This is a genomic window from Streptomyces sp. NPDC088354 (assembly GCF_044753585.1).
Taxonomy (GTDB): Bacteria; Actinomycetota; Actinomycetes; order Streptomycetales; family Streptomycetaceae; genus Actinacidiphila.
The window spans coordinates 54,928-109,939 of record NZ_JBIVNJ010000024.1 but is presented as its reverse complement, the minus strand read 5'-3'; the positions used below and the strand labels follow the sequence as shown (position 1 = coordinate 109,939).

General features: G+C 73.9%; 55 protein-coding genes and 2 pseudogenes (2 of these 57 running past the window's edge). 24 read left to right on the top strand and 33 right to left on the bottom strand.

Translation table 11 applies throughout. The features are described from left to right. Positions 1-73, top strand: partial view of a CAP domain-containing protein gene (locus ACIP98_RS28755; RefSeq protein WP_319663193.1) — the 3' end only. Its footprint begins 587 nt before the window's first position; the window shows 73 of its 660 coding nt (coding positions 588-660); its start codon lies off the left edge, out of view; the stop codon is at positions 71-73. Between the two features lie 71 nt (positions 74-144). Here the strand turns inward: ACIP98_RS28755 and ACIP98_RS28750 are convergent, their stop codons facing one another. Together ACIP98_RS28750 and ACIP98_RS28745 are read right to left on the bottom strand one after the other, a co-directional pair. Beyond that, entirely contained in the window at positions 145-1,458 is a 1,314-nt protein-coding gene (locus ACIP98_RS28750) for a glycoside hydrolase family 18 protein (protein ID WP_401978665.1), read from the bottom strand. Positions 1,459-1,644: 186 nt separating this feature from the next. After that, positions 1,645-2,997, bottom strand: a complete 1,353-nt coding sequence (locus ACIP98_RS28745) for a 6-phospho-beta-glucosidase (RefSeq protein WP_401978663.1) — start codon at positions 2,995-2,997, stop codon at positions 1,645-1,647. A gap of 557 nt (positions 2,998-3,554) precedes the next feature. Here ACIP98_RS28745 and ACIP98_RS28740 point away from each other — a divergent pair. From ACIP98_RS28740 to ACIP98_RS28710, 7 genes are read left to right on the top strand one after another with little or no spacing between them, the layout of a single operon-like run. Beyond that, on the top strand, positions 3,555-4,019 hold the full coding sequence (locus ACIP98_RS28740) for a Na+/H+ antiporter subunit E (RefSeq protein ID WP_401978661.1): 465 nt from the start codon (positions 3,555-3,557) through the stop codon (positions 4,017-4,019). After that, positions 4,016-4,294: a monovalent cation/H+ antiporter complex subunit F gene (locus ACIP98_RS28735; RefSeq protein ID WP_319663188.1), complete on the top strand. Its 279-nt coding sequence runs from the start codon at positions 4,016-4,018 to the stop codon at positions 4,292-4,294. The genes ACIP98_RS28740 and ACIP98_RS28735 overlap by 4 nt, the downstream gene beginning before the upstream one ends. Then, on the top strand, positions 4,291-4,632 hold the full coding sequence (locus ACIP98_RS28730; RefSeq protein ID WP_401978659.1) for a cation:proton antiporter: 342 nt from the start codon (positions 4,291-4,293) through the stop codon (positions 4,630-4,632). The genes ACIP98_RS28735 and ACIP98_RS28730 overlap by 4 nt, the downstream gene beginning before the upstream one ends. Next, positions 4,629-4,922: a DUF4040 domain-containing protein gene (locus ACIP98_RS28725; protein ID WP_319663186.1), complete on the top strand. Its 294-nt coding sequence runs from the start codon at positions 4,629-4,631 to the stop codon at positions 4,920-4,922. The genes ACIP98_RS28730 and ACIP98_RS28725 overlap by 4 nt, the downstream gene beginning before the upstream one ends. Continuing rightward, on the top strand, positions 4,919-5,647 hold the full coding sequence (locus ACIP98_RS28720) for an MnhB domain-containing protein (RefSeq protein WP_401978658.1): 729 nt from the start codon (positions 4,919-4,921) through the stop codon (positions 5,645-5,647). The genes ACIP98_RS28725 and ACIP98_RS28720 overlap by 4 nt, the downstream gene beginning before the upstream one ends. Further along, positions 5,644-5,988 carry a sodium:proton antiporter gene (locus ACIP98_RS28715; protein ID WP_319663185.1) on the top strand — a complete coding sequence of 115 codons (345 nt, stop codon included), beginning with the start codon at positions 5,644-5,646 and terminating at the stop codon, positions 5,986-5,988. Before ACIP98_RS28720 ends, ACIP98_RS28715 begins: the two co-directional genes overlap by 4 nt. A 21-nt stretch (positions 5,989-6,009) precedes the next feature. Continuing rightward, entirely contained in the window at positions 6,010-7,890 is a 1,881-nt protein-coding gene (locus tag ACIP98_RS28710; protein WP_401978657.1) for a complex I subunit 5 family protein, read from the top strand. Between the two features lie 307 nt (positions 7,891-8,197). Here ACIP98_RS28710 and ACIP98_RS28705 read toward each other — a convergent pair whose 3' ends face one another. Both ACIP98_RS28705 and ACIP98_RS28700 read right to left on the bottom strand, forming a co-directional pair. Beyond that, complete coding sequence (locus tag ACIP98_RS28705; RefSeq protein WP_401978655.1) at positions 8,198-8,710, bottom strand: hypothetical protein; 513 nt, start codon at positions 8,708-8,710, stop codon at positions 8,198-8,200. A gap of 121 nt (positions 8,711-8,831) precedes the next feature. Continuing rightward, positions 8,832-8,981: a hypothetical protein gene (locus ACIP98_RS28700; RefSeq protein ID WP_319663182.1), complete on the bottom strand. Its 150-nt coding sequence runs from the start codon at positions 8,979-8,981 to the stop codon at positions 8,832-8,834. A gap of 304 nt (positions 8,982-9,285) precedes the next feature. Here ACIP98_RS28700 and ACIP98_RS28695 point away from each other — a divergent pair, with 304 nt between their 5' ends. Then, a complete protein-coding gene (locus tag ACIP98_RS28695) occupies positions 9,286-11,220 on the top strand; it encodes a PAS domain S-box protein (protein ID WP_319663181.1) in 1,935 nt (644 codons plus the stop codon). Positions 11,221-11,318: 98 nt separating this feature from the next. Here the strand turns inward: ACIP98_RS28695 and ACIP98_RS28690 are convergent, their stop codons facing one another. The 5 genes from ACIP98_RS28690 to ACIP98_RS28670 form a co-directional block, all read right to left on the bottom strand. Further along, the gene (locus tag ACIP98_RS28690; RefSeq protein WP_401978653.1) at positions 11,319-11,846 is read right to left on the bottom strand and encodes a hypothetical protein; all 528 of its coding nucleotides are present in this window, start codon (positions 11,844-11,846) and stop codon (positions 11,319-11,321) included. Positions 11,847-11,898: 52 nt separating this feature from the next. Next, positions 11,899-13,098, bottom strand: coding sequence for a lactate 2-monooxygenase (locus ACIP98_RS28685; RefSeq protein WP_401978652.1), 1,200 nt, complete (start codon positions 13,096-13,098; stop codon positions 11,899-11,901). 62 nt (positions 13,099-13,160) lie between these two features. Next, positions 13,161-13,706: a DoxX family membrane protein gene (locus ACIP98_RS28680; protein WP_319663178.1), complete on the bottom strand. Its 546-nt coding sequence runs from the start codon at positions 13,704-13,706 to the stop codon at positions 13,161-13,163. A gap of 120 nt (positions 13,707-13,826) precedes the next feature. Beyond that, positions 13,827-14,438 (bottom strand): NAD(P)H-binding protein, encoded by a 612-nt coding sequence (locus ACIP98_RS28675; RefSeq protein WP_319663177.1) that lies wholly within the window; start codon positions 14,436-14,438, stop codon positions 13,827-13,829. Between the two features lie 151 nt (positions 14,439-14,589). Further along, positions 14,590-15,465, bottom strand: coding sequence for an Fpg/Nei family DNA glycosylase (locus tag ACIP98_RS28670; RefSeq protein WP_401978650.1), 876 nt, complete (start codon positions 15,463-15,465; stop codon positions 14,590-14,592). A gap of 148 nt (positions 15,466-15,613) precedes the next feature. Between ACIP98_RS28670 and ACIP98_RS28665 the strand changes: the two genes are divergently transcribed. Continuing rightward, positions 15,614-16,363 (top strand): hypothetical protein, encoded by a 750-nt coding sequence (locus tag ACIP98_RS28665; protein WP_401978648.1) that lies wholly within the window; start codon positions 15,614-15,616, stop codon positions 16,361-16,363. A gap of 73 nt (positions 16,364-16,436) precedes the next feature. Here the strand turns inward: ACIP98_RS28665 and ACIP98_RS28660 are convergent, their stop codons facing one another. Further along, complete coding sequence (locus tag ACIP98_RS28660) at positions 16,437-18,845, bottom strand: SpoIIE family protein phosphatase (RefSeq protein WP_401978647.1); 2,409 nt, start codon at positions 18,843-18,845, stop codon at positions 16,437-16,439. A 191-nt stretch (positions 18,846-19,036) separates the two neighbouring features. Between ACIP98_RS28660 and lnt the strand changes: the two genes are divergently transcribed. After that, a complete protein-coding gene (lnt, locus tag ACIP98_RS28655; RefSeq protein WP_401978646.1) occupies positions 19,037-20,557 on the top strand; it encodes an apolipoprotein N-acyltransferase in 1,521 nt (506 codons plus the stop codon). Here the strand turns inward: lnt and ACIP98_RS28650 are convergent. The 3 genes and pseudogenes from ACIP98_RS28650 to ACIP98_RS28640 all read right to left on the bottom strand — a co-directional run bounded on the left by ACIP98_RS28650 (position 20,529) and on the right by ACIP98_RS28640 (position 22,099). Next, on the bottom strand, positions 20,529-21,428 hold the full coding sequence (locus ACIP98_RS28650) for a Gfo/Idh/MocA family oxidoreductase (protein WP_319663272.1): 900 nt from the start codon (positions 21,426-21,428) through the stop codon (positions 20,529-20,531). The two genes, lnt and ACIP98_RS28650, sit on opposite strands and share 29 nt — an antisense overlap. Further along, positions 21,400-21,745: pseudogene (locus ACIP98_RS28645) on the bottom strand (hypothetical protein); the annotation flags it as partial. The gene ACIP98_RS28650 and the pseudogene ACIP98_RS28645, both read right to left, overlap by 29 nt. Positions 21,746-21,793: 48 nt before the next feature. Continuing rightward, positions 21,794-22,099: an FAD-dependent monooxygenase gene (locus ACIP98_RS28640; protein WP_401978685.1), complete on the bottom strand. Its 306-nt coding sequence runs from the start codon at positions 22,097-22,099 to the stop codon at positions 21,794-21,796. Positions 22,100-22,434: 335 nt separating this feature from the next. Between ACIP98_RS28640 and ACIP98_RS28635 the strand changes: the two genes are divergently transcribed. Together ACIP98_RS28635 and ACIP98_RS28630 are read left to right on the top strand one after the other, a co-directional pair. Further along, positions 22,435-22,953, top strand: a complete 519-nt coding sequence (locus tag ACIP98_RS28635; protein WP_401978645.1) for a DinB family protein — start codon at positions 22,435-22,437, stop codon at positions 22,951-22,953. 322 nt (positions 22,954-23,275) lie between these two features. After that, a complete protein-coding gene (locus tag ACIP98_RS28630) occupies positions 23,276-23,434 on the top strand; it encodes a hypothetical protein (protein ID WP_319663168.1) in 159 nt (52 codons plus the stop codon). A 22-nt stretch (positions 23,435-23,456) separates the two neighbouring features. On the opposite strand, the gene ACIP98_RS28625 is transcribed toward ACIP98_RS28630, so the two are convergent. The 6 genes from ACIP98_RS28625 to ACIP98_RS28600 all read right to left on the bottom strand — a co-directional run bounded on the left by ACIP98_RS28625 (position 23,457) and on the right by ACIP98_RS28600 (position 27,824). After that, complete coding sequence (locus tag ACIP98_RS28625; RefSeq protein ID WP_319663166.1) at positions 23,457-24,140, bottom strand: uracil-DNA glycosylase; 684 nt, start codon at positions 24,138-24,140, stop codon at positions 23,457-23,459. A 471-nt stretch (positions 24,141-24,611) separates the two neighbouring features. Then, on the bottom strand, positions 24,612-25,373 hold the full coding sequence (locus tag ACIP98_RS28620; protein ID WP_319663165.1) for an SDR family oxidoreductase: 762 nt from the start codon (positions 25,371-25,373) through the stop codon (positions 24,612-24,614). Positions 25,374-25,396: 23 nt separating this feature from the next. Further along, positions 25,397-26,158, bottom strand: coding sequence for a 3-oxoacyl-ACP reductase FabG (gene fabG, locus ACIP98_RS28615; RefSeq protein ID WP_319663164.1), 762 nt, complete (start codon positions 26,156-26,158; stop codon positions 25,397-25,399). A gap of 117 nt (positions 26,159-26,275) precedes the next feature. Next, positions 26,276-26,617, bottom strand: a complete 342-nt coding sequence (locus ACIP98_RS28610) for a DUF3037 domain-containing protein (RefSeq protein WP_319663271.1) — start codon at positions 26,615-26,617, stop codon at positions 26,276-26,278. Positions 26,618-26,664: 47 nt separating this feature from the next. Next, the gene (locus ACIP98_RS28605; protein WP_319663163.1) at positions 26,665-27,483 is read right to left on the bottom strand and encodes a HipA family kinase; all 819 of its coding nucleotides are present in this window, start codon (positions 27,481-27,483) and stop codon (positions 26,665-26,667) included. Positions 27,484-27,521: 38 nt separating this feature from the next. Further along, entirely contained in the window at positions 27,522-27,824 is a 303-nt protein-coding gene (locus tag ACIP98_RS28600; protein WP_319663162.1) for a LysR family transcriptional regulator substrate-binding protein, read from the bottom strand. Positions 27,825-27,932: 108 nt separating this feature from the next. Between ACIP98_RS28600 and ACIP98_RS28595 the strand changes: the two genes are divergently transcribed. Continuing rightward, a complete protein-coding gene (locus ACIP98_RS28595; protein ID WP_319663161.1) occupies positions 27,933-28,409 on the top strand; it encodes a Rieske (2Fe-2S) protein in 477 nt (158 codons plus the stop codon). Between the two features lie 54 nt (positions 28,410-28,463). Here ACIP98_RS28595 and ACIP98_RS28590 read toward each other — a convergent pair whose 3' ends face one another. Then, on the bottom strand, positions 28,464-29,060 hold the full coding sequence (locus ACIP98_RS28590; protein WP_401978643.1) for an SMI1/KNR4 family protein: 597 nt from the start codon (positions 29,058-29,060) through the stop codon (positions 28,464-28,466). Between the two features lie 102 nt (positions 29,061-29,162). Beyond that, positions 29,163-30,077 carry a LysR family transcriptional regulator gene (locus ACIP98_RS28585; protein WP_319663160.1) on the bottom strand — a complete coding sequence of 305 codons (915 nt, stop codon included), beginning with the start codon at positions 30,075-30,077 and terminating at the stop codon, positions 29,163-29,165. Positions 30,078-30,150: 73 nt separating this feature from the next. Here ACIP98_RS28585 and ACIP98_RS28580 point away from each other — a divergent pair, with 73 nt between their 5' ends. Next, the gene (locus ACIP98_RS28580; RefSeq protein ID WP_319663158.1) at positions 30,151-31,110 is read left to right on the top strand and encodes a DMT family transporter; all 960 of its coding nucleotides are present in this window, start codon (positions 30,151-30,153) and stop codon (positions 31,108-31,110) included. A 19-nt stretch (positions 31,111-31,129) separates the two neighbouring features. Here the strand turns inward: ACIP98_RS28580 and ACIP98_RS28575 are convergent, their stop codons facing one another. Next, positions 31,130-32,470, bottom strand: coding sequence for an aminotransferase class I/II-fold pyridoxal phosphate-dependent enzyme (locus ACIP98_RS28575; protein ID WP_401978641.1), 1,341 nt, complete (start codon positions 32,468-32,470; stop codon positions 31,130-31,132). 26 nt (positions 32,471-32,496) lie between these two features. Between ACIP98_RS28575 and ACIP98_RS28570 the strand changes: the two genes are divergently transcribed. After that, complete coding sequence (locus tag ACIP98_RS28570; RefSeq protein WP_401978639.1) at positions 32,497-33,201, top strand: pyridoxamine 5'-phosphate oxidase family protein; 705 nt, start codon at positions 32,497-32,499, stop codon at positions 33,199-33,201. Positions 33,202-33,214: 13 nt separating this feature from the next. Further along, entirely contained in the window at positions 33,215-33,856 is a 642-nt protein-coding gene (locus ACIP98_RS28565; protein ID WP_401978638.1) for an FMN-binding negative transcriptional regulator, read from the top strand. Here ACIP98_RS28565 and ACIP98_RS28560 read toward each other — a convergent pair. Further along, positions 33,853-34,200 carry a DUF1330 domain-containing protein gene (locus tag ACIP98_RS28560; RefSeq protein ID WP_401978636.1) on the bottom strand — a complete coding sequence of 116 codons (348 nt, stop codon included), beginning with the start codon at positions 34,198-34,200 and terminating at the stop codon, positions 33,853-33,855. The two genes, ACIP98_RS28565 and ACIP98_RS28560, sit on opposite strands and share 4 nt — an antisense overlap. Positions 34,201-34,437: 237 nt before the next feature. Between ACIP98_RS28560 and ACIP98_RS28555 the strand changes: the two genes are divergently transcribed. The 4 genes from ACIP98_RS28555 to ACIP98_RS28540 all read left to right on the top strand — a co-directional run bounded on the left by ACIP98_RS28555 (position 34,438) and on the right by ACIP98_RS28540 (position 39,468). Next, the gene (locus tag ACIP98_RS28555) at positions 34,438-35,697 is read left to right on the top strand and encodes an MFS transporter (RefSeq protein WP_401978634.1); all 1,260 of its coding nucleotides are present in this window, start codon (positions 34,438-34,440) and stop codon (positions 35,695-35,697) included. Between the two features lie 277 nt (positions 35,698-35,974). Then, on the top strand, positions 35,975-37,417 hold the full coding sequence (locus tag ACIP98_RS28550) for a family 2B encapsulin nanocompartment shell protein (protein WP_401978632.1): 1,443 nt from the start codon (positions 35,975-35,977) through the stop codon (positions 37,415-37,417). A 34-nt stretch (positions 37,418-37,451) separates the two neighbouring features. Then, positions 37,452-38,510, top strand: coding sequence for a family 2 encapsulin nanocompartment cargo protein terpene cyclase (locus ACIP98_RS28545; RefSeq protein ID WP_401978631.1), 1,059 nt, complete (start codon positions 37,452-37,454; stop codon positions 38,508-38,510). 82 nt (positions 38,511-38,592) lie between these two features. Continuing rightward, entirely contained in the window at positions 38,593-39,468 is an 876-nt protein-coding gene (locus ACIP98_RS28540) for a geranyl diphosphate 2-C-methyltransferase (protein WP_401978629.1), read from the top strand. Between the two features lie 354 nt (positions 39,469-39,822). Here the strand turns inward: ACIP98_RS28540 and ACIP98_RS28535 are convergent. Further along, positions 39,823-41,283: pseudogene (locus tag ACIP98_RS28535) on the bottom strand (phytoene desaturase family protein); the annotation flags it as partial. A gap of 282 nt (positions 41,284-41,565) precedes the next feature. Between ACIP98_RS28535 and ACIP98_RS28530 the strand changes: the two are divergent. After that, positions 41,566-42,258, top strand: a complete 693-nt coding sequence (locus ACIP98_RS28530; RefSeq protein WP_401978627.1) for an alpha/beta fold hydrolase — start codon at positions 41,566-41,568, stop codon at positions 42,256-42,258. Here ACIP98_RS28530 and ACIP98_RS28525 read toward each other — a convergent pair. From ACIP98_RS28525 to ACIP98_RS28500, 6 genes are all read right to left on the bottom strand, one after another. Then, entirely contained in the window at positions 42,192-43,166 is a 975-nt protein-coding gene (locus tag ACIP98_RS28525) for a DMT family transporter (protein WP_401978625.1), read from the bottom strand. The genes ACIP98_RS28530 and ACIP98_RS28525 overlap by 67 nt on opposite strands. A 166-nt stretch (positions 43,167-43,332) precedes the next feature. After that, positions 43,333-44,328 (bottom strand): EamA family transporter, encoded by a 996-nt coding sequence (locus ACIP98_RS28520; protein WP_401978623.1) that lies wholly within the window; start codon positions 44,326-44,328, stop codon positions 43,333-43,335. 12 nt (positions 44,329-44,340) lie between these two features. Beyond that, positions 44,341-44,871 carry a Clp protease N-terminal domain-containing protein gene (locus tag ACIP98_RS28515; protein ID WP_401978622.1) on the bottom strand — a complete coding sequence of 177 codons (531 nt, stop codon included), beginning with the start codon at positions 44,869-44,871 and terminating at the stop codon, positions 44,341-44,343. 140 nt (positions 44,872-45,011) lie between these two features. Beyond that, the gene (locus ACIP98_RS28510) at positions 45,012-45,743 is read right to left on the bottom strand and encodes a pyridoxal 5'-phosphate synthase (RefSeq protein ID WP_401978620.1); all 732 of its coding nucleotides are present in this window, start codon (positions 45,741-45,743) and stop codon (positions 45,012-45,014) included. A 70-nt stretch (positions 45,744-45,813) separates the two neighbouring features. Next, positions 45,814-47,238 carry a ricin-type beta-trefoil lectin domain protein gene (locus ACIP98_RS28505; RefSeq protein ID WP_401978618.1) on the bottom strand — a complete coding sequence of 475 codons (1,425 nt, stop codon included), beginning with the start codon at positions 47,236-47,238 and terminating at the stop codon, positions 45,814-45,816. Between the two features lie 491 nt (positions 47,239-47,729). Beyond that, complete coding sequence (locus ACIP98_RS28500) at positions 47,730-49,955, bottom strand: RICIN domain-containing protein (RefSeq protein WP_401978617.1); 2,226 nt, start codon at positions 49,953-49,955, stop codon at positions 47,730-47,732. A gap of 575 nt (positions 49,956-50,530) precedes the next feature. Here ACIP98_RS28500 and ACIP98_RS28495 point away from each other — a divergent pair. Beyond that, a complete protein-coding gene (locus tag ACIP98_RS28495; RefSeq protein WP_401978615.1) occupies positions 50,531-51,838 on the top strand; it encodes a ThuA domain-containing protein in 1,308 nt (435 codons plus the stop codon). Between the two features lie 15 nt (positions 51,839-51,853). On the opposite strand, the gene ACIP98_RS28490 is transcribed toward ACIP98_RS28495, so the two are convergent. Both ACIP98_RS28490 and ACIP98_RS28485 read right to left on the bottom strand, forming a co-directional pair. Beyond that, positions 51,854-52,222, bottom strand: coding sequence for a signal peptidase I (locus ACIP98_RS28490; RefSeq protein ID WP_319663140.1), 369 nt, complete (start codon positions 52,220-52,222; stop codon positions 51,854-51,856). 49 nt (positions 52,223-52,271) lie between these two features. Continuing rightward, positions 52,272-53,120: an NAD(P)H-binding protein gene (locus tag ACIP98_RS28485; protein WP_401978614.1), complete on the bottom strand. Its 849-nt coding sequence runs from the start codon at positions 53,118-53,120 to the stop codon at positions 52,272-52,274. A 120-nt stretch (positions 53,121-53,240) separates the two neighbouring features. On the opposite strand from ACIP98_RS28485, the gene ACIP98_RS28480 reads away from it, so the two are divergent. Further along, a complete protein-coding gene (locus ACIP98_RS28480; protein ID WP_401978612.1) occupies positions 53,241-53,630 on the top strand; it encodes a winged helix-turn-helix transcriptional regulator in 390 nt (129 codons plus the stop codon). Positions 53,631-53,678: 48 nt separating this feature from the next. Here ACIP98_RS28480 and ACIP98_RS28475 read toward each other — a convergent pair whose 3' ends face one another. Further along, positions 53,679-55,012 carry the 3' portion of a glycoside hydrolase family 3 N-terminal domain-containing protein gene (locus ACIP98_RS28475; RefSeq protein WP_401978610.1) on the bottom strand. It continues 886 nt past the right edge of the window, so the window shows 1,334 of its 2,220 coding nt (coding positions 887-2,220); its start codon lies beyond the right edge, outside the window — the gene reads right to left on this strand; it ends in the stop codon at positions 53,679-53,681.

The window sequence follows — 55,012 nt, the reverse complement described above, 5'->3', positions numbered from 1 at the left end:
CTTCAAGGAAATAGGAGTCGGCCTGGCACAGCCGGGCAGCTACTGGACCCAGGACTTCGGCGCCACGCGCTGAGGTGACGCCCGAGGGGCCCGGTCGCATCGCGATCGGGCCCCTCGGCGTCCGCACGGCGTACCGGGTGCCGGTCAGCGCAGCCCGCGGCCCAGCGCGGTGATCAGCTCACCGTCGGGGGTGTCCCCGCTCAGCTCCCAGAAGAAGGCGCCGCCGAGCCCCTGGTCCTTGGCCCAGGCCGCCTTGTCCCGCAGGGTGCGCGGGGTGTCGTAGCTCCACCACTCGTCGCCGCAGCGTGCGTACGCGGTGCCCGCGACGATCCCGGTGGCCGGGCAGCGGGTCTTGAGCACCTTGTAGTCCTCGCTGCCCGCCTCCCAGGTGCCGGGGGCCGGGCCGGTCGCGCTGCCACCGGGCGCCGACTGCGTCACCCCGGTCCAGCCGCGGCCGTAGAAGCCGACCCCGAGCAGCAGCTTGTGGGCGGGGACGCCGAGCCTGCGCAGCTTCTGCACGGTCGCCGTGGCGTTGAAGGTCCGCTCCGGGATGCCGCGGTACGCGGTGAGCGGGGAGTGCGGGGCGGTCGGCCCGGTGGCCGACCACGTGCCGAAGTAGTCGTAGGTCATCGGGTTGTACCAGTCGACGTACGTCGCGGCGCGCCCGTAGTCGGCCGCCTCCAGCTTGCCGCCCGGCGAGGCGTCCGCGGTGACGGCGGCGGTGATCAGGTTCTTGCGCCCGAAGCGGTCGCGGAGTGCGCGCATCAGGTCCGGGTACGCCGTGCGGGCGCTGGTGTCGCAGGTCAGGCCGCAGGCGCCCGGGTACTCCCAGTCGATGTCGATGCCGTCGAAGACGTCGGCCCAGCGCGGGTCCTCGACGAGCTTGTAGCAGGAGTCGGCGAAGGCCTCGGGGTCGGCGGCGGCCTGGCCGAATCCGCCGGACCAGCTGAAACCGCCGAAGGACCAGAGGATCTTGAGATGCGGGTACTGCTTCTTCAGCTTGCGCAGCTGGCCGAAGTTTCCGTGCAGCGTGCCGTCCTCGGTGCTGTCGGCGACGCCGTCCACGCTGCTCGCGGCGTCGTACGGCTGCTCGTAGTCGGCCCAGGAGTCGCCGACGGCGCACTTGCCGTCCGTCACGTTGCCGAAGGCGTAGTTGATGTGCGTCAGCCGGGCCGCGGAGCCGGAGGTGGCGACGTCCTTGACGTGGTAATTGCGGGCGTAGACGCCCCAGTCGATGAAGTACCCGACGACCTTGGACCGGTCGTGGGAGTCGTGCCGGCCGTGCCCCTGGCCCTGGCCGTGTCCCTGCGCGTGCGCGGATCCGTGGGAGTCCACGGCAGCGGTCGCGGGCTGGGCCGCGGCGGGGCCGGTGACCAGGCCCGCCGTGAGCAGCGCGGTGCCTGCGGCGACGAGGCCGACGAGGGTTCTGCGGACGCGTGATCCCTGCTGTCTGGGCATGCGGTTACCTCGGGTCGGAAACGGGTGGAGGCGCGCGAGAGTGCGGGGCCACCCTAGGAGGACTAGACCAATGGGGTCAATGGTCTGCACCATTACGGAATCCGGTCCTCCGTGACGACGCGTCAGGCCGTGCCGAGAGCACCGGCCGAGGGGGCTTCGCCCGACGCGGCGTCATCCGATGCGACGTCAGTCCCGCAGGTACCCGAGTCCCGGCGCCCGGTCGAGGTAACCCCGCAGAAGACGCCGCGCGACGGTGACGGAGTCGACGAGCGGGTGCAGGGCGAAGGCCCGCAGCGCCGCGGCACGATCGCCGGTGGTGGCGGCCAGGATGACGTCCCGTTCCACGGACTTGACCGTGGTCACCAGGCCGACCGCGTGGGCGGGCAGCGGGTCGCCGACGATCGGGCGCGCGCCCCCCGCGTCCACGTAGCAGGGCACCTCGACGACCGCGTCGGCGTCCAGGGGCTCCAGGACGCGGCGGTTGCGGACGTTGAGGATCAGCGTCGTGCGCTCGTCCCGCGCGATGGCCCGCATCAGCGCGAGCGCCACCCGTTCGTAGCCGCCCGACTCCAGGTCGGCGGCGTCCCGTTCGCCCGCACCCGCCACCTCGCGGACGTCCGCCCCGTAGCTGGCCTCGCGCTCCAGGCGGGTCGCGTCCCAGGTGGCGAAGGGCGGCGTGCCGGGCACCCGCATACGGTCGTAGAAGCTCCGCTGCTGGTCGAGGAGGAAGGCGCCGCGGGTCTGCTCCGCGGCCCGGGCGGCGGCGACGGCCTCGCGGCCGAAGTAGTAGTAGTGCAGGTACTCGTTGGGGACGGCGCCGAGGGTGCGCAGCCATGCGGCGCCGAAGAGCCGGCCCTCCTCGAAGGAGGCGAGCGCGTCGTCGTCGGCGAGCAGGCGGGGCAGCAGGTCGACGCCGTCGACGCGGACGGCCCGCAGCCACCCCAGGTGGTTCAGGCCCGCGTACTCCAGCCGGGCCCGCGCGGGATCGGCGCCGAGCGCGTGGACGACACGGCGGCCGAGGCCCACCGGTGAGTCGCAGATGCCGATGACGCGATCGCCCAGGTGGTGGGACATGGCCTCGGTCACCATGCCCGCGGGGTTGGTGAAGTTGATGACCCACGCGTCGGGCGCGAGGCGGGCGACCCGGCGGGCGATGTCGACCGCGACGGGGATCGTGCGCAGGCCGTAGGCGATCCCGCCGGCGCCCACGGTCTCCTGGCCGAGCACCCCCTCGTCCAGCGCGACCCGTTCGTCGACGACCCGGCCGGCGAGTCCGCCGACGCGAATGGCGGAGAAGACGAAGTCGGCCCCGGTGACGGCCTCGTCCAGGTCGGTGGTGACGGTGAGGAGCGGCGCGTCCCCGGGGCGGTCGGCCTCCTCGGACATCTGGCGCAGCACCCGCACGACGGCGTCGAGGCGGTCGGCGTCGAGGTCGTGGAGGGTGACGTGGGTGACCCTGCCCTCGGCGCGGTCCCGCAGCAGGGCGCGGTGGACCAGCGGGACGCGGAACCCGCCGCCGCCGAGAATCGTGAGCTTCATACCTCGACATCCTCCACCCCGGCCCCGCAGGGCGGGGTCCCGGTCGTCGCGCGGTCCGTGGCGCCCGCCTCCGGCCGTCCCGGTCCGGGGAGCCCGCACACGGACCCCGACCCTACCCGCGCCGCCGTGCGGAACGCCGAAGCCGGACGGCGTCGCGCCGCACGGGGTGGCAGGCCGTCGAGAGGGAGACGTGGGGGTGCGGGGCCTCCTCGGCCGCGACGGCGGCCGGCTCGCCGGGCCGAAGCACGTCGGCAGCCGGCGGTTCCGCCCCCTCCGTGCGCCACGACCGGACGTCGGGGGCCATCCACCGTCCCGGAGTCCGGGACGGCGCCCCAGAGCGGTCGGGCCGGCCGACCCGGCGTACCGCGCCTCCGCACCCGACTCCCGCGCGGGCGCACCGCATCAACGGGCCGGTGCCGGGTAGACGCGAGCCGACGCGGTGTGGCGAACGGGTGGCAGCGCCCGCGCGGGCGGCGCGCGGGCGCTGCGGTGAACGGCCGGGCCGGTAGACCTGGCTGGCGGCGCCGGCGGGCGGTCGGACGGACGGGGAGGCAGCGATGGGGCGCAGGGCGGCCGGGGTGACGGTGTGGCTGCTCGTGCTCCTGTCCTGCTACGTGGTGCTGATCGGCCCGGTGACCGTGCTGGAGGTCGTGGTCGGCGCGGCCGGGGCGCTGCTGGCGGCGATCGCGGCCGACGCCGTGCGCGTGGCCTCCGGGGCGGCGCCGGGAGGCGCCCGGTACGCGGTGCGCGCGGTGCTGGCCTGGCCCGGCGCGCTGCTCACGGAGACATGGCAGTTGGCGCGGGCGGTCCTCGGCGCACGGCGCGCCCGGGGCGGATTCGGGCAGGTGCGGCTGCCCGAGGGCGTCGGGACGGCGTGGGCGTCGGCGGTGCTGTCGGCGACGCCGGGGGCGTATGTGGTGGCCTTCGGCGACGAGGACGATCGGGTCCTGACGGTGCACCGCCTCGGTGACCGCCCGTCGGGCCTGGAGCGGGCACTGGGCGTCGAGGAGGCGAGGGCGTGAACGCGTGGATCGTCGCGGCCGGGGTGCTGCTGGCGGCGGGTCTGGGGCCGTGTGCCTGGCTGGCGCTGCGCGGTCCCGCGCACACCCGGCTGGCCGGGGTGAGCCTGGCGACCACGCTGGTCGCGGTCGAGTTCCTGCTGCTGGCGCAGGGCTTCGGACGCAGCTCATACGTCGATCTCGCGCTGGTGCTCGCCGTGCTCGGCCCGGTCGGGACGCTGGTCTTCACCCGCTTCCTCGCGGGGGAACCGCACGAGGGCGGCGGTCCGGCCACATGACGGTCCGTCATGGCGTCGCTCTGGCACTGCTGGTCGCCGGCAGCGCGGTGCTGCTGCTGTCCGCGGTGGCGCTGATCGTGCTGCCCGGTCCCCACGCCCGCCTGCACGCGCTGTCGCCCGCGGCCTCGCTGGGCGCCCCGCTGACCGCTCTCGCGGTCGCCGTGGAGGCGGGGCCGGGCCGGGCGGCGCTGAAACTGCTGCTGATCGGCGCCCTGCTGGCGGCCGCGGGGCCGGTGACCACGATGGCGATCGGCCGGCTGACCACCCGGCTCGAAGGGCCGGAAGGCCTGGACGGGCCGGTCCGGCCGGCGGACGAGGGAAGGGACCCGCGCGCATGACGGGCACGACCGCCGAGGACATCCTCATCGCCGTCGCGCTGCTGCTGGTGGCGGTCACGGCGACGGCCGCGGTGCTGACCCGCGACCCAGTGCGGCAGTCCGTCGTCCTGGCCATGCTCGGCCTGGAGTTCGCGCTGCTGTTCACGCTCCTGCAGGCACCGGACGTGGCCCTGTCCCAGCTCGGCGTGGGCTCCGCGCTGACACCGCTGCTGATCCTGCTGACGGTGCGCCGGGTGCGCCGGGGACCGGCCGGGAAGGAGCAGGACGCGGGCGAGGAGCGGCGCCGGTGAGGCGCACCATCCGCGTCCGCCTGTTCCTGGTGGCCGCGGCCGTCGTCCTCGCCGGCTTCGCTCTCGCCTGCACGCGACTGCCCGCGTTCGGCGGCGCCTCGCACCCGTACGGGACGCGCGCCGTCGCCGCGGCACTCGAACAGCGCACCGCCAACGTCATCTCGTCGGTCAACTTCGACCAGCGCGCCTTCGACACGCTCGGCGAGGAGTCGGTGCTGTTCGCGGCGGTGCTGGGCGCGACCGTGCTGCTCCGGCTGGCCCGGGACGAGCGCAAGGTGCCCCCCGCGGCGCAGCGGGTCCTGCCGCCGACGCGGCTGTTCGGGGCGCTGCTGCTGCCGCTGACGGTGCTCACCGGCTGGTACGTCGTCGCCCACGGCCAGCTCAGTCCGGGCGGCGGCTTCCAGGGCGGGGTGATCCTCGCGGCGGGACTCCATCTCGCCTACGTGGCCGCCGACTACCGGGTGCTGGGCCGGGTCCGCCCGCTGGCCGTCCTCGACGTCACGGACGCGCTGGCGGCCGCCGCCTTCACCGCCCTCGGCCTGGTGGGCCTGGCCGTGGCAGGCGCGTACCTGGAGAACGTGCTGCCCCTGGGCACCTTCCGTGACCTGGCCTCCGGGGGCCTGGTGCCGCTGATCAACGCCGCCGTGGGGATCGAGGTCGGCTCGGGCGTCGTCGTGCTGCTCGCCTCATTCCTCGACCAGGCCGTGGAGGTGACCGAGAAATGAGCGTGCTGCCCTACCTCGTGGCCGGGTGGATCTTCCTGGCCGGCGTGTACGGCATGGTGACCAGCCGCGACCTCATCCAGGCCGTCGGCTGCCTCAGCGTCGCGCAGTCGGGCACCTATGTGCTGCTGCTCGCCGTCGGCTACCGGCGCGGCGGGACCGCGCCGGTGTTCTCCGACGTCCCCGCGCGCACGCCCGTCGTGGACCCCGTCGTCCAGGCTCTGACGCTGACCGACATCGTGGTGGGCGCCGTGGTGACGGCCCTGCTGCTCAGCCTCGTCATCCAGCTCCGCAAGCGGCACGGGACCCTCGACCCCGAGTCGCTGACCGGGCTCAAGGGCTGAGGCGCGGGCGTGGGAACGGACGTGGCGGGGTCGAATGTCCTGCTGCCGCTGGCCGTCGCCGTCCCGCTGCTGGGCGCGGTGCTGCTCGCCGTCGCCGGACGCCGGCTGCCGAGGCTGGGCTGCGACGTACTGGCCACGCTCTGCGCCGCGGCCGAGGTCGCGTGCGTCGCGACGCTGTGGGCGCGCACCGGCGACGGCCGCGCGGTGACGTGGCTGGGCGGGTGGCGACCGGAGGGGCCCGGCGGGCACGGGGTGGGCATCGTGCTGGAGGCGGACCGCGTGGGCGGCGGCATGGCGCTGCTGGTCGCCGTGCTGGTACTGGCCGTCCTGGCCTACTCCTGGCGGTACTTCGAGGAGCCGGGCGGCGACAACGCGGGCACCTTCCCCGCGCTGCTGCTGCTCTTCGAGGCGGGCATGTGCGGCTTCGCGCTGACCGGCGACCTCTTCAACGCCTTCGTCTTCTTCGAGCTGATGGGCGTCGTCGCGTACTCCCTCACCGGCTACCGGATCGAGGACGGCCGCCCGCTGCAGGGCGCGCTGGCCTTCGGACTGGTCAACTCGCTCGGCGCGTACGCCTCGTTGATGGGCATCGCGCTGCTCTACGCACGCACCGGCGAACTGGGCTTCGCGGCCATCGCGCGCCAACTGGCCGGGGAGGGCGGCCCGGACGCGCTCGTGGTGTGCGGCTTCGTCCTGGTGATGACCGGGCTGCTGGTGAAGGCCGCCGTGGTCCCCTTCCACCTGTGGCTGCCGGACGCGCACGCGGTCGCCCCGACCCCGGTGTGCATGCTGCTGTCCGGGGTGATGGTGGAACTGGGCGTGTACGGGGTGGCCCGCGTCTACTGGGCGGTGTTCTCGGGCCCCGGCGGCATCCCGCACCACGCGCTGCGGGACACGCTCACGGCGGCGGGAGTGCTGACCGCGCTGGTGGGCGCGGTGATGTGCTGGCAGCAGCGGCACCTCAAGCGGCTGCTGGCGTTCTCCACGATCTCGCACGTCGGCCTCTTCCTCGTGGGTCTGGCGACGCTGACGCCGCTCGGCACGGCCGGGACCGCCGTGTACGTCGCCGGACACGCGGGCGCCAAGGCCGCGTTGTTCGGCCTGACCGGTGTGCTCCTCGACCGCTACGGCTCCGTCGACGAGCACGGGCTGTACGGCCGGGCCCGAGGGCTCGTCCTGCCCGGGGCGCTGTACGCCGTCGGCGGGCTGGTGGTGGCGGGGCTGCCGCCGTTCGGGACCGGGCTCGGCAAGGCGCTGGCCGAGGAGGCCGCCGGCCACTGGCAGGGCTGGCTGCCGGCCGTCTTCGTACTGGCCTCCGCACTGACCGGCGGGGCCGTCCTGCGGGCCGCGCTGCGCGTCTTCCGCGGCGCGGGCCCGCGGCCGCAGGACCGGCCGTGGGAGCCGGAGACGAGCGGCGAGGGCGAGGAGCCCGAGATCCACGACCCGCGGCGGCGGCTCCCGGCCCCCATGGTCGCGGTACCCGCGGTGCTGCTGCTCTGCAGCCTCGCCGTCGGCGTGGTCCCCTCCGCCGGCGCGGCCCTGGCCTCCGCCGGCGCCGCCTTCACCGACCACGCGGGCTATCTCGCCGCCGCGTTCGGCCCCGCGTCGGCCGCCGTTCCCGCCGTGCCGGTGCCGCCCGCGCACTGGAACACGGCCGGGGTGCTGCTCGGGCTGCTCTCCACGGCACTCGCCGTCGCGGTCGCCGCGGCCGCCGTGTGGGGCCCGGGCCTCACCGGCGCCCTGCCCGGACGGGCCCGATCGTTGGCGACCGCGGCCACCCAGCGGGCCGCCCTCCCCCTGCGCCGCCTCCACTCAGGGCTGCCCGGCGACTACGTAGCCTGGCTCACGGTCGGCGTCGCCGCCCTGCTCGTGGCGTTCGGCGCGCAGTCCGGCATCGGCTGACCCGCGGCGGCTCCGCCGCCGAACGGGTCACCGGTCTCGCGCGACCGTTGGGCTTCGGCGTTGCCGGCTTGCCTGCGGCCACGCCCAAGGATGCGCAGTGCTCGCGCCCGGCGTCGGTGAGCGCGTCGATGCGGTGGGCCCCGCCCCCGGAGACGGCCGCCGCGGTGCAGGCACCGTCTCGACCGACCCGCGGTCGTCGGTCCCCGCGTTGGAGACGCCGGTCACCCGCACGGCCGTGCAGGACTGTCCAGTTCACCGCGCCCGGGTCCCTGCCTTCGCCGCTGTCGCGGCCACCAGTCCGGCGTCGTCACGTTCTGCAGTCACCGCCGGTCGGCGCGATGAGCTGTGGATCCGCCCGCAGCACCACCCGGTCGACCCCGGGGTCGAACCCGAGCACCGGGTTCCCGTGGTCCCCCTCGGCGGTCATGACCACCGGCTTGTCCAGCCGACGGCCGATCGCGCGCAGGAAGCCGCACAGGGTGTCCACTCCGGTCTGACCCTGCAGCTCGCGGAGGTCGACGTCGAAATCGATCTCCTCGGCTGACATCGGACGGAAGATCACCAGCACATCCGGCACCGGCCGGACCCGCAGATCGGCCGTCTCCGCGTCGGCGGGACGCGACAGTACCTCCCCGGCCGGGGGCAGTGCCCCGACGGCGTCGCCCTCCGCGTACTCCCACGTCCATCCGCTCGACCGGACCAGGTCGAAAACCGCCTGCCAGTCCTCGACCGAAGTGCCCGCCACCGACACATCCGGCAGAGCACCCATCAGGTCGGGATCGAAGAGGTTCCTGACGTCGTCCCACAGCAGATCCGGCATGCCGCCATGCTGGACGTCGGCCCGCTCGAACGCAGCCCGATGTCCTCGACCTCGGCACAGCCGCGTCCGGCCCGAAGCGGGAGCCGGGCCGTCCTGCCTCCCCACGGCGGTTGCAGAGGGATCAGCGGCCCGGCCAGGACCAGCCGGTGACCTCGGGGAGGTCGGTGCCGTGCTCGTCCTCCATGAACTGCCGTACGGGCGCGGCCAACACCGCGCTCCGGCGACGACCGCGTTCACGTGGTCGCGGCTGCGCGGGCACGTGCTCGGCCACCGACGCAGGGGCCCGCGGCTCCTCGCCGCGCGTGGCGATGCCCTCCCCCGCCCTCGGCGCCCGCCGGTCCCGCGCCGGTACGACACAGCCCCGGCGGCGAGTCGTCCGGAGCCGGCCCGCGCGTTCGGGCGCGGCAGGTGATCCGGTGGCGACCCGCTGCCGGAACGACATCGATGACCGCCGATTGAGCAGTTCCGTGCGAACAGGACCGCTTTCGGCGCATCCCCGGCAGCCGCCCTCCGGCAGGCCCTAACGTCCCCGCAACGGCCCTGTACGGACCGCCCGAGGGACAGGGGAGAGCACGATGCACACGACCGGGGACCAGCGGGCGGCCGTGCGCCCCGCCGAGGGCGACAGCGCTGCCGAGGAGATGTTCCGGGCCCTGCTGGAGTCGGCTCCCGACGCCATGGTCATCGTGGACGACACCGGCACCATACGGCTGGTCAACGCCCAGACGGAGTCGCTGTTCGGACACACCCGCGAGGAACTGCTGGGCCGCCCGGTGGAGGTGCTGGTCCCCCGGCGCTTCCGCGGCCACCACCCGTCGTACCGGCACGGCTACGCGGGCAACCAGCAGGTGCGGCCGATGGGCGCCGGGCTCGATCTGTACGGGCTGCGCAAGGACGGCCGCGAGTTCCCCGTCGAGATCAGCCTGAGCCCGCTGGAGACCGCGGACGGCCTGCTGATCTCGGCGGCCGTGCGGGACGTCAGCGAGCGCAAGGCGGCCGAGGAGCGCATCAACGAACTGGCCGTGCTGGTCGAGTCCTCCCAGGACGCGATCCTGGCCAAGACCCTCGACGGCCGGATCACGTACTGGAACGCGGCGGCGCAGCGGCTGTACGGCTACGCCGCCGACGAGGCGATCGGGCAGCACGTGTCGATGCTCGCCCCGGCGGAACTCAAGGAGGAGATCGCCGCCCTGCTCGGCCGCCTGGCGCGGGGCGAGCGCGTCGAGCACTTCGAGACGCTGCGGGTCACCAGCTCCGGGCGGCTGCTGGACGTCGACGTCACCCTCTGGCCGATCCGGGGACGGGACGGCGCGATCGTCGGCGCCTGCTCCATCGTCCGCGACATCGCCGACCTGCGGCGCGCCGAGGAGGAGCTGACGGAGCTGTACCGGCAGCAGCGGCACATCGCGCTCACCCTGCAGCGCAGCCTCATGGGCTCCCCCGCGGAACCGCCCGGCATGCGCACCGCCAGCCGCTACTTCCCGGCGACGCAGGGCGCGGGCGTGGGCGGCGACTGGTTCGACCTGATCCCGCTGGGCGGCGGCCAAGTGGGTGTCCTCATCGGCGACGTGATGGGACGCGGGCTGGAAGCCGCAGCCGTGATGGGGCAGTTGCGCTCGGCGGCACGGGCCCTGGCCAAGACCGGCATCCCGCCGCGCCAGCTGATCCAGGGGCTGGACGCCTTCGTCCACGACCTGCCCGACCAGCTCGTCACCTGCTGCTACCTGGTCGTCGACCCGGACGCGGGCGAGGTGACGGTGTGCTCCGCTGGGCATCTGCCGGTGCTGCTGGTCGGCCCCGGGCCGGAGGCGCCGGTGCGGCCGCTGCCCGCGCCCATCAGCGTGCCGCTCGGCGTGGGCGACGTGCCGCACCAGCAGGTCTGCGTACCGGTGGCGGCCGGTTCCACGCTGGTGCTGTACACCGACGGGCTGGTGGAGACCCCGCGCTCCGACATCGATGAACAACTGGCCTGCCTCAGCGCCGAACTGAGCAACGCCTTCGCGCGCTCCGCCGGGCTGGAGGAGGCCGCCGACCTGGTGCTGGCCTCCCTGCGCCCGGACGCCGACGGACACGCCGACGACGTCACGCTGCTGCTGGCCCGGCTGCCCGAGGCGCCGCTCGCCGCCACCGCGACGGAGATCGACGCGGTCCCGTCCGCCGTCGCCGAGGGACGGCGGTTCGTCCACGACACCCTGCACGCCTGGGAGTGCGGCCACGTGTCGGACGCGGCGTGCCTGCTGGCCTCTGAGGTCCTCACCAACGCCGTACGTCACGCCCAGGGACCGCTGGGCCTGCGTCTGCACCGGACCGCGCTGGACGTCACGGTCGAGGTCTCCGACCACAGCACGCACATCCCGCAGCGCCGGCCGGCCGACCTCGGCGACGAGTCCGGCCGCGGCCTGCTCCTGGTCGAAGCCCTCGCCGCCGGCTGGGGCACCCGCCCCTCCAGCGACGGCAAGACCGTCTGGTTCACCCTCCGCCTCCGCCCCGCCCCCGACACCCCGCATTGACCAGGGGGCGCAAGGAACCGCGCGACCAGCCAGTACCGACCCGCACCGGCACGCCACCGGGCGCCGCACCCGCACCCGCACCCGCACAAGCGGAAACGTCAGTGCCCCGCCAGGGCCTTCACCGTCGCGACGGCCGTGCCGATGGCCGCGTCCACGACGCCCGCGATCAGCGCGGTCGGCAGCCCGCCGCCCATGCGCAGGCCACCGAGGCAGCCCCAGCCGAAGAGCGCCGCGATGTCGACGACGGCCGAGGTCAGCAGCGCGGTCGTCAGTGGCATGGCCCCGATCGCGGCGACGCCGACGAGGATGAGCGGCCCCACCGCGGCGAGCAGCAGCGGGCTGCTGACGTGCAGGAGCCGGCGCAGTTCGCGCCCCGTGGCGAGGCGGCCGGCGACGGTGTGGTGCGCCTGCTGGTCGGCGACCAACGCGGCCAGCCACACGCCGAGCGCGGCGGTGGCGATCGTGGCCGTCGCGCCCACCTCGTCGACCTCGTCGCTCGCGGAGAGGCCGACGACGACGGAGATCATCGTGATGGTGGCGTAGATCCGCTCCTTGAGCCGCTCCGTCGCGGCCTCGACGTCCTCCACGTCCTGCGGGCCGTCCACGTCATCCAGGTCCTCCGGCACCCCACCGGTCTACCCGCTCCGCGGGCCCTCCCGGCGCCGCCGCCCGCGATCTTCAGCCCTTCGGCCCCGCCGGCTCCGCAACTGTCGCCACAGCGGCCGCTGACAGTGCGTCAGGACCGAGGTCGGCCGGGCGGCGGTGCCCGGACAGCGCGAGGGTGAGGTCGAACTCGGCCAGGAGGCAGCGGATGACGTGCTCGACGCCGCTCTGGCCGCCGAGGCCGAGGCCGTACGCGTAGGGGCGGCCGAGCAGGACGGCGCGGGCGCCTAGGGCAAGGGCCTTGAAGACGTCGTCCCCGGTGCGGACGCCGCTGTCGAAGAGGACGTCGAGGCGGTCGCCGACCGCCCGGACGACCGCGGGGAGTGCCTCGGCCGCGCCGATCGCGCCGTTGACCTGGCGGCCGCCGTGGTTGGAGACGACGACGCCGTCCATGCCGGCGTCGGCGGCCATGCGTGCGTCGTCGGGGTGCTGGATGCCCTTGAGCACGATGGGGCCCGCCCACTGCTCGCGCAGGAACGCCAGGTCCGGCCAGCTCTTGCCGGGGTCCGCGAACATGCCGACGAAGTGCAGCACCGCGGCGTTCAGGTCCTCCTCCACCGGCTTGGCGAGCCCCGCCCGGAACGCGGGGTCGGTGAAGTAGTTGGCGGTGCCGATGCCCTGGAGGAACGGCAGGTACGCCTGGTCGAGGTCGCGCGGCCGCCAGGCGAGCAGCGGCGTGTCGAGGGTGACGAACAGCGCCGTGTAGCCGGCGGCCCGGGCCCGCCGCAGGAAACTCGCCGTCACCTCGCGGTCCTTGGCCCAGTACAGCTGGAACCAGCGTTCCGCGTCGCCCATGGCCGCGGCGACCTCCTCCATGGGCGTGCTCGACGCCGAGGAGGCCACGAAGGGCACGCCCTGCGCCGCCGCGGCCCGCGCGGCGGCCGGTTCGGCGTCCGGGTGGACGATCGAGAGCACGCCGACGGGGGCGAGCGCGAGCGGCGCCGGGATCCGGCGTCCCAGCACCTCGGTCGTCAGATCGCGCCCGGTGACGTCGCGCAGCATGCGCGGGACGATCCGCGCCCGGTCCAGCGCCTCACGGTTGGCCCGCGCCGTACGTCCGCTGCCGGCGCTGCCGGCGACGTATCCGAAGGCCTCGGGACCGAGCCGCTCCGCGGCCAGTTCCTCCAGCCGCGTCAGGTCCGTGGGCAGCGACGGCCGCAGGCCCGCCATCCCGTTGAGGTAGATCTCGTACTGGTAGTCCGCCCGGTCGGCCATGCGTAGTCCCGTCTCTCGTCCGCGTGAGGGACTGTGTCAGGGGCGGGCCGCCGCGTCCACCGTCAGGCCGGGTCGGCGTCGGGCAACTCGCGTGCCATCCGGGCGCGCACGACGCAGTTGCGGCGGGTGATCACCGTCGCGGCGGCGACGGCGCTGCCGAGGAACGCGACGGCCAGCGTCCAGGGGCGGTCGAGGACATGACCGGTGGCGTGGTCGAGGGAGTAGCGCCCGGGGCCGGCGACGCCGATGCACGCGGCGGTGAAACCGAGGAAGCACGGGTACTCGAATCCCCCGGAGGCGGTGAAGAATCCGGCGGGCACGTGGACGGACACGGCCCCCGCCATCGCGCCCGCCGCCGCGGCCCCGGCCGCCGGGGTGGCGAGGCCCAGGGCCAGCAGGGCCCCGCCGCCCGCCTCACCGAGCCCGGAGGCCAGGGCGCTGGGCGCGCCGGGCTCGAAGCCCATGGACTCCATGGACCCCGCGGTGGCCTCCAGACCCTGTCCGCCGAACCAGCCGAAGAGCTTCTGCGCGCCGTGGGCCACGAGCACCCCGCCGAGCCCCAGGCGCAGCGCGAGCAGTGCGAGGTCCTTGCGGTGGTGCAACGGCATGACCGGCTCCTGTTCGCCGCGGTGACGCGCCCCGGCGGGCCGGAGCATGGCTCTTCCCCAGTCTCGGCGGGCGCCGGGCGGCCCGCCGTCCGCGCTGGGCCGTCCGGGCGTCGCAGGGTGTCAGGAGGTGATGGCGACAGCCCTGCGCACGCAGTCCTCGGAGCCCGCCGCGCGGAGCATGAAGTCGGCGACGTCGGCGCGGCTGACCCGGGAGGCGAGTCCGAGCCGCAGGTCGGTGCCGGTCCGGTAGACGCCGGAGTAGCGGCCGCCGGTGAGCACCGCGGGCTGCACGATCGTCCAGAGGTCGGCCTCGGCGCGGACCAGGGCGTCCTGCTCGTCCTTGTCCCGCATGATGGCGGGGATCGCCAAGGACATCACCGCGCGGTAGGCGCCGCGGTGCCCCTGTCCCGTGCCGTACGCGCCGACCACGACCAGCCGCCGGACACCGTGCCCGCGCATCGCGGGAAGGATCCGCCGCATGGCCTCGGCACAGATGGTGTCGCCGCGCGGCGACCGCGTCCCGAGGGCGCTGAGCACCGCGTCGGCACCCTCGACGACCCGGTCGACGGCCCGGGCGTCGCGCACGTCACCGGGGAGGATCCGCAGTCGCTCGCGGCCGGACAGGCCTGCGGGGTTCCGTACCAGGACGGTCACCTCGTGGCCGGCGGCGAGAGCCAGGGGGACGAGCCGGCGTCCGACGTGGCCGGTGCCTCCGAAGACGGCGAGGCGCATGTCAGCGACGCTCCCCGGTCACGCACGCGAGCGTGCGGGCGGCGGGGAAGGCGGTCGGCCCGTCGTGGGCCCGGTCGCCGGCGGCGTCGGACATGGTCGCCCCTTTCGGTGGCCGGTCACCGGTCATCCTCCGGCACCGCGCGGGGCACGGCTACTTCAGCAGGCGCGACATCCGGCGGTCGGCGAGCGGCTTGCCGCCGGTCTGGCAGGTGGCGCAGTACTGGAGGGAGGAGTCGCTGAAGGAGACCTCGCGGATGGTGTCGCCGCAGACGGGGCAGGGCTCGCCGGCCCGGCCGTGCACGCGCAGGCCGGTCTTCTTCTCGCCCTTCAGCTCGCCGGCGGCCAGTCCGCGGGACCGTTCGACGGCGTCCTCCAGAGTGGTCCGCAGGGCTTGGTACAAACGGCTCACGTCCTCATCGGAGAGGTTGGCGGCGAGTGCGTAGGGCGACATCTTCGCCGCGTGCAGCACCTCGTCGGAGTACGCGTTGCCCACCCCGGCGATGACGCCCTGGTCGCGCAGGACGCCCTTGATGCGGCGGCGCTCGCCGGTGAGCAGGGCGGCGAAGGCCTCGCGGGTGAAGGCGGGATCGAGGGGGTCGGGGCCGAGCCGGGCGATGCCGGGGACGTCCTGCGGGTCGCGGACGCAGTACACGGCGAGACGCTTCTGGGTCCCGGCCTCGGTGAGGTCGAAGCCGGCGCCCTCGGGCTCGGCGAGGAGCAGCCGCAGGGCGAGCGGGCCCTTGCCGGGGCGCGGCGGGAGCGTGGGCAGGTCGTCCTTCCAGCGCAGCCAGCCGCCGCGGGCGAGGTGGACGGCGAGGTGCGGCCCGTCGCCGTCGTCGGTGGTGAACACGAGGAACTTGCCGCGCCGCCCGACCGCGGTGACGGTGCGTCCCACGAGGGCGTCCAGCGGCGGGTCGTAGGTCTTGAGGACGCTGACCGCGACCGGCATGACCCGGCCGACGGTGTGCCCGGTCATCCGGCCGGTGAGGAATCCGGCCAGGGCCTCCACTTCAGGCAGTTCCGGCATGCGACCAGTGTGCCGCGCCCGGTTACGACGTGCGACCGGCATGCGCCCGGTTCTGTCCGGTTTACCGCTCAATACCATGGCGTGAACACACAGTTGGATGATCGGAACAACTGGACAGCGAGGGGTCTTGTATGAATGATCGGGACCCATGGCCGAATCTCTCCCCCTGCCCCCCGAGGTGCCGCTCCCGGACACCACGGCGCTGGACCCCACCGAGGTGATCCCGCGCCCGCAGCCGGTGGAGGCGGGTGAGGCCGAAGCGGTCAGGATCATCAGCGGGGAGGTCGTCGGTGGCCGCCACCGCGGGGCCCGCAGGCCCGGCCGGGGCTCGCTGGGCACCGCCGTGCTGTCGGCGACCGGCGCCGTCGCCGGCCTGTCGCTGCTGATGCCGCACGGTTCCGCCACCACCGTCGCCGGCGAGGTCCAGGAGCCGGCGGTCGCGCTGCCCGACACCGAGGTCAAGGACGCCGCTGTGCCCCCGGCCGCGGGGGCGGCCGCCTCCGCCCGCGCGACGGACCCGGACACGGACGCGAACACCGGCTCCACGGTGACGACGGCCGCGGTCACGAGCACCGGCACGAGCGGTACCGCCACCGTGGAGGACGCCGTGCGGCACACCGCCGGCGACTCGGACGACACCAAGGACACCCCCCGCCACGCGCGCCCCAACGGAAGCTGGGACAGCCAGGACTGGGAAGAGGCGGTCATCCGCGCCGCCTCCGCGCACCACCACTTCGGGAACGGCGAGCACCGGGGCCGGCACCGTACCGGCGGCCATCAGCAGCACGGCGACCCGCACTCCCCGGGCTTCGGCACGGGACCGGGGCAGGACCACGGGACCGGCAGGGGCTTCGGGACCGGTGAGCGCCCGGGGGGTCAGGACGCCGGCAAGCGCTGAGATCGCCGGGAACACCGCGACCGCCCGGTGCACCGGCAGCCGTCCGGGCTTGCCGACGGCTGTCCGGCCGCCGTCATGCGAGGGCCTGTTCGGCCCAGATCGTCTTGCCCGCGGGGGTCTGCCGAGTACCCCAGCGGTCGGTCAGCCGGGCCACCAGCAGCAGCCCGCGACCGCCCTCGTCGAAGGTGCGGGCCCGGCGCAGGTGCGGCGCCGTGCTGCTGGTGTCGGACACCTCGCAGATCAGCGCCGCGTCACGGATCAGCCGGAGCTGGATCGGGCCCGCCGCGTAGCGGATCGCGTTGGTGACCAGTTCGCTGACGACCAGTTCGGTGGTGAAGGCGGCCTCGTCCAGGCCCCACCGTCCCATCTGGTCGGCGACCGTCCTGCGGGCGGCCGCGACACCGCTCGGGTCCGCCGACAGGTACCAGGTGGCGACCTGCGAGGCGTTCAGCGCCCGGGTCCGTGCCGTCAGCAACGCGACGTCGTCCCGGGGGCGTTCGGGCAGCAGCCCGTACAGCACGTTGTCGCAGGTCTCCTCGAGCGTACGGGCCGGACGGGTCAGCGCCCGGCGCAGCAGGACGAGCCCGGTGTCGATGTCCCCCCTCACGGAGCCGATGAGGCCGTCGGTGTACAGGGCGAGCACGCTGCCTTCCGGCAGGTCCAGTTCGACGGTCTCGAACGGCAGGCCGCCGAGCCCCAGCGGCAGCCCCACTGGCTGCTCGGGGAACTCCGCCCGACCGCCGGGCAGGACGACGGCGAGCGGCGGATGCCCGGCACGGGCGACGGTGCAGCGGTGGGCGACCGGGTCGTAGACCGCGTACAGGCAGGTGGCACCGACCTCGGCGGCGGAGCCGCCCACGACTCCCGTGCCGAACTCGGGGTCGCAGCGCACCACGAGGTCGTCGAGCTGGGTGAGGAGTTCGTCGGGCGCCAGGTCCACGTCGGCCAGCGTGCGCACCGCGGTGCGCAGCCGTCCCATGGCGGCCGAGGCACCGACGCCGTGCCCGACGACGTCGCCGACGACGAGCGCCACCCGTGCCCCGGACAGCGGGATGACGTCGAACCAGTCCCCGCACACGCCCGCGCGCGAATTCGCCGGCAGATACCGTGTGGCGACCTCGAGCGCCGAGGTGCGCAGCGAGCGCAGCGGCAGCATGGTGCGCTGCAGCGTCAGGGCGGTGGCCCGTTCGCGCGAGTAGCGGCGGGCGTTGTCGACGCAGACGGCGGCGCGGGCGGCGATCTCCTCGGCCAGCAGCAGGTCGTCCGCGTCGAAGGGGTCGGCGGTGCGGTGGCGCAGGAAGAGGGCCAGGCCCAGGGTGGTGCCGCGGGCCGAGAGCGGCACGATCATGATCGAGTGGATGCCGTACTCCACCGCCGCCCTGGCGCGGACCGGGTCGTACGCCCTCCAGCGCCGCAGATCGTCGTCCTCCATGCTGTGCAGCGTGCCCTTGCCGGTGAGCATCGCGCGGACGGCGGGCGAGTGGTCCGGGACGATGTCGGGGTCCCCGACCGCGACGGCGGACTCGGGGCAGCCGGGCAGCACGGACTGCTGCGCGACCCGGCGGAAGACGACGTCACCGCGGCGCGGGACCTGCCCGGGCTCCTCACCGCGCATGACGGAGTCCAGCAGGTCGACACTGACCATGTCGGCGAAGCGGCGCACCGCGATGTCCGCGAGCTCCTGCGCGGTGCGTGTCACGTCGAGGGTGGTGCCGATCCGCGTGCTGGCCTCGTTGACGATGTCCAGGCGGCGCCGCGACAGGTACTGGTCGGTGGTGTCGCAGACCACGGTCGAGACTCCGCGCACCGCGCCGGTCTCGTCCCGTACCGGATGCACGGAGATCGAGTAGGCGTGCTCGCCGGTCTCGCCGTACGGAATGCCGAGGCGCTCCATGCACGCGGGCTGCCCCGTGCGCATGACCTGCTCCTGGAGGTGGTCCAACTCCTCGAAGGCGCCCCCGTCCACGAACTCGCCGAGCCGCTGCCCGCGGAGTGCCGGCAGTGGTTTGCCGACCATGTGCTCCATGGCCGCGTTGGCGCCGCTGAGCCGGACGTCCTCGTCGTAGACGGCGACCGCGATGGGCAGTTGGGCCAGCGACCACACCTCCAGGTCCGCCGGGTCGGGCGGCTCGGCCGTCAGCGTCCACTGGAGCGTGCCGTCCGCCGCGGTGAGCGGCTGCAGGGCCAGCCTGACCACCAGGGTGTGCCCGTCGCGGTGGCGCAGGGCGGCGGGTCCGCTCCAGGCGGTCCGGGCGGAGACCCGGCGCAGCGCGAGGCCCGGCAGCGGTGCGGCGAGCAGTGCGGCGGCGGGACGGCCGAGGACCTCCGCGGCCTCGTAGCCGAGCAGCGTCCGTGCCTCGTCGCCCCAGGCGGTCAGCAGCCCCCCGTCGCCGCCGGCGAGGGCGGTGGCCACCGGCACCGCCGCCGGCCCGCGGCGCTCCTGACCTGCCCCGGGGCCCCGCCGGCCGGCTTCTTCGCCCATGGGCACGTCCTCGTCCTCGACTCGCCCGCCTCTCCCCTGGATGATCCCTCCCCCTGGCGCTCTCAAACGGCGTGCCGGCGGATCGCGGCGACCCGCGGAGACCACGACACGGCAGGTGAACGCCGTGGCGCCCCCTGTCCAAGGCGCAGCGCACGGCTGAGACTGGGGTCAGACGACCATGAGGAGCGCACGTGACGGTGAAGGTCGACAGCCCGCCGGTCCGGACCTCCCGGCGTGCCTCGCCCTGGGGCAGGGGCGCGGCGGCCGCGGCGGCGGGGGCACTGCCCGCGCTGGCCTTCCCGGCACCGTCGCTGTGGTGGCTGGCGTACGGCGCGCTGGTGCCGTGGATGCTGCTCGCCCGGTCGGCCCCGACGGGACGGCGGGCGGCGCTGGACGGCTGGCTCGGCGGGGCCGGGTTCATGGTGGCCGTCCACCACTGGCTCGTGCCGAGCCTGCATGTGTTCATCGTGCTGCTGGCGCTGCTGCTCGGGGCTCTGTGGGCGCCCTGGGGGTGGCTGGTGCGGCGCCTGCTCGGCGGGAACCCCGGCGGGCGCTCCGTGGTGGCGGCGACGGTGCTGGTGCCGTGTGCGTGGCTGCTGGCCGAGTTGGTGCGCTCCTGGGAGTCCCTGGGCGGCCCCTGGGGGCTGCTCGGGGCGAGCCAGTGGCAGGTCGCGCCGGCACTGCGGCTGGCCTCGGTCGGCGGCGTGTGGCTGGTGAGCTTCGTGCTGGTGGCGGTGAACACGGCACTGACCGCGCTCGTCGCCGTGCCCCGGTGGCGGGGACGGGCGGGGGCGGCGCTCGTCGTGTGCGCCGTGGCGACGGCGGCGGTGTGGCTGTGGGCGCCGGTGCCGTCGCGCACCGGGACGGCGGTGCGGGTGGCGGTGGTGCAGCCGGGGGTGGTCGTGGGCGCGCAGCAGCGTTTCGACCAGGGCGAGCGGCTGACCCGCGGGCTCGCGGGCCGGGACGTGGACCTGGTGGTGTGGGGGGAGAGCAGCGTCGGCTTCGACCTGTCGGCCCGGCCGGACCTCGCCGCCCGGCTGGCCGCGCTCTCCTCGCTCGTCGGCGCGGACGTACTGGTCAATGTGGACGCGCGCCGTGCGGACGGCCGCGGCATCTCCAAGACCTCGCTGCTGATCGGCCCGGACGGCCCGCTCGGCGAGGGGTACGACAAGATGCGGCTGGTGCCCTTCGGCGAGTACGTGCCGGCCCGCGGGCTGCTGGGCTGGGCCACCTCGGTGGGCAGGGCGGCGGGCGAGGACCGCGTACGGGGCGACCACCAGGTGGTCATGGACGCGGGCGCCGTGCGGCTGGGTCCCTTGGTGTGCTTCGAGTCTGCGTTCCCCGACATGAGCCGCCATCTCGCCGACGACGGGGCGCAGTTGCTGGTCGCGCAGTCCTCGACCTCGTCGTTCCAGAACAGCTGGGCCCCGGCGCAGCACGCCTCACTCGCGGCGCTGCGCGCGGCCGAGACCGGACGGCCGGTGGTGCACGCCACGCTGACCGGGATCAGCGCGGGCTACGACGCCGCGGGACGGCCGACCGGACCGTGGCTGGGCACGTCGCGCAGCGCCACGCGGGTCTACGAGGTGCCGCTGGCCGCCGGGCGCACCCTGTACGACCGGCTTGGCGACTGGGTGCCCCGGCTCGCGGTGCTGCTGCTGGCCGGGGCGGCCGTGCACGCGTTCAGGAGGTCTGCTCGGTCACCGCGGTGACGATGCGCTCGCACAGTTCGTGGGTGCGCAGCGCGTCACGGGCGTCCAGCGGCTTGCCGTGCCGCACGGCGTCGAGGAAGGCCAGGGTGATCTGCTCGATGCCGCGCTGGCGGGCGACCGGCACCCAGTCGCCGCGCCGGCGCAGCGTGGGCTGGCCCTTGTGGTCGACGATCTCGGCGAGGTTGACCACCTGGCGCTTGGCGTCCTGGCCCATGACCTCCAGCGTCTCCTCGGTGGAACCGTTCATGCGGTTCATGACGCCGATCGCCGTGAAGCCGTCGCCGGACAACTGCAGCAGCACGTGGTGCAGGAGGCCGTCGCGGACCCGGGCGCGCACGTCGGTGTGCTCGATCGTGCCGGGGACGAGGAAGCGCAGCGTGTCCACGACGTGGATGAAGTCGTCGAAGACCACGCCGCGCGGGTCCTCCGCCAGGCCGATGCGGTTCTTCTGCAGCACGATCAGGTCGCGCGGGTGCTCCAGGCACTGCGCGTAACCGGGCGCGTAGCGGCGGTTGAAGCCGGCCATGAGGCCGACGCCGCGCTCCTCGGCCAGCCGGACGAGGTGCTCGGCGCCGGCCAGGTCGGGCGCGAACGGCTTGTCGACGTACGCGGGCACCCCGGCCTCGATCAGCCGCTCGGTGATGGCGACGTGGCTGACGGTGGGGGCGTGCACGAAGGCGGCGTCCAAGCCCTGGTCGAGCAGCGCGTCGAGGGTGGTGTGGCGGTGCGGCAGGCGGTAGCGGTCGCCGACCTCGTCGAGCGTGGCGGGGGTGCGGGTGTGGAGGTGCAGTTCCAGCCCCGGCTGCGCGGCGAGCACCGGCAGATACGCCTTGCGCGCTATGTCACCGAGTCCGATCACCCCGATCTTCAGGGCTTCCATGTGCCTCTCCCGCCTGCGGTGCCCGGTCGTTTCCGCTGGCAGCATACGGGGCGTGCGGGGAGCCGCCGGTCCGCCGATGCCGTCCGCGCCGCGCAGGGCCAAGCGCGGGCCGAAGCGGTCGGCAGCGGCGAAGAGCGGGTCCCGCGGGCGACGTGAGCAGCAGCGCCTGCCCGTACAGCGCTTCGGCGGTGGTGCCGGCCGGCCCGCGCTCGGTGACGGTGGCGGGCCCGGCGCACCAGCGGGTTCAGGTGGTTGAGCACGAGCCGGGCCCGCGGCGCCTCGGCCTTGAGCGAGCCCAGGCTGTCCGCGGCAGCCGGTGCGCGAGGGCGGCCGGAGCTGCCAGGAGGAGCCCTGGTTCAGCCAGGCCCACGCCCTGCTCCCCCCGCTGCGCCTCGGACGCCCCGACGAGGCCCGCTCGTCCCACCTGTCGGGCCACCGGCGGGCCGGGACGACTCCGGCCGTCCGACCGGGCGGGAGCGGCGCATCACGTCGGTGGTGCGGAGCTGGCGCCGCACGCTGTACGCGGCGACCGCCGCGGCCGTGTCGCCGCCGGGCTCGGCGAGGTGGGCGAGGACGACCGCGTCCTCGATCGCCTGTCCGCTGCCCTGGCCGAGGTGGGGAGTCATGGCGTGGGCCGCGTCGCCGTCGCCGTCGCCGGGCAGGGCGGTCCGGTCGCGGCGTAGGGGGCAGCGGCACGGCCAAGTGGGGGACGTCGTCGCACAGGACGGTGCCGGGCGCGTCGGCGGCGGCCACGCCGGGGACCGGGTGGTGCCGGGCGCCGAACCGGCGGGCAGTCCAGATGCTGCCGCGTGCCGTCGGCTCCGCCGAACCGGAGCATCACGCGCGGACGCCCGTCGCCTGGCCGTCGCGGGAGCGGTATCCGCGTCACCGCCGTCCGGGGCGGAGCTGACGGCCGATGCCCCCGACGTGCTGCGAGGGGCGCAGGGGGCCCGGTCCGGCGGTTAATGCTTCGACGCCGGCGGAGGCCCCCGCCATCATGTCCGCCATGACGACGACACCCGAACGCACCGATCCGCCCCTCATCGCCGACGAGCGCACGATGCTGGACACCTGGCTCGACTTCCACCGCGACACCCTGGCGTTCAAGTGCGCCGACCTGGACGACGAACAGCTGCGCACCGCCAGCGTGCCGCCGTCCGGGCTCACCCTTCTCGGTCTGGTCCGTCACATGGCCGAGGTGGAGCGCGGCTGGTTCCGCAACGCCCTCGCGGGCGAGGAGGCGGCGCCGCTGTACTACACCGAGGAGGACCCGGACGGGGAGTTCCACGACCTCGACAAGGCCGACACCGCCGAGGCGTTCGCCACCTGGCGTGCCGAGATCGCGCACGCCCGCGAGCTGGCCCTCGGTCGCTCCCTGGACGACATCGGCCTGGGCCGGCGCAAGAACCCCGTCTCCCTGCGGTGGATCTACATCCACATGATCGAGGAGTACGCCCGCCACAACGGGCACGCGGACCTCATCCGCGAGTGCGTCGACGGCGTGACCGGCGACTGATCACCCCTGCGGGGAATGGGCAAGAGCGCACCACTGCACGAGAGTTGTGCGGGTGCGTCGACATGCGGTGGCAATGGTGGTCGTGGCGGCGATGGCCGCTGTCCCGGGATGCGTGACGGTGTCGGAGCGGCATCCGGGGACGCCGCCGCCGGCCCCCGCCCCGCCACGGCCGTCGGCGGCCGCCGGTGTCGTGCCCGTGGTCCAGGGGCCCGTGCTGGAGGCCCTGACCACCGTGCCCCCGGAGCCCTCCCCGTCCGCTTCCCGGCTCCCGGCGGCGGCCCCCGCACCGGCCCCGAGGGCCCGCCGCCTTGCGGCTCCGGCCATGCCTGCCGTCCCCGCCGCGCCGCACCCGCACCGCACCGCGTCCCCGGCCGCCCCACGGGCCGGGGGCGCGAACGTGTGCGCCTGGGGCGAGCAGTACGGCGGCTGGGCGACGGGCGGCGACGCCGCTCATATCTGCCGGGACACCTACGGCCGTTGAGCCGGCCGCCGGGCCGTACGGATCAGCGGGCGCCGAGGTCCGGGATGCGCCAGTCGACGGGGTCGTGGCCCTGCGCCTTGAGCGCCTCGTCGATCTGGGTGAAGGGCCGGCTGCCGAGGAAGAGCTTGGCCGACAGGGGCGAGGGGTGGGCGCCCTGCACGACGGCGTGCCGCTCCGTGTCGATCAAGGGCAGCTTCTTCTTGGCGTAGTTGCCCCACAGCACGAAGACCGCCGGGTCGGGGCGGGACGCCACCGCCTTGATGACGGCATCGGTGAACTTCTCCCAGCCTTTGCCCTTGTGCGAGTTGGCCTCGCCCTCGCGCACGGTCAGCACCGCGTTGAGCAGCAGGACGCCCTGCTCGGCCCACGGCATCAGGTAGCCGTTGTCCGGGACGGGGTGGCCGTACTCGTCCTTCAGCTCCTTGAAGATGTTCCGCAGGGAGGGCGGGGTCCTCACCCCCGGGCGCACCGAGAAGCACAGTCCGTGCCCCTGGCCCTCGCCGTGGTACGGATCCTGGCCGAGCACCAGCACCTTGACCTTGTCGTAGGGCGTGGCCTCCAGCGCGGCGAAGACCTGCTCCCGCGGCGGGTAGATCCGGTGGCTCCCGCGCTCCTCCTCGACGAACTCGGTGAGTTGGCCGAAGTAGGGCTTCGCCAACTCCTCGCCGAGGACGGCCTGCCAGGACTCGGGCAGCGTGATGGGCACGTCGGGAACCTCCGGTACGCGATCCGTTACTGGGACCGAACGTACCGTCCCCCTCCGACAGTCGCCGCGTGCGGGGGACCGGCCGACGTCCAGCCGTTCCCGGCGGCGCATCGTGACGGTGAACCCGGGCAGCCGCGCCGGAGAGCCATCCCGACTGCCCCCGGAAGCGGTTCTGCCCGGCATGGCCGCAGCACACGGTCACGGTCCGGCGGCGCCGCAGGGTGTCAGGCCGTTCGCTCGCCCGGACACGCCTGTCCGGACATCGTTCCGCTGCTGGAGCCGCTGCGGCGTCACCACGACTTCGGCGGCTGCATCCGGTCGCCGCCGCCACCGGCGGGCCCCGTGACCATGTGCGGCGGAACCGGTCGCGCCCGGGCAGAGGGCGCTGACGACCCTCGGCCCCGGTGCCGGCCGCCGTTTCGGGGCCGGCACCGGGGCTCGCTCACGACGAGCGCGGACGAGCGCAGGCGCTCAGTGGCCGACGCTGGCGTTGAGGAAGATGCCGCCGTCCACGACGAGGGTCTGGCCGGTGATCCAGGCCGCCGCGTCGGAGAGCAGGAAGGCCGCGGCGCCACCGATGTCCTCGGGCACGCCGAGCCGCCCCAGCGGGTACGCGGACGCCGCCTCCTCCTCGCGGCCCTCGTACAGCGCGGCGGCGAACCGGGTCTTGACGACCGCCGGCGCGATGGCGTTGGCGCGGATGCCGGGGGCCATCTCGGAGGCGAGCTGCAGCGTGAGGTTGACCATGGCGGCCTTGCTCATGCCGTAGGCGCCGATGAAGGGGGAGGCGCTGATGCCCGCGACGGAGGCGATGTTGACGATCGCACCGCCGTTGTCCTTCATCCACGCCCTGTAGGTCTGCTGGGCGAAGCCGAGCGCCGAGATCACGTTGGTCTCGAAGACCTTGCGGGCGACGCCGAGGTCGAGCTCGGACAGCGGGCCGAAGACCGGGTTGGTGCCGGCGTTGTTCGCGAGGTAGTCGACGCGGCCGAAGGCCTCCATCGCGCGCTCGACGACCTCGGCCTGGTGCGCCTCGTCGTGGGCCTTGCCGGCGACGCCGAGGGCGCGGTCGGCGCCGAGCCGCTCGACGGCCTCCTTCAGCGCCTCCTCGTTGCGGCCGGTGATGACGACGCGGTCGCCGCGCGCGACCAGGGCCTCGGCGATGCCGTAGCCGATACCGCGGCTGGCGCCGGTGACGATCGCGACACGGCCGCTGTCGGGCTGGGTGCTCATGGGTGCGGGTCTCCTGTCGCGGGTCAGTTGAGCGGGCCGCCGGCCACGTACAGGACCTGGCCGGACACAAAGCCCGCGGCGTCGCCGGTGAAGAAGGCGATGGCGTTGGCGACGTCGTCCGGGTTGCCGACGCGCTGGACCGGGATCTGGCTGGCGGCGGCGGCCTGGAACTCCTCGAAGCCCATGCCGATGCGGGCGGCCGTGGCCGCGGTCATGTCGGTGGCGATGAAGCCGGGGGCGACGGCGTTGGCGGTGACGCCGAACTTGCCGAGCTCGTGCGCGAGGGTCTTGGTGAGGCCCTGCAGACCGGCCTTGGCGGCCGAGTAGTTGGCCTGGCCGCGGTTGCCCAGCGCGGAGGACGAGGACAGGTTGACCACGCGGCCGAACTTCGCGTCCACCATGTGCTTCTGGACGGCGCGGGTCATCAGGAAGGCGCCGCGCAGGTGCACGTTCATGACCGTGTCCCAGTCGGACGCGCTCATCTTGAAGAGCAGGTTGTCGCGGAGCACGCCGGCGTTGTTGACCAGGATCGTCGGCGCCCCCAGCTCCTCGGCGACGCGCGCGACCGCGGCCTCGACCTGCGCCTCGTCGGAGACGTCGGCGCCGACGGCGATCGCCCGGCCGCCCGCCTTGGTGATCTGCTCGACAGTGTCCTTGCACGCGACCTCGTCGAGGTCCAGCACGGCCACGGCACGGCCCTCGGCGGCCAGGCGCACGGCGGTGGCGGCGCCGATGCCGCGTGCCGCCCCGGTGACGATCGCTACGCGCTGCTCGGTGGTCGACATCTGTTCTCCTCAGCCCTGGGGTCCGGTCGCGCAGGTGAGCGACCGCTTAGTACGTCCCGCTGCCGAAACCGTAGGAGCGCAGTGACCCTGTGTCAACGCCCACCGCGCCGATGTGGCTCAGCGCACCAGAAGATCGAGCAGGCGGTCCACCTCGGCCCGCGGGTCGGCGGTCAGCCCGGTGTGGATCGGGCCGGGCTGCACGATGGTGCTGCGCGGCGCCGTCAACCAGCGGAAGCGGCGGCCCGGATCGTCCCCGGCCGCCTGCCCGGCGCGTTCGCCGCCCGCGCAGATGCCCTCGTAGCCGCGCAGCGCGGCCCGCACGCCCGCCACGTCGACGTCCGGGTCCAGGCAGCGCAGCCGGGTCTCGTCGAGATGGACCCGGGCGCCGACGAAGGACTTGGCCCGGCAGTACACCAGCACACCGGCGTTGATCAGTTCCCCGCGCTCGATCCGCGGCATCACGCGCACCAGCGCGTACTCGAAGACGTCGCGCCCGTTCTGCGTGCTCACTTCGCGGCCTTCCCCTCGACCCAGGTGCGCAGCCACTCCGGTGGCGGCTGCTTCTCCTTCTCCTTCGGCGCGAGGGTGATCCGCTCCGCCACCGTCCCGGCGCGGGCCAGCAGCACCCGCTCGTACCCGCGCCGCACGTCGTCGGGGCCGTCGAAACCGGGCTCGTCCGCCAGCCACTCGTCGGGGATCTGCGCGGTGACCTCGCGCAGCAGCGTCTCGTCCACCCGCGGGGCGAGATCGCGCGCGGCGGCCTCGATGTCGGGGGCGAACCGGGCGAGGGCGTGGTCGGCGGCGTCGTAGGGCTTGTCGGCGGCCTGGTCCGCGCCCTTCCAGTTGTGGTGGAAGATCAGCGAGGCCCCGTGGTCGATCAGCCAGAGGTCCTTGTGCCAGACCAGCATGTTCGGGTTGCGCCACGAGCGGTCGACGTTGCCGATGAGCGCGTCGAACCAGACCACGCGGCCCGCCTCCGCCGACTCCACGTCGAAGACCAGCGGGTCGAAGCCGAGCGCGCCGGGCAGGAAGTCCATGCCGAGGTTGAGGCCGCCGCTCGCCTTCAGCAGGTCCTGGATCTCCTGGTCCGGCTCGCCGAGCCCGATCACCGGGTCGAACTGGAACCGCACCAGCACCGGCACCCGCAGCCCGAGGCGCCGGGCCAGCTCCCCGGCGATCACCTCGGCGACCAGCGCCTTGCGGCCCTGCGCGGCGCCGACGAACTTCACGACGTAGGTGCCGAGGTCGTCGGCCTCGACGACTCCTGGCACCGATCCGCCCTCGCGCAAGGGCGTCACGTACCGGATTCCGGTCACTTCCTCCATGTGCGCATCCTAAGAGGCCGCGCGGACCCGGCCGGACGTCACTCCCCCTCCGCGGCGGTGGCGCGGTCCTGCCGGACGAGTTCGGCGAAGCGGCGGGCGGCGGGGCTCGCCGCGTGCCCCTTGGGCAGCAGCAGGTCGACGCGGCGTCCCAGGCCGACACCCGCGAGAGGGACCAGCCGCAGGGCGCCGGCGGGGCGCGCGTGCAGGGAGAAGTCCAGCCCTTCGGGCACGAGCGCCACCCCGACCCCCGCCGCCACCAGATCGAGCAGCATGGGCCATTCCCCCACCTCGGTGCCGCCACGGGGGCGGCAAAGCCGCGGAAGAATAATTTCGTCGTGCATTGAACAACCTTCGGAACCCGTCCGTATGCCTGTGCAGAGCGTGATCTCACGCCGCCGGGCGGCCACGACGCCGGCCCGGAACGGACGAGGCAACAGGAAGTGTGAGGCATGGCCGAGACGACTGGCATCGCAGGAACTCCCACCCGCCGCGCCGTGGTCGCCGGAGTGGGTGCGGCGGGCCTGGCGGCCGCGCTGGCCGCCTGCGGCGACTCGAACGACTCCGCCGGCGCGTACAGCCCTGCCGCGCCCCCGCAGAGCGGCGCCGCCACCGGCGGGCAGGAGGACGGGAACGGGGCGGCTCAGGCGCTCGCGAAGACGTCCGACATCCCCGTCGGCGGCGGCACGGTCTTCGCGGACAAGAAGGTGGTCGTGTGCCAGCCGACGGCAGGCCAGTTCAAGGCCTTCTCGGCGATCTGCACCCACCAGGGCTGCGCCGTCAAGGACGTGGCCAACGGCACGATCAACTGCCCCTGCCACGGCAGCAAGTTCAACGTCGCCGACGGCAGCGTGGCCGCCGGCCCGGCGACCCAGCCCCTCCCCGCCGCCGACGTCACCGTCCAGGGCGACTCGATCACCCTGGCCTGATCCGCACCGCGTGCGGGTGTGCCGGACGACATCCGGCACACCCGCGTCGCCCGTTCACCCGCCGGGCCGGCGCCGCCTGGTCAACTGCGGTCGCGGGGGCGGCGCTTGCCAGTCCCAGACGACGAGCCCGTCCCCGGCCACCCGGGGCGTGCGATGGTTCAGCGGCGCACCGTCCTCCAGCGAGGCCGCGACCTGCTCCAGGTAGACGGTCAGGGACGGCCACCTGCGCTCGCCTCCGGATTCCATGAAGAAGGAACCCACGGCACCGGAGCCCGGCCCCGGCCGGACATCGAGGTAGAGCCTGCTCCACCCGTCGTGGTTGGCGGCGAAGGGGATCCACTGCGCGTGCCACCAGATGCCCACGAGGTCGTCGCCGGTGAGCATGGAGCACATACCGCGATGCGCCGACTCGATCTCCCGAAGCGGCAGCAGTCGCATCCCGCTCAGGAACCGCCCGGCGTCGGTGTCCTCCGCCCCGTCGTGCAGTCGCAGCAGAGATGCCAGGTCATCGGGGAGTTCCGCCCCCAAGCGCGCGCTCGCCCCGTCGATCTCCGCCTGCGTCGCGGCGGGGCGCAACGCGTCCCGGACCAAGGGCGCCCTCGTCTCCAGCCACTGCTCCACACGGCTCCACGCCGCGTCCACCGGCCGCATCGCACCCACCCCCTCCTCGGCTCGGGAAATGATCGCACCGGCCACCGACAGACGGGCGGGCTTCGACCGGGGGCCGCGCAGGCCACGGCGCGTCCGGCGGCCTCAGGCGTCGGCCGCCGCCACCCCCGCGCCCGCGTGACGCAGGGCCTCGACGGCGGCGCGGATCGCCGGGCGGCGGTCGGCGTCGGCGCGCCAGACGGCGTAGATGTGGCGGCGCATGGTGTGCCGGACCGGCACGGCCCGTACGCCGGCCGGCAGGAGGCCGCGGCCGAGGCGGGGGACGACGGCGACGCCGAGGCCGGCCGCGACGAGGGCGAGCACGGTGGGGTGCTCCTCGGCGTGGTGGGCGATGCGCGGCTCGACGCCCTTGCCGCGCAGGGTGAACAGCAGCCACTCGTGGCAGAAGCCGCCGTCGGGCCAGGCGATCCAGTCGTCGTCCGCGAACTCGGCGAGGTCCACCTCCGTGTGCCCGGCGAGCGGGTGCCCGACCGGGACGACGACGTCGGCGATGTCGTCGAGCAGCGGTTCCTTCGCCAGCCCCCCGGGCAGCGACAGCGGCTTGTTGTACCAGTCGAGGACGACCGCGAGGTCGATGTCGCCGCGCACCAGGCGGCCCAGCGCGGGCTCCGGCTCCATCTCCTGGACCATGGTCCGCAGCGCCGGAAAGTCGGTCCGCAGCGACATCAGCGCCTGCGGGAAGAGGCCGCGGACGGCCGTCGGGAAGGCGCCCATGCGCAGCTCGCCGACCGGCGCCCCGCGGTGCGCCTCGAGGTCGGAGTGGGCGCGTTCCACCAGGGACAGGATGCGGTCGGCGTGCCCGGACAGCAGCCGGCCGGCGTCGGTGAGCCGCACCCCGCGGCCGTTCTTGACCAGGAGGGCCTGCCCGGTCTCCCGCTCCAGTTTGGTCATCTGCTGCGAGACCGCCGAGGTCGTGACGTGCAGGACGTCGGCCGCCGCGCTCACCGAGCCGTAGGCGGAGATCGCGTGCAGGATGCGCAGCCGCTCCAGGTTCAACATGTAAGCGATGCTACGGGATTCCTCGGAGCGAATCTCCCTTGTGCTAAGAGGTTGCTTCCGTCATGGTGTGGCCATGAGCGCAACCGCCCGCCCGGCCGACGCCGGCCTCACCGCCGCCGGCACCCCCTCCCCCACCCCGGCCGCCCCGGCTCGCCGCCCCGCGCTCGACTGGCGGGTCAGCTGGGCGGTCCTGGCCCTCATCTGGGGCTTCAGCTTCCTGTTCATCAAGGTCGGCACGGAGGCCTACGCTCCGTTGCAGGTCGCGCTGGGCCGGATGGTCTTCGGCACGGTCGTGCTGGCCGTCGCCTTCGCGGTCCGGCGGCAGCGACTGCCGCGCGGGGCGCGCGCCTGGGGCCACATGGCCGTCGCCGCGCTGCTCCTCAACACACTGCCGTTCTCGCTGTTCGCGTATGCGGAGCTGACCATCCCCTCCACTCTGGCCGGCATCTGCAACGCCACCACCCCGCTGTGGAGCATGCTGCTGTCGGTGGTGGCCCTGTCCGACGACAAGCCCACCCGGCAGCGCGTCGCGGGCGTCGGCATCGGCTTCGTCGGCGTACTGACCGTGCTCGGCGCGTGGCAGGGCTTCTCGGGGACGGACCCGTCGGGCACCGCGATGGCGCTCGGCGCGTCGGCGAGCTACGCGGTCGGCTGGATCTACGTTCGCCGGACCCTCAGCGGCAGCGGCAACTCGGCGCTGTCCATGTCCTTCTCGCAGCTGCTGCTCGGCACCGTCCAACTGGCCGTGCTGACACCGCTGTTCACCTCCACACCGGACGGCTGGCCGCTGTGGCCGACGCTGTCGGTCGTCGCGCTCGGTGCGCTGGGCACGGGCATCGCGTTCCTGCTGCAGTACCGGATCGTCGCGGAGAAGGGCCCGACGATCGCGACGATGGTCACGTACCTGATCCCGGTCATCGCCACCGCGGCCGGCGTCGCCCTGCTCGACGAGCGGCTGAGCTGGAACGAGCCGGTCGGCGCGGCCGTCGTGCTCGCCGGGGCGGCGCTCACCCAGCGCCGCCCGAAGGACTGACCGCCGGGCCGGGGCGCGGTCAGCCGTAGCGGCCGAGCCGGTGCGGGCGCACCGCGCCGGCCACGGCGTCGGCCAGCGCGGGCACCTCCGCGACCGCGACCGGTGACACCGTGATCCGGATCCCGGGCGGGGAGGCGAGGCGGAAGCGGGCGCCGGGTGCGACCGCCCAGCCCGCGTCGAGCAGGCGGGTGACCGCGCCGGTCTCGTCGGGCACCGGCACCCAGACGTTCATCCCGCTGCGGCCGTGCGCGGCCACCCCGCGGTCGGCGAGCAGGCCGACCAGTGCGTCGCGCCGCGCCGCGTAGGCGGCCGAGACGGCGGGGACGTCGACCGCGCCGGTGCGCCAGAGGTGGGCGACGGTGTGCTGGAGCAGATGGCTGACCCAGCCGGGTCCCAGCCGCAGCCGGCCACGGACCCGGTCCACGGTGACCGGGTCCCCGGTGAGCACGGCGAGCCGCAGGTCGGGCCCGTAGGCCTTGGCGGTGGAACGGACCAGCATCCAGTGCCGGGTGCTGCCGGCCAGCGGGTGCAGCGGGAGCCCGGTCAGGCCGTGGACGTGGTCGTCGTCGACCACCAGCACCTCGGGGTGCGCCGCCAGGACGGTCCGCAGCTCTCGCGCCCGTCGGGCGGAGATCGTCGCGCCGGTGGGGTTCTGTCCGCGGTCGGTGACGATCAGGGCCCGCGCGCCCTGGCGCAGCGCGCGGTCCACGTCCTCCGGCCGCGGGCCGTCGTCGTCGACGGCGACCGGCACCGCGCGCATCCCGAGGGCCGGGACGAGGTCGAAGACGCTGCCCCAGCCCGGGTCCTCCACCGCGACCGTGTCGCCGGACCGCAGGTGCCCCGTGAGCGCGCGCTCGATCGCGTCGAGCGACCCGGAGGTCACCGCGACCGGGCCGTCGGGCACCCCGTCGGCGTCGAAGGCGGCGCGGGCCAGCGCCTCCAGTTCCTCGTCCACGGGCGGGGCGCCGTACAGCGTCGGCCGTTCGGCGTGGCGGGCGGCGGCAGCGGCGAGCGCCGCACCGAGCGGGGGCAGCAGGGCGAGGTCGGGGTTGCCGGTGGACAGGTCCCGCGCGCCGGCCGGCACGGCCGGGCGGATCTCGTCGCGCGCCGTGGTCGCCGGACGGGGCCGGACCCGGCTGCCGCGCCGGCCGGCGGTCTCGATGACGCCGCGATCGCGCAGCAGGCGGTAGGCGGCGGCGACGGTGTTGGGGTTGACCCCGAGCCGGGCGGCGAGCTCCCGCAGCGGCGGCAGGGCCGCCCCGGGGGCCAGCGCTCCCCGCCCGACGGCCCGTTCGACGTCGGCCGCGATCTCGGCTGCGCCCTGTCCGGTGAACATGTACTCTCCTAGCACAAAAAACATTATGTACTAGTGCAAAGGATTGCGCCATGCCCGCCCCGCCGCCGTCCTCCGCCCCCTCGCCCGAGGCCGCCTCTCCGGGTGCCGCCCCGTACGTCGCCACCCACCGGACCGTCCCGACCCGCAGCCGTGAGAGGGCCTCGTACGACCGCGCCGTCGTGCACGCGATCCTCGACGCCGGCTACCTCTGCCACCTGGGTTTCGTCCGGGACGGCGCGCCGGTCGTCCTGCCCACGCTGTACGCGCGCGCGGGCGAGCGGCTGTACGTGCACGGCTCCACCGGTTCGCCGCCGCTGCGCGGCGCCGGCGAGGACCCCGGGCTCGCGGTGTGCCTGACCGTGACGCACGTGGACGGGCTCGTCCTGGCCCGGTCCGCCTTCCACCACTCGGTCAACTACCGCTCCGTGGTGGTGCACGGCACCGCCCGCCAGGTCACCGACCCCGCGGAGCGCGCGGCCGCCCTGGACGCCGTGGTGGACCACGTCCTGCCGGGCCGGGCCGCCGACTGCCGCCCGGCGAACGCCAGGGAGCTGGCCGCCACGGCCGTGATCGCGCTCGACCTGGACGAGGTCTCCGCGAAGATCCGCACGGGCGGCCCCTCCGACGACCCCGAGGACCTGTCCCTCCCCCACTGGACCGGTGTCCTGCCCGTCACCCGCGGCTACGGCACGCCCCTCCCCGCCGACGACCTCGACCCGTCGATCGCCCTGCCCGACTACCTCGCCCCTCAGTGAACGGAGGTCCGACATGCTGATACACCCCTGGGACGCCGCCCGCGACGACACCGAGTGGCAGGACTGGCTCGCCGACCACGACTTCGGGCAGCTCGCCGTCAACGGCCTCCCCGGCGGACCGCCCTTCGTGCAGCCGCTGCACTTCGCGTACGACGCGGGGCGGCGCGAGGCCGTCACCCACCTCGCCCGCCCCAACCCGCTGTGGCCCGCCCTGGAGGCGCGCCCGGAGGCGACCCTCAGCGTCGTCGACGACTACACCTACATCCCGGCCCCCTGGCACGCCCCCGACGACGCCCCGCCCGAGCACGGCACCCCCACCAGCTACTATGCCGCCGTCCAGCTGATCTGCCGGGCCCACATCGTCGACGACCCCCAGGAGAAGGCGGACCTCCTGCACCTGCAGCTCGCCCACTTCCAGCCGCTCGGCGACCACGCCCACGTCGCCCCCGGTGCGGCGCCCTACGGCCGGATGCTGCCGGGCATCCGCGGTCTGCGGCTCGAAGTCGTCGACGTGCGGGCGAAGTTCAAGTTCGGCGGCAACAAACCGCGCGCCGTGCGACAGGACGTGAGCAACCGCCTGGCCGCCCGCGGCGGACCGGGCGACGCCGCCGCCCGTGCCCAGCAGCTGCGCCGCCTGGCGGCGACCGAGGACTAGCGGGACGCCGCATCCGACCGCATCCGTGCGGCGGTCCGCGCCGCGTCGTACCCCGGGCCCACCCCCTCGACCAGGATCACCTCCCCGGGGATGTGGCGGGTCCGCAGCGGCAGGATGTCCTGGTACGCCGGGGAGTCATACCACGCGCGGGCCTCGGTCATGCCCGGGAACTCGATCACCACGACCGTCCCCGGCCACGGGCCCTCCAGTACCTCCACGACGGCGCCGTGCACGATGAAGCGCCCGCCGAACGGATCGAGGGTGGCCTGAATGCGCTCGATGTAGGTGAGGACCTCCTCGTCGGCCTGTCCCGGACGAAGGTGGCCCACGGCGTAGGCGGTCATGGCGACTCCCAGGGTCGGTGCGGTGCTCCGTCATCGGCGCGGCGCGCTGCCGCCCCTCGATCCTCGGCGCCGGCCGCCCGGGCGTCGATTACCGCGGAGGTAAGGCCGGAGCCAGGGCGGGAGGACGGGAGAGCGGGAGAGCGGGAGGGCCCGGCAAAATCAGGCGACCCGGACGGCCCGCCTCCTTATCATCGGGGTTTCCCCCTCGTGTCCCTCCCGTTCCTGATCGGTCTCCGCGTGAAATCCCTGGTCCCTGCCGTGCTGCGTGACGAGCGGCAGTTCGCCCGCCTGTTCGTGGGGCAGTCCCTGTCGGTGCTGGGCGACCGTGTGTCGTTCGTGGCCGTGCCCTTCGCGGTGCTCTCAGTGGGCGGTTCCGCCTCCGACATCGGGCTGGTGACCGCCGCGGGTCTGCTGCCCATGCTGCTGTTCACGCTGGTGGGAGGGGTGTGGGCGGACCGCTTCCGGCGGCACCGCATCATGCTGGTCTCCGACGTCGTGCGGTGCGCCGTACAGGGGCTCATCGCCGCGCTCCTGCTCGCCGGGATCGCCGAGGTGTCCCATCTCGTGCTGCTGATGATCGTGTTCGGCACGGCGGACGCGTTCTTCATGCCGGCCTCGACCGGGCTGCTGCCCCTGGTGGTCGGGGCCGACCGGTTGCGGGAGGCGAACGCCCTGCGCGGCTTCGTCCAGTCGTCGGGGCTCGTGCTCGGGCCGGCCCTGGCCGGTGGCCTGATCGCCCTGGCCGGGCCAGGTGGCGCCCTGGCCGTGGACGCCCTGACCTTCGCGGTCAGCGCCGCCTTCCTGGCCAGGCTGCGACCTCGCGCGGGGGCCCCCGCGGCGGCGCGTACCACGGCCGGCGGGACCTTCCTCGGGGAACTGCGGGCCGGCTGGTCGCACGTGCGCGGCAACGCGTGGGTGTGGTCCGGGATGGCGGCCATCGGGGTCTACCACGTCGTCGTGCTGCCCTCGGTGTTCGTGCTGGGGCCTGTCCTGGCCGCACGCGAGTGGGGCGGCGTGGCGAGCTGGTCGGTCGTGGTCGCGGCCTTCGGTGCCGGTGCCGTGGTCGGGGACGTGTGCGCCTACCGGCTCAGGGTCGCGCGCCCCATGGCCGTAGGCGCGGCGGCACTCGCCGTGGCGTCCTGCCAGGCCGTCGTCATCGGATCCGGCGGATCGCTCACCGTGATCGCGGTGCTCGAGGCGGTGACCGGCGTGGCCGTCTCCGTCTTCTTCACCCTGTGGGAGACCGCGCTGCAGACGCACGTGCCCGAGGCGATGCTGTCCCGCGTGAGTTCGTACGACTTCCTGCTGTCGTCGGGACTCATGCCGCTCGGCCTGGCCCTGGCGGGGCCGGTGTCGGCGTCCCTCGGCGTCCGGCCCACCTTGTTCGCGATGACCGTCGTCGCGGTGCCCGCCTCCCTCGCGCTGTTGTGCGTCCCGGCCGTACGGCGACTGCCGGCGCGCGCCCCGGCCGCGCTGACCGGTCCGACCGGGGCCTAGGCACCGCGGGGCGCGGGGACCGCGGGGCGCCCGGCGCGGCTTCTCCCAGGTCAAACCGGCGGATCGGATCACTCGACCCGCGCGTTCGCGTGCGCGCTTCCTCCATGATCCTCGATCAAGGGGTTTGCACCCTTTACGCATGAAAGCGACCCCTTCACGCACTTCTCGTAGGCCATGGGGTGCTGTTGGCTGGTGTGGCCGCAGGTGCCGCCCGGCGTCAGTGGTGACACCGGTGTTCCGCCTGCCCCTCGCGCTCCGCTGACCTTCTGGAGGCCTCGTGCCCGCACCCGACAGCGCCGCCGGTCCCGGCACCGACGGATCCGTTCTCGACCCGCCCGCGGACCGCGTGCCCACCAGCCTCGGCACCCGGGCCGCACGTCAACTGGCGGACACCACCAAGTCCGAGCCCCAGATGCAGGCCATCTCCTCGCGGTGGCTGCTGCGGATGCTCCCGTGGGTGGACGTCAAGGGCGGCGCGTACCGGGTCAACCGGCGACTGCAACTGCGCACGGGGCGCGGTCGTGTCGCCTTCGAGCACAACGGCGCGGACGACATCAGGGTGATTCCCCGGACGCTGACCGAAGTGCCCGCGCTGCGCGGCTACGCGGACACCGAGGTCCTCCGGGAGCTCGCGGGCCGCTTCCGGCCCCGGGAGGTCGGGGCGGGTCAGGTCCTGGTCGAGGCGGGCCAGCCCGTCTCCGAGGTGTACCTGGTCGTCCGCGGCCGCTTCACCCGCTTCGCGGCCGGCCGGTACGGGCAGGAGGAGGCGCTCGGCGTCGTCACGGACGGCTCCCCGCTGGGTGACGAGGCGATCACCCGGCCCGATCCGCTGTGGCCGAACTCGGTGCGGGCCGAGACCTCGGGGGTGGTGCTGGTCCTGCCCGCGCCCGCGGTCCGGGAGTTCGCCGATCGCGTACCGTCGCTCGCCGCCCATCTGACGGCGTTCGCGGAGCGCCAACGGCTGCCGGTGAACCGCAGGGGCGAGGCGGACGTGCCGGTGCGGGCCGGCCACACCGGTGAGCCGGCGCTGCCCGGCGGCTTCGTCGACTACGAACTGAGGCCGCGCGAGTACGAACTGTCGCTCACCCAGAGCGTGCTGCGGGTGCACACCCGGGTCGCCGACCTCTACAACGACCCCATGGACCAGACCCGGCAGCAGATCCGGCTCACGGTGGAGGAGATCCGCGAGCGCCAGGAATGGGAGCTGGTCAACAACCGGGAGTTCGGACTGCTCGGCAACGTCGACCACGGCCAGCGCATCAGCACCTTCACCGGGCCGCCGACCCCCGACGACATGGACGAACTGCTGTCGATGCGCCGCAAGACGCGGCTGTTCCTCGCCCATCCGAAGGCGATCACCGCGTTCTTCCGGCAGTGCAACAGACGCGGCCTCACGCCGGGCACCGCGAGTGTGAACGGCCACGACGTCCCGGCCTGGCGCGGCGTCCCGATCTTTCCCTGCGGCAAGATCCCCGTCGCCGACGACCAGACCAGCAGCATCATCGCGCTGCGCACCGGGGAGGCCGACCAGGGGGTGGTCGGGCTGTACCAGACCGGCATCCCCGAGGAGTACCAGCCGGGCCTGAACGTGCGGTTCATGGGCATCGACGAGGCCGCGGTCTCCAAGTACCTGCTCACCGCCTACTACTCGATGGCCATCCTCGTCCCCGACGCCGCCGGGATCCTGGAGAACGTCCAGCTCGGCCGGACCGCGGACTGACCCGACCGACCCGACCCCGGTGGAGCACACATCCATGAGCACGTCCGCGAACACCACCGCCGGTTTCACCATGCCGGGCCCGCCCCACCCCGCCCCGGCCACGCGCGCCCGGCGCCACGGTGCCGTTCCCGGGCTGAGACACCGTCCGGCCGTTCCCGCCGACCCGGAGAAGGCCGCGGAGATCGACCGGAGGGTGGAGACCTGGGCCCGCGCGCTGGACCTCTTCCCTCCGGAATGGACCGGGGACTTCGCACAGTTCCAGTGCGGCCGTGCGGTGACCCTGCAGCACCCCGCGGCGGCCGACCTGGAACGCCTCACGGTCGCCGGCAAGCTGCTGCTCGCCGAGAACATCGTCGACAGCTGCTACTGCGAGGAGGACGAGGGCAGGGGCGCCTCCCGGCGCCACCTGGGCGGCAGGCTGGTCGTGGCGCAGTCCGCCCTCGACCCCCTCCACAGCACGCCGGAGCACGAGGCGCAGTGGCGGAGGGCGGTCGAGGCCGAGGACCCGCTGCGCGCCTACCACCACGCGCTCCAGGACTACGCCGCCCTGGCCAGCCCCAGTCAGACCACCAGGTTCGTGCACGACGTCGCCCGGCTGCACCTGGGCTACCTCGCCGAAGCCTCCTGGGCGCAGACGCGGCACATGCCGCAGGTCTGGGAGTACCTGGTGATGCGGCAGTTCAACAACTTCCGCCCCTGTCTGTCGATCGTCGACGCCGTCGACGGCTACGAACTGCCCGAGGCGCTCTACGCCCGTCCCGAGATCCAGCGGATCACGGCACTGGCCTGCAACGCCACGACGATCGTCAACGACCTGTACTCCTTCACCAAGGAGCTGGCCAGCGATCCCGACCATCTCAACCTGCCCCAAGTGGTCGCCGCCAACGAGAAGTGCGGCCTGAAGGCCGCGTACCTCAGGAGCGTCGAGATCCACAACCAGATCATGGAGGCGTTCGAGACGGAGTCCGCGGTGGTGTCCGCCGCCTCGCCGCTGATCGAGCGCTACGCCCGGGGTCTGGCCGACTGGGTGTCCGGCAACCACGAGTGGCACGCCACCAACACCCACCGCTACCACCTGCCGCAGTACTGGTAAGTCCGGTCCGCTGCACGGCCTCTGACCGCCAGACGACCGGCAGCCGACCGACCATCGGATGTCCCAGAGCAAGGAGTCACCGTTGACCACTGTGCACGCCGGCCCCACGTCCGTTCCGGTTCCGACGCAGTCCACCTACCAGAACCGCGTAGCGGACTACTGGAACGCCGAGGAGAACCCGGTCAATCTCGAGCTCGGCAAGCTCGACGATCTGTACCACCACCACTACGGCGTGGGCGACGCGGACAGGTCGGTACTGGACGAGACGGACCCGGACCTGCGCCGCGCGCTCATCACCCGCGAGCTGCACCGGCTGGAACAGGCCCAGGCGGAACTCCTCGCCTCCCACCTCGGACCGCTCTCACCGGACGACCGGGCCTTCGACGCCGGGTGCGGGCGGGGCGGCGGCAGCGTCGTCACGCACCAGCGGTACGGGTGCCACACCGACGGCGTGACCATCTCGGCCAAGCAGGCGGACTTCGCCAACGACCAGGCCCGGCGGCGCGGCATCGACGCCAAGGTCCGGTACCACCACCGCAACATGCTCGACACCGGCCTCACCACCGGCGGCTACGCGGCCTCGTGGAACAACGAGTCCACCATGTACGTCGAACTGGACCTGCTGTTCGCGGAGCACGCCCGGCTGCTGCGCCGCGGAGGGCGCTACGTGGTGATCACCGGCTGCTACAACGACACCTACGGGCGCGCGTCCCGCGAGGTGTCCCTCATCAACGCCCACTACATCTGCGACATCCACCCCCGCTCGGAGTACTTCCGGGCCATGGCACGCCACCGCCTGGTCCCGGTCCACGTCGAGGACCTGACCCCCGCCGCCCTCCCGTACTGGGAACTGCGCAGTGAGGCCGACCACTTGGTCACGGGGATCGAGGAGGCGTTCGTGACGGCCTACAAGAACGGCAGCTTCCAGTACCTGATGATCGTCGCCGACCGCGTCTGACCCGAGGGCCGGACGATGGCCGTGGGGGGGCCCCCCCCGCCGCCGGGGGGCCCCCCCGCGCCCGGGGGGGGGGGGGGCGGGGGGGGGGGGGGGGGGGGGGGGGGGGGGCGCCCCCCCCCCCCCGCCCGGTCCGTGCCCGGGGGCCGCGGCGCCCCCGGCGGCCCCCGGGGGGGCGGCCGGGGGGGGGGGGCCCCCCCGCGGGGGGGGGGGGCCCCCCCCACGGCCGCGGCGGCGCGCGCCGCCGCGGATGAGCTGCTGGGCCGCGAGGTGCCCCGAGCCGCCGCCGAGTCCGGGGCCGGGGTGGGTGGAGGAGCCGATGTGCCACAGCCCCGGTACCGGCGTGGCGTGCCGGGGCGCGCTGGGCAGCGGGCGCCACAGCAGACTCTGGTCGAGCTCGGCCGAGCCCCCGTAGGGGTCGCCGGCCACCGCGTTGGGGTTGTACGCGGCCAGGTCGGCGGGGGTGACGGCGTCCCAGGCGAGCACTTTGCCGGGCAGATCGGGCGCGTGCCGGGCCACGCGGGCCAGCACCCGGTCCACGTACCCCTCGGTCAGCGCCTTCGTCCAGCCGCCGGTGACGTCCAGTTCACCGGCCGCGTCGCCGGCCGGGGCCCAGGGCACTTCCTGGAGCTGGATCCACAGGGCCGCGGCTCCCCGCGGCACCCGTGACGGGTCCAGGACGTACTGCTGGCCGACGACCACCGTGGGCCTGCGCGGCAGCAGGCCGGCCTCGGCCTCCGCGCACGCGATCCCGGTGCTCGCCGACCCGTCGCTCAGGTGCAGCAGCGGCACCCCCGCCAGGCGGTCGTCGTGCCAGCCGGGCGGGGCGGAGAGCGCGACGTGGACCTGCATCGCGGCGCGCCCGTACCGGAAACGCCGCGCCTGGCCGCGGACCGCGGGCGGCAGCGGGACGTCCTGCGGGAGCAGTTCCCCGTACAGCGCCGTCGGGGTCACCGAAGCGAGGACGGCGCGGCGGGCGTGGATGGTCTCCCCGCCGCTGATCACACCGGTGACCCGGCCGCCGGTGACGAGCAGCCGTTCCACCGGTTGCCGGGTGCGGACGTCCACGCCCAGGTCGCCGAGCAGCGCCTCGAAGGCCCGGACGAGATTGCCGGCACCGCCCGCTACGACGGGCACACCGAAGCCGTGCAGCGACGCGGCCAGCACGGGCACGAGCAGGCCGCCGCCGGCATGGTCCGGGGACAGGCCGGCGTGCAGCAGCCACGGCACCCACAGGAGGTCCGCCTCGTCGCCGCGGAACGTGCTGCGGCAGTACGAGCGGCCGCTGGTGAGCGTGGCGCGCAGCCAGGCCTCGGTGCCGGTGAACCGCTCCCGGCGCAGCAGCTTCACGATGTTCTTCAGCATCGCCGGCGAGCGGGGATCACCACCCAGCATGCCGCCGATGGCCTCGGCGTTGTCGAGGAACCGCCGCAGCATGGCGAGGTAGGCGGCCTTGTCCTCGGCGTGCGCGAACACCTCCGCCGTGGCGCCGGCGTCCCGGTGGGCCAGGACGACGCGGCCGTCGTCGGCGACGGTGCCCGTGACGAGGCCGTCGGTGTTGCGGTACTCCAGGCCGTGCCGGTGCAGGTCCTCGCCGAGGGCGGCGTAGGCCGCCCCCGACACGAAGAGCGGCTGCCACGACGCATAGGTGTCGTGCAGGAAGCCGGGCAGGGTCCGCTCCTCGGTGGCGAGGAACCCGCCCAGCCGCTCCCCCCGTTCGACAAGGGCCACCGACCAGCCGTCCTTGGCCAGTTCGGCAGCGGCGACCAGGCCGTTCACACCGGAACCGACGACGACGGCATCGACCGTGCGGGGCATCAGTGCTCCTCGGGTTCGTCGCTCGAACAGGGGCAGCCGCTCACTGCCCGTCCTCCAGCGTGCACGCCGCGCTGCGGGGCCGCACCCGGAGACCGGGCCCGCGTGTCCCGCCGCGGACCCGCGTCCGGGACGTCCGCGCAAGAAGCGCGGACAGGCGCGCATGGTCCACCGGCCGGTGCCGCCCGTAGCGTCTGCGGAGGAGCGGGGCGCGCCAAGCCCCGCTCCTCCGCGTCAGGCGCCCGGCGCCGGCCCCCTGAGATCCCGTTTCCCGAAAGCCGATCGATGACCACTACAGACAACAGCACGCCCACGATCCTCCTGGTCCACGGCGCCTGGCACGGTGCCTGGTGCTGGGAGGCGCTCGTTCCCGAGCTCACCGCGCTCGGATGGCGCGTGGCCACCGTGGACCTGCCGAGCGCCTCCGCCGACCCCGCGGACAACGCCGGGATGTACGACGACGCGCGCGCCGTCCGGGAACGCCTCGCGGCGCTCGACGGCCCGGTGACGGTGCTGGCGCACTCCTACGGCGGCCTGCCCGTCACCGAGGCCGTCGCGCAGGCGCCCCATGTCTCCCGCCTGGTGTACCTGGCCGCCTTCCTGCTCGACGAGGGCGTCTCGCTCGCCGGGCTGAGCGACGGGCAGATCCCCTCCGGCGACAGCGGCAGCGTGCCCCTGCCCGGCGAGCCGGGGGACATCCTCTACGGTGGCGTCGCCCCGGAGGACGCCGACCGCGCCGTGGCCCGCCTGGTGCCGCAGAGCCTGAAGTCCTTCAGCGAGCCGCTCACGGCCGCCGGGTGGAAGACGGTGCCCTGCAGCTACATCGTCTGCGAGGACGACAAGGCCCTGACTCCGGCCTTCCAGGAGACGATGGCCCTGCGCGCCGAGCGGTCGTACCGCCGGGCGTGGAGTCACTCCCCCTTCCTCTCGGCGCCCGCCGAGCTGGCCGCACTGATCACGGCCGACGCCGACCGCTGACCGGTGCCCGACGGTCCGCGGGTCTCGGCCGTCCCGATACCGGCGACCGCGGCGAGCAGGATCGAGGTGCCCAGCACGGTCGCGGGCGCCGGCCGCTCGCCGAGGGCCGCGATCGCGACCACGGCGGCCGAGACGGGCTCGATGAGGGCGATCACCGAGACCGTGGCCGGCCGCAGGACCGCCGCGCCCGCGAAGTACAGCCCGTACGCGAGCGCGGTGGGCACCGCGGCGACGTACAGCAGCAGCGGCAGCGCGACGTTCAGCGCGTCCTGGCGCGGCAGCGGTCCCTCGGCCACGGCGAACGGCAGCACCGCCGCGGCGCACACCGCGAAGGACCACAGCGACACCGTCGCCGGGTCCTCGGCCTCACCGCGGCGGGCGGCCTGCCGGGTCAGCAGGGTGACGGCGGCGTAGCCAGCCCCGGAGGCCAGCGCGAGGGCGACGCCCGCCGGGCGCACCGTCGCGTCGCCGCCTCCGCCCAGAACGATGACGGCCAGCCCGGCCAGGGCCGCGCCGACGCCCCACGCGCCGCCGCGGCCGAGGCGTTCGCCGGTCCACAGCCACCCGCCGAGGGCGATGAGCACGGGCCCGGATCCGAGGGTGACGACCGTGGCGACGGCGAGGCCGGTGGCGGCGACGGCCATGAAGTACGCGGTCTGAAAGGCGGTCAGCCCGAGACCGATGAGCAGGGTGCGCGTGCCGGGGCGGGGCGGCGGAGTCGTGCCCAGGGCCGCCCGGGCCGCGAGCAGCAGCACGCAGCCGCCGGCCGAGCGCCAGAAGGTGAGGGCGAAGGGGCCGAGTCCGGTGCTGTCGTACAGCACCGAGGCGACGGCGCCCGCGGTGCCCCATGCGGTGGCGGCGAGGGTGACGTAGAGCAGGCCCCGCCGGACCGGCAGGGCAGGTGACATGGACACGAGGGTGCTCCCGCGGAAGGAATGTGGTGGTCGCGTGCTCCCGTGTGCGGGCAGCGGCCACCTGCCCGGGGACGTGCCCGGGCCGGGTCTTCCGTGGGTGCGCCGTCCGCCTCAGGCGGCGGGCGGCGGGGGGAGAACGGTGTGTCGCATGACGCCGACTTTATAGGAGCCGCGCCTTGTCCTGGGCGGCCCCCGCATCGGCGGCCTCCGCGTCGACCGGCAGCGCGCCGGCCACCACGGTGGTCGCCGCCCGCTTCTTCGCGGTCTGCGCGACAAAGGCGCCCGCGAGGACGAGGACGCCGCCGAGGATCTGCGGCAGGCCCAGGTGCTCGTCGAGCAGGATCCAGGCGAGGATCGTGCCGACGACCGCTTCCAGGCAGGCGACGACTCCGGCGACCTGCGGCGACAGCCGCCGTACCGCGAGCACTCCGGTGAGGTAGGCGACGACGGTGGCCACCAGCACGATCCAGCCGACGAGCAGCAGTGCGGGCACCGACACCTCGCCCATGTCGGCGCGGTGGGTGAGCACGGTCCAGTCCATCTCCCAGGGGCGGGAGGTGACGGTCAGTACGAGGGCGCCGATGAGCAGTCCGTACGCGATGACGGCGACGGGATCGGGCGCGTCCTCGCCGTCGCTGCCGTGGTCGGCCAGGACGAAGTAGCTGACCTGGCAGCAGGCGGCTCCGAAGGCCAGCGCGAGGCCCAGCGGGTCGAAGGCGAGCCCCGACCACACCTCGACCACGGCCGCCATCCCGCCGACGGCGAGCACCACGCCGACGGCCGCGGCCCTGCTGACCGCCTTGCGCTGGACGAAGCGCACCCAGCCGAGCAGCAGCGCGGGGCCGAGGAACTCCACGAGGATCGCGACGCCTACGGGGATGCGGGATATGGCCGCGAAGTAGAACGCCTGCACACCGGCGACGCCGAGCAGCCCGAAGCCGGCCAGCACCGCGGGGCGGCGCAGCAGCAGGGCGCGGTGCCGCAGGACGACGGGCAGCATGATGAGCGCGGCGCCGGCGACCCGCAGCCAGACCACGTGCAGCGGGTCCAGCCCGGCCTCGATCAGCGGCTTGGCCGCGACCCCCGAACCACCGAACGCGAACGCCGAGACCAGCGCCAGTCCGAGCCCGGTGTTCCTCCCCTGAGACACATGCATCGGGCCATGATGTCAGCTCACGACAGGACCGTCATCCCAGTAGCGGCTGTCATCCGCCCCGCGCTGGGCCGGCGGTCCCACCGGCGGCCGTCCCGGTGCCACGCCGGCGGCCCGCAGCACCTCCACGGCCCGGCACCCCGGGTCGGCCAGGAGCGCGGCCAGCAGATCGGCGCCGTCGGCCTGCGTCGCACCCCGCTCCTGCGCGCGGGCGACCGCGGCGCCGATCGCGGTCGCGGCGGCCGGGCTCCAGCCGGGGGCGCCGAGGGAGGTGAGCACGGTCAGGGCCCCGGAGTCCTCGACGGCGCCGCGCCACCGCATGCCGTAGCCGATGCTGCGCTGCACCAGGTAGCCCAGGACGCGGGCCACCTGGCCGCCGCCCGCGCCGCCGTCCACGGCCTCGCGGGCCCGCGGGTCGTTCTCCAGCAGCGAGTGGAGCAGGTGCGCGGTGTCGACGCGGTCGTCGCCGTCCCGCACCGCGCGGCGCCGCGCCCCGGCGGTCACCGAGCGCAGCTCCACGGTGAGCCGCAAGTCGTCCCTGTGCACGGTCCCACCCCATCAGTTCCGTCGTCGCGCGGCATCGGCGCGCGGAGCCATTCGTCGCTACTCCTCCGGGTGGGCACGCGCGCGGGGCCGGTCCTCCTGAGGGATGACGCCGGACACGTGGCTTCTCAGGGCTGCGCGCCTCAGGGCCAGAGCAGACCGTGCGTCCACCCCTGCGGTGCCGCCGGGTCGCGCAGGTAGCGGAGCCTGATGTGGCCGCCTGCGGGGCCCGCCTGCCAGAATTCGGCCTCGTCGGCGACGAGTCGGTAGACGGTGTGGCCCTCCGGTACGTCCTCGGGCTCGGCGGCGATGTGCTCCGCCGCGCGCCGCCGGGCCTGCTGGTAGGCGGCCGGGCCGTCGAGCGGCGCGCTCATGACGCCGGTGAAGCCCGCCGCCCGGGAGGCCTCGCGACGGCCGAGGAAGTCACGGCGGGCGGTCGCGCGGTCCAGGGTCTCCACCGCCCCGGCCATCCTGATCTGCCGGCCGTGCCGCGGCCAGTACCAGGTGAGGCAGGCGTACGGACGCTCGGCCAGGTCGCGCCCCTTGCGACTGGCCGCCTCGGAGGCGAAGTCGAAGGCGCAGCGCTCGATGTCCACGCCACGCAGCATCAGCACCCGGGCCGACGGGCGGCCGTCGGCGCCGGACGTGGCCAGGGTCATGACGTGCGGCTCGGGCACCCCGTCGTCGAGGGCACGGGCCAGCCAGCGGGCGAAGACCGGTCCGGGCGCCGGCCCGGCGGCCGCCGGGTCGAAGCCGGGGAGCGGGCCGGCCAGTACGGGGGCGGCACGCATCCGCTCGCGGAGGGAGTGGGCGGTCACGGGGTCCTGGTCTGCCGCGCCGGGCTCGCCGGCCGGTCCGGGCTTGTCGTCGGTCACCTTCCGATCCTCACACGCCGCCGCCCGGCGCACACGCGGTGCACCGGGCGGCGGCGGGCCTGTCCCCCTGTCAGGCCGGGAGGTGGAACTGCTGGTTGGTGCCGCCGGCGCAGGTCCAGATCTGCAGCCGTGCCGCGTTGGCCGTCGACTTGTCGGTGACGTCCAGGCACTTGCCGGACGCGGGGTTCACCAGAGTGTCGCCGGAGCCGGGCTGCCACACCTGGGCGCCGGTGCCGTTGCAGTCGTACAGCTGCACCTTGGTGCCGTTGGCGGTGCCTGCGGCGGTGAGGTCCATGCACTTGCCGAGGGCGCGGATGGTGCCGTCGCTGCCCACGGTCCACTGCTGGGCGGTCGTGCCGTTGCAGTCGTACATCTGGACGGCGGTGCCGTTGGCGCTGCTCGCGGCGGCGACGTCGACGCACTTGCCGCCGAGGCCGGTGATCTGGCCGGTGGAGCCGGTGGGCGGCGGGGTGGTTCCGCCGCCGGTGACGGTGTTGAAGATGCTGGAGAACTGCCAGGCGCTCTGCGAGGTGCCGCTGCAGGAGTCGGAGAGCTGGCCGTTGGAGGCGCAGGCCTTGTCGCGGCCGACCGCCCAGAAGGCGAGCTCCTGGATGCCCTTGGACTTGGCGAAGTTGGCGAGCGTGGTGGCGTTGCCGGTGGTGAAGGTCTCGGCGGTGGTGTCGTTGACCCCGATCATCGGGGTGTTGCCCTCCATCGCCCACAGCTGCGCGTCGGTCTTGGTGGTCCAGATCGCGCCGAGCTGGCTGCGCAGCGCGGTGGCGGCGTCGGTGGCGGCCTTGCCCATGTCCATGGCCGGTCCGTAGTCCATCGTCATGATGTTGACGAGGTTGACGTTCAGCCCGTTGCTCTTGGCGTTGTTCAGCAGGCTGATCGAGTTGGACTCCAGACCGGTCGGGTTGACCGGGAGGGTGTACTGCACGTCGAGCTTGCGGCCGGCGGCGGCGTACTCCTGCTGGAGCTGGGCCAGCGCCTTGTTGCGGCGGTCGTTGGCGGCGGTGTTGTCGAGCTGGCCGCCCTCGATGTCGAGGTCGATGCGGGTGAGGTTGAGGGCGTCGACGACCTTCTTGTACTGGGCCTTCAGCGAGGCGACGCTCGTACAGGAGACGCCGATCTCGGTGCCGGAGGCGCCGCCGAAGGAGGCGATGACGTCGCCGCCCGCGGACCGCAAGGAGTTGATCGCGGAGGTCCAGCCGGAGTCGGTGACGGGCGTGTCGCCGTTGAACATGGCGTTGCAGCCGCCGCCGTCGATCACGAAGGCGAGCGTGAAGTACTTCAGGCCCGTGGCGTTGCGGGCGTTGGCCATGGCCGAGGGCGAGTTCCAGGTCTCGACGTACGGCGCGGCGTACTGGGCGGGGAAGCCGGGGCCGGGGTTGGCGGCGGCGCTCGCGGAGCCACCGGTGGCGACGACGGCGGTGGCGGCCATCGCGAGGACGGCGGGGACGGCGGCAAGGGCTCTGACGGCGGATTTCAGCACAGGACGACTCCTGTCGTGGGCGCGGTGAGGTGCGCGCTGTGGGGGGTGGTGCGCCGTGGAGACGGCGTGGGGGCCTTGACGGCTGTTCATGTAGATGAACAACACCCCACTACATGAACAGCTGATGGCCGATGACGGTATGGACTAGACCAGCTCCGCGTCAACCCCCTGCGGCCGAGGGAATCCACGGACCGTCAGGGCACCGTCCGGGTCGACGCGGGCACACCGGGGAGCGGGGCCGCCGCCGCCGTGCGAACGGCGGCCCCGCCTCGGCCGGGTCCCTCCTGGCTAGGACCTGTCGTCACATTGGCGCCGGCCGCCCGGAGGGCGGGCCCCGCGCCGTCCGGTGCGGTGCATCGCGAGGCGGAGAGTCGTCCTCGCAGCGGGCTGCTCGGACGATTCGACGACGCAGCGTGGGGGCACCCCCGGCCGAAGGCTGGGGGAGTGCCGTGCCAGACGGCGCGGGGCAGGCGCGAATGTGACGACAGGGCCTAGGGACCCGAGACCAGGTTGGCCACGTTGGTGGAGGAGTTGGACGGTCCTCCGGTGTTGTTGATCACGTGGCTGATGGTGCCGGTGCCGCCGAGCGAGACGGTCACCATGTCGTGGAAGCGGACCCCGCTCACGGCCGGCGCCTCGAAGGCACGGTCGGCGACCACCGACGGGTTGACGTTGAAGTAGCAGTAGCTGCCCAGGCCCCAGGCCTCATGACTGGTGACCGACGGGCCGACCTTGTACGCGTCGTAGCCGCGAACCGAACCGTTCATCCAGGAGGCCTGGTTGGGCGGGTCGTAGGGCATCTCGTTCTGGAAGAAGTACGTGCGGCCGCCGTTGCCGTTCCAGATCACCTGGTGCTGCTGGTAGTGCTCGACGAACAGTCCGTACATCGTCACGTTCGTGCCGTTGACGATCAGGCCGTTGGCGGCGGTGTTGCTGGTCCAGCCCACCCCGCTGCCGTGGTCGGCGCGCCACAGCCACATGTGGTCGCCGATGACGTCCGAGCTGTTGACCACCAGGCTCTGCGCGGCCTTGCCGACGCCCGCGCCGCCGATGCGGAAGAACACGTCGTGCAGCGAGGTTGGGTCGGCGGTGTGCCGCGCGGCCGAGCCGGCCGGGCCGACCTGCATCAGCGTCTGCGAGCTGGTGGTGCCGGCGTCGATCAGCAGCCCCGCGATCTTCACGCCGTCCACGTCGGCCACGTTGACCGCCGTGATGCCGTTGTCCGGGACGATGGTCGCCAGGCCCAGGCCCAGCACCACGGTGTCGGCGCGGTTGATGTTGAGCGTCTGGTTGAGGTGGTAGACACCGGGCGTGAACAGCAGGTTCTTGCCCTGGGCCAGCGCGCCGTTGATGTCGGTCGCGGTGGCACCGGGCTTCACGACGAAGAACTCGTCGATCGACAGCGAACTGCCGGCCGGGGTGCCCCCCGCCCAGGTCGTGCCCTGGCTGTTGGTGCGCAGTGCCGGGACGAAGACCTTGTAGGCGCCGGCCGAGTCCACGTACAGGAACGGCTTCTCACGGGTCACCGGGGACTGCGCGACCGTGGTGTACGGCGGGCTCGGGAAGGTGTTCGCGGGGGCGTTGACGTCACCGACGAAGACCATGTTCCAGTTGGAGCCGCTCCAGCTGCCCCACTGGCTGTTGCGCGACAGCCACTGCTGCTGGGAACCGGAGCGCACCTGGCCGTCGATCTTGGAGTCGGCGATGAGACCGCCGCTTGACCAGCCGCCGTCGTCCAGCTGAAGGTTGCCGCGGACGTGCATGCGCCGGTAGGGGGCTGCCTGGGAGACCGCCCAGCGGTCGGTGCCGCCGGTCGGGTTGACGGACAGGTTCTCGGCGGAGCGCCAGAAGTTCTGGGTGGCGTTGCCCTGGAACCAGTCGGCCTCCGCGTGGACCGCGCCGTTGATCGTCACGTCGTCCGGGGACAGGCCGAGGCCCGCGACCTGGGTGTAGAAGCCGACGTTGGCGTCCACGTTGTAGCTGCCCGGCTTGAACAGCAGGGCGTAGCGCTGGGCGCCGAACTGGTTGGACTCCTGCTGCCCGAAGACCTGGTTGAGCCGGCCCTGGATGGATGCCGACGACATCGACGGGTCGAAGACGGAGACGTTGGGGCCCAGGTCGGGGGTACCGGGCGGGTTCTGCGGCGCGTCCGTCGAGCCGAGGCTGAAGGACTGGGCGGCGGTGCCGTTGCAGGTGTACTGCTGGACGCGGGCGCCGTCTGCGGTCGAGGCGGAGGGCACGTCGAGGCACTTGCCGCTGTTGCGGTTGACGAAGTGGTAGGTGCCGCCGGCCTCCTCCACCGGCAGCCACTGCTGGTTGGCGCCGCTCGAGTACGACCACAACTGCACCGGTGCGCCGTCGGCGGTGGAGACGTCGGTGACGTCCCACGACTTGGTCGCGTCGTTGCGGTTGTTGACCCGCACGTATCCGTCGCTCGTCGCCTGGAACTGCCACTGCTGCGCGGTGGTGCCGTTGCAGGCGTACTGCTGCACGGCCGTCCCGTTCGCGGTGGCCGCGGCGGCCGCGTCGACGCACTTCCCGCTGTGCTTGGCCGCGACCGTGACCCAGCCGGTGGGCACTGCGGCCTGCGCCTGGGGGGCGAGCGCGACGGCGGACAGGCCCGAGGTGAACAGCGCGCCCAGCGCGAGCGGTATGACGCGACGCCGGATCCGGCCGCGGCCGGGGGCGTCCGGAGACGGTGCTCCAAGGGATCTCATGGATGCTCCTGTGCCGCGCGGGGCGCGGCGCCGTGGGGGGCGGGCATGCCGAAGCGAGCGTCGGCATGCAGGAGTGTGAAGAGGTGGTACGAGGTTCACCGGACGGTGGGCGTCCGGTGCCGACGGCGGCTCAAAGGTCTGGACAACCTTTCTTCACGGCGTGAAGTTAGGCTCATGGAGGGGACACGTCAAGAGGTGGCGCTACGGATTCCGAACTCCCCCCGGTCCGTGGTAAACCCTCGACTCATCCCACGCACACGGTGTTTGAGCAGCCCGAACACCGGGCATCCGGGTGGGCTCCCGACGACTGCCGCGGAGACACGCCGATCAACAGGTGAACACGGGCCCCTCGCACCGGCCTCCCGCGCCGCTCCGGACCCGCGGCCAGAACCGCCTCGACTGGTCTGTACCAAAGCCTTGACGGCACCCTTCCTTCACTCCTTAAATCACATCGTTGACAAAGGTCTCCCCCACGGATTCCCCCCAACGCACCACGGTTCACCGCCCGTTCAACGCCCTTCACCCTCACCGGCGCCCCATCCACCCCCGCCGACACGGGAAGGACCACTCCCCCCATGACCGCTCTCACCACCGCCGCCCGGCGCGCCGCCGGCCGCCTCCTCCTCCTGTTCGCCGTCCTCCTGGGCATCACCGCCGCCCCGGCCGTCGCCGGCCCCGGCGCCGCGGCGGCCACGCCCTTCAAGGTGATCGCCTTCTACAACGGCACCTACGACGCGGCCCACATCAACTTCGTCGGCGAGGCCAACCGCTGGTTCCCGCAGCAGGCCGCCGCCAACGGCTTCACGTACACCTCGACGAACAACTGGAACCTGCTGGCCGACAGCAACGCGCTGAAGCAGTACCAGGTCGTCCTCTTCCTCGACGACGCCCCGCAGACCGCCGCCCAGCGCGCGGGCTTCGAGGCCTACATGCGCGGCGGCGGTGCCTGGCTGGGCTTCCACGTCTCGGCGTTCACCACCAGCGCGCAGAGCTGGCCGTGGTACTACAACCAGTTCCTGGGCAGCGGCAACTTCAACTCCAACACCTGGGGCCCCACCACCGCCGTGCTGCGCGTCGAGGACCGCACGCACCCCTCCACCAGCCACCTGCCCGCGACGTTCACCTCGGCGGTGAGCGAGTGGTACAGCTGGAGCAACGACCTGCGCACCAACCCGGACATCGACATCCTGGCGTCCGTCGACCCGGTGAGCTTCCCCCTGGGCACCGACCCCAACCAGTCCTGGTACAGCGGCTACTACCCGATCCTGTGGACCAACACCAAGTACCGGATGCTGTACGCCAACTTCGGCCACAACGCGATGAACTACGACACCAACACCGGACTGTCGTCGACCTTCGCGAGCGCCACCCAGAACACCTTCCTGCTCGACGGCCTCAAGTGGCTCGGCACCGGTTCGACCGGCGACCCCAACCCGCCGACCGGCTCGGTGCCCAGCGGCTGGGCGACGGTCGCCGCCAAGCACAGCGGGAAGTGCGTCGACGCGGCCGCCGCGGCCACCGCCAACGGCACGGCCGTGCAGCAGTACGCCTGCAACGGCACCACCGCACAGGACTGGCGGTTCCAGCCCACCTCCGGCGGCTACTACCGGGTCGACAACCGCAACGACGCGACCAAGTCGTGGGACGTCACCGACGTCTCCACCGCCGACGCCGCCAAGATCCAGCTCTGGTCGTACTCGGGCGGCGCCAACCAGCAGTGGCTGCCGGTCGCCGAGACCGGCGGCACCTTCCACTTCGTCAACCGCAACAGCGGCAAGTGCCTCGACGTGCCCTCGGCGTCCACCGCGGACGCCGCGCGCATCCAGCAGTACACCTGCAACGGCACCGCCGCCCAGTCGTTCCAGCTCACCGCCCGGTCCTGACACCGGGCGCGTGCGTCAGGCCGTCCGTACCCCGTACCCGGGTACGGACGGCCAGCGCACCGTCAGCACGACGGACTCCTCCTCCGCGTACCAGGAGTGGTCCACCCCGCGCCCCCACACGACGTAGTCGCCCTGTTCCGCGAGCACCACGCTGCGCCCTGGCAACTCGACCCGGAAGCGGCCGCTGATCAGCACCAGCAGTGCCGTGCGCGCCTCTCCGCGCACCCAGGCCGCCCGCTCGTCCCCCTGGGGGTGCACCCCCCACTTGATCTCCACGTCCGTGCTGTGCCGGGGATCGCCGGCGTCCTTGAAGTGGCCCAGGAGCCATCCCCGGTCCAGTGCCGCGTCCCGGCCGGCGTTGCCCACGTACACGCTGTCGTCCATGGTCGCGACGCTAACACCCGCTGGTCGGCGGCCCGCCGCACGCCGTCCCTCAGCGGAAGGCGGCGGCATTGCGCGCCACCCAGGCGGCGAACGGCCGAGCGGGGCGGCCCAGCAGTGCCTCGGCATCGGGGCTGACACGCCGCTCCGCGGGGAGCGGCTGCCCCAGGATGTCCAGGGTGCCGTCCGCGACGGCCTCGGGCATGAAGCGCAGCATGCCGGACCGGGCCTCCTCCCGGCCCAGTTCGACGAAGCGCAGCGGCTCGCCGAGCACCTCGCCGATCGCGGCGGCCTGCTCCCGCGGCGAGACGGGCACCGGACCCGTCAACGCGTAGGTGCGTCCGGTGTGTCCGGCGTCGCGCAGGACGACCGCCGCGGCGGCCGCGATGTCGGCGGGGTCGACCACCGGAAGCGCGACGTCGGCGAAGGGCGCGGCCACCGTACGCGCCGTGCGCACCGACTCCGCCCAGGCGAAGGCGTTGGAGGCGAACCCGGCGCCCCGCAGGACCGTCCAGTCGACGCCGGACTCGCGCACCGCGGCCTCGAAGACCCGCAGCGGCTCGTGGGAGGCCGCGTCCGGGCGGGTGCCCGCGGCCTGCGAGGAGAGCAGCACGACGCGCCGCACCCCGGCCGCCTTGGCGGCGCCGACGAGGTCGTACGGCCGGCCGCCGGGTCCGAGGAGGTCCGGGGCAGGCAGCAGGAACAGCGCCTCGGCGCCGTCCAGCGCCGCGCGCAGCTCCTCCGGGGCGGTGAGGTCGACCTGGTGATGGTCCACGCCGGCGGGAAGTTCGCCCTGCGCCGGGGTCCGGCGGGAGAGCGCCGTCACCGGCTCCCCCGCCGCGGCGAGGGCCCGGACGAGAGGCTGTCCGACGTTCCCGGTGGCACCTGTTACTGCGATCATCTTCGGCTCCGTTTCGGCCTGTTGACTGCGACAGGACGAAGCTAACAGCGCAGGTATAGTAGGTACCTAGAAGATAGTGACTATGCCGGACCACCCGAACTCCGACCGAGGTGTGCCCCGATGAGCAGTCCCTCCGCCCGCACCGCCCCCTCCCCGGCCGCCGATCCCGTGCTGGCCTGCCCGATCAGCCCGGTCGTCGACCTGGTCTTCAGCCGCTGGACCACCCCGATCCTGTGGACGCTGCACGCCCACGGCCGGCAGCGTTTCGTGGAACTCCAGCGCCGGATCGGCTCGGTCACCCCGAAGGTCCTGACGCAGCGCCTGCGCCAGCTGGAGCGTGACGGCCTGGTGGTCCGTACCTACTTCCCCGAGGTGCCGCCGCGCGTCGAGTACGAGATCAGCGAACTCGGCAGCAGCCTGGCGCCGCTGTTCGCCTCGCTCGCCGACTGGTCGCAGGGCCACATGCCCGAGGTGGACCGGGCGCGATCGCGGTACGACGCGGCCAACTGACGCCGGGGACCACGGGCCGGCGGGCCCGTGGTCCCCGGCGCGCCGCGCCTAACGCAGCACCACGTCGGCGCTCTTGTCCCCCGCGGTGAAGGTGTACGTGCCCCGCTCGACGCGCGGCGTGCCCGAGCCGTCGATGTCGCCGGGCGTCACCGCGAGCGCGCTCCTGGCGAAGTCCATCCGGACGGTCCTGCGCTCGCCCGCCCTCAGGTGGACCTTCGTGAACGCCACCAGCTTGCGCGCGGGCGCCAGCACGTCGCTGACCGGCCGCGACGCGTAGACCGGGACCACCAGGTCACCGTCCCGGGCACCGGTGTCGGAGACCGTCACCCTGACTCCCCTGGAGTCGGCGGTGAGGGCGTCGAAGCTGTACGTCGTGTACGACAGCCCCGCGCCGAACGCGTAGAGCGGGTCGTACGAGGACTCCGGACCGCCGTTGGTGCCCGGCAGCTGCTGGTAGTACATCGGCTCGTCGCCGATGTTCCTCGGCCAGGACACCGGCATCCGGCCGCTCGGGTTGACCTTGCCGAAGAGCACGTCGGCGACGGCGTGGCCGCCCTCGGTGCCCGGCAGCCAGGACATCAGCAGCCCCTGGGTGCCCTCGGCGTCGCCCAGCACCAGCGGGCGCCCGGCCACGACGACGGTGACGACCGGCTTGCCGCTCGCCTTCAGGGACTTCACCAGCGCCTGCTGATCGCCCGTCAGTTCCGGGCGGGGGCTGTCCGCCGCGCCCTCGGCGCCGGCCTTCTCGCCGACCACGACGACCGTCAGGTCCGCGTTCTTCGCCTGGGCCACGGCGTCGTCGGCGGTCTTGGCCTGCACCACCTCGGTACCGGCCGGTGCGGCCTCGCGGATGCCCTCCAGGATGGTCGTGCCAGGCAGGGTCACCCCGTCGGGCACGCCCTGCCAGCCGATGGTCCAGCCGCCCGCCTGGTCGTTGATGTCGTCCGCGTAGGAGCCCGCGACGACGATCCGCTTGGCGGAGGGGCTCACCGGCAGCACGCCGCCCTCGTTGCGCAGCAGCACCTGGGACTGCGCGGCCGCGGTGCGCGCCAGGCCCGTGTCGGCGCCGTTCACCGCGGCGTCGGCCTTGGCCGCGTCGACGTACGGGTGCTCGAAGAGGCCCAGTTCGAACTTCATCCGCAGGATGCGGCCGACGGCCTCGTCGATCCGCCGCTGCGGGACCAGGTGCCGGTTCACGGCGGTCTTCAGGCCCTCGCTCCACTCCTTGGCGAAGTACGGCTCCATCGCCATGTCGAGGCCCGCGTTGACGGCCAGCGCGATCGCCTCGGGGTAGTCGGCGGCGATCTTGTAGCGGGTCTGCAGCGCCCGGACGTCCTCCCAGTCGCTGACGGTCACGCCCTTGAAGCCCCACTGCTGCCGGA

Bases quoted from the DNA above. Each gene is read 5' to 3' on its own strand.
- ACIP98_RS28750 (WP_401978665.1), bottom strand. From the start codon at position 1,458: ATGCCCAGACAGCAGGGATCACGCGTCCGCAGAACCCTCGTCGGCCTC.
- ACIP98_RS28745 (WP_401978663.1), bottom strand. From the start codon at position 2,997: ATGAAGCTCACGATTCTCGGCGGCGGCGGGTTCCGCGTCCCGCTGGTC.
- ACIP98_RS28740 (WP_401978661.1), top strand. From the start codon at position 3,555: ATGGGGCGCAGGGCGGCCGGGGTGACGGTGTGGCTGCTCGTGCTCCTG.
- ACIP98_RS28730 (WP_401978659.1), top strand. From the start codon at position 4,291: ATGACGGTCCGTCATGGCGTCGCTCTGGCACTGCTGGTCGCCGGCAGC.
- ACIP98_RS28725 (WP_319663186.1), top strand. From the start codon at position 4,629: ATGACGGGCACGACCGCCGAGGACATCCTCATCGCCGTCGCGCTGCTG.
- ACIP98_RS28715 (WP_319663185.1), top strand. From the start codon at position 5,644: ATGAGCGTGCTGCCCTACCTCGTGGCCGGGTGGATCTTCCTGGCCGGC.
- ACIP98_RS28705 (WP_401978655.1), bottom strand. From the start codon at position 8,710: ATGCCGGATCTGCTGTGGGACGACGTCAGGAACCTCTTCGATCCCGAC.
- ACIP98_RS28695 (WP_319663181.1), top strand. From the start codon at position 9,286: ATGCACACGACCGGGGACCAGCGGGCGGCCGTGCGCCCCGCCGAGGGC.
- ACIP98_RS28685 (WP_401978652.1), bottom strand. From the start codon at position 13,098: ATGGCCGACCGGGCGGACTACCAGTACGAGATCTACCTCAACGGGATG.
- ACIP98_RS28680 (WP_319663178.1), bottom strand. From the start codon at position 13,706: ATGCCGTTGCACCACCGCAAGGACCTCGCACTGCTCGCGCTGCGCCTG.
- ACIP98_RS28675 (WP_319663177.1), bottom strand. From the start codon at position 14,438: ATGCGCCTCGCCGTCTTCGGAGGCACCGGCCACGTCGGACGCCGGCTC.
- ACIP98_RS28670 (WP_401978650.1), bottom strand. From the start codon at position 15,465: ATGCCGGAACTGCCTGAAGTGGAGGCCCTGGCCGGATTCCTCACCGGC.
- ACIP98_RS28665 (WP_401978648.1), top strand. From the start codon at position 15,614: ATGGCCGAATCTCTCCCCCTGCCCCCCGAGGTGCCGCTCCCGGACACC.
- ACIP98_RS28660 (WP_401978647.1), bottom strand. From the start codon at position 18,845: ATGGGCGAAGAAGCCGGCCGGCGGGGCCCCGGGGCAGGTCAGGAGCGC.
- ACIP98_RS28635 (WP_401978645.1), top strand. From the start codon at position 22,435: ATGTCCGCCATGACGACGACACCCGAACGCACCGATCCGCCCCTCATC.
- ACIP98_RS28630 (WP_319663168.1), top strand. From the start codon at position 23,276: ATGCCTGCCGTCCCCGCCGCGCCGCACCCGCACCGCACCGCGTCCCCG.
- ACIP98_RS28620 (WP_319663165.1), bottom strand. From the start codon at position 25,373: ATGAGCACCCAGCCCGACAGCGGCCGTGTCGCGATCGTCACCGGCGCC.
- fabG (WP_319663164.1), bottom strand. From the start codon at position 26,158: ATGTCGACCACCGAGCAGCGCGTAGCGATCGTCACCGGGGCGGCACGC.
- ACIP98_RS28610 (WP_319663271.1), bottom strand. From the start codon at position 26,617: ATGCCGCGGATCGAGCGCGGGGAACTGATCAACGCCGGTGTGCTGGTG.
- ACIP98_RS28605 (WP_319663163.1), bottom strand. From the start codon at position 27,483: ATGGAGGAAGTGACCGGAATCCGGTACGTGACGCCCTTGCGCGAGGGC.
- ACIP98_RS28600 (WP_319663162.1), bottom strand. From the start codon at position 27,824: ATGCACGACGAAATTATTCTTCCGCGGCTTTGCCGCCCCCGTGGCGGC.
- ACIP98_RS28595 (WP_319663161.1), top strand. From the start codon at position 27,933: ATGGCCGAGACGACTGGCATCGCAGGAACTCCCACCCGCCGCGCCGTG.
- ACIP98_RS28590 (WP_401978643.1), bottom strand. From the start codon at position 29,060: ATGCGGCCGGTGGACGCGGCGTGGAGCCGTGTGGAGCAGTGGCTGGAG.
- ACIP98_RS28585 (WP_319663160.1), bottom strand. From the start codon at position 30,077: ATGTTGAACCTGGAGCGGCTGCGCATCCTGCACGCGATCTCCGCCTAC.
- ACIP98_RS28580 (WP_319663158.1), top strand. From the start codon at position 30,151: ATGAGCGCAACCGCCCGCCCGGCCGACGCCGGCCTCACCGCCGCCGGC.
- ACIP98_RS28575 (WP_401978641.1), bottom strand. From the start codon at position 32,470: ATGTTTTTTGTGCTAGGAGAGTACATGTTCACCGGACAGGGCGCAGCC.
- ACIP98_RS28570 (WP_401978639.1), top strand. From the start codon at position 32,497: ATGCCCGCCCCGCCGCCGTCCTCCGCCCCCTCGCCCGAGGCCGCCTCT.
- ACIP98_RS28565 (WP_401978638.1), top strand. From the start codon at position 33,215: ATGCTGATACACCCCTGGGACGCCGCCCGCGACGACACCGAGTGGCAG.
- ACIP98_RS28560 (WP_401978636.1), bottom strand. From the start codon at position 34,200: ATGACCGCCTACGCCGTGGGCCACCTTCGTCCGGGACAGGCCGACGAG.
- ACIP98_RS28545 (WP_401978631.1), top strand. From the start codon at position 37,452: ATGAGCACGTCCGCGAACACCACCGCCGGTTTCACCATGCCGGGCCCG.
- ACIP98_RS28530 (WP_401978627.1), top strand. From the start codon at position 41,566: ATGACCACTACAGACAACAGCACGCCCACGATCCTCCTGGTCCACGGC.
- ACIP98_RS28525 (WP_401978625.1), bottom strand. From the start codon at position 43,166: ATGTCACCTGCCCTGCCGGTCCGGCGGGGCCTGCTCTACGTCACCCTC.
- ACIP98_RS28520 (WP_401978623.1), bottom strand. From the start codon at position 44,328: ATGCATGTGTCTCAGGGGAGGAACACCGGGCTCGGACTGGCGCTGGTC.
- ACIP98_RS28500 (WP_401978617.1), bottom strand. From the start codon at position 49,955: ATGAGATCCCTTGGAGCACCGTCTCCGGACGCCCCCGGCCGCGGCCGG.
- ACIP98_RS28495 (WP_401978615.1), top strand. From the start codon at position 50,531: ATGACCGCTCTCACCACCGCCGCCCGGCGCGCCGCCGGCCGCCTCCTC.
- ACIP98_RS28490 (WP_319663140.1), bottom strand. From the start codon at position 52,222: ATGGACGACAGCGTGTACGTGGGCAACGCCGGCCGGGACGCGGCACTG.
- ACIP98_RS28485 (WP_401978614.1), bottom strand. From the start codon at position 53,120: ATGATCGCAGTAACAGGTGCCACCGGGAACGTCGGACAGCCTCTCGTC.
- ACIP98_RS28480 (WP_401978612.1), top strand. From the start codon at position 53,241: ATGAGCAGTCCCTCCGCCCGCACCGCCCCCTCCCCGGCCGCCGATCCC.